Source organism: Pedobacter frigidisoli (genome assembly GCF_004331675.1).
Taxonomy (GTDB): domain Bacteria; phylum Bacteroidota; class Bacteroidia; order Sphingobacteriales; family Sphingobacteriaceae; genus Pedobacter; species Pedobacter frigidisoli.
This window is the reverse complement of the sequence record NZ_SJSN01000018.1, coordinates 1-55,628: the sequence shown is the minus strand read 5'-3', so window position 1 is coordinate 55,628 and position 55,628 is coordinate 1. Positions and strand designations below refer to the sequence as shown.

Genomic DNA, 55,628 nt, shown 5'->3' with positions numbered 1-55,628 from the left:
GTGGCGCTACCGGAATGGTTGGCGATCCATCGGGAAAATCTGATGAGCGTAACCTGCAAACCCCAGAAATGATTGAGTACAACCTTAAGGGAATGAAAGCCCAATTGCAAAAATTCTTAAAGTTTGAGGATTCCGGAAATGGTGCGGTAATGGTTAACAATGCCGATTGGTTTAAGGATATGAACCTTTTCACATTCATTAGGGATGTAGGAAAGCATATCACCGTAAATTATATGATGGCCAAGGACAGCGTGAAAAGCCGTTTATCGGGTGATGCCGGATTGTCTTTTACAGAGTTTTGCTACCAACTGATTCAGGGTTACGATTTCTACCATTTATGGAAGAATAATAACTGTTTAGTGCAAATGGGTGGTTCTGATCAATGGGGAAATATCGTTACCGGAACGGAACTGATTAGAAGAAAAGATGCTGGGACCGCTTATGCGATTACTACACAGTTAATTAAAAAGGCCGATGGAACCAAGTTTGGTAAGACAGAAAGTGGTGCAGTTTGGCTAGATCCTGAAAAAACCTCCCCCTATAAATTTTACCAATTTTGGTTAAACGCATCTGACGATGACGTTAAAAAATGGATCAGGATTTTTACCCTAAAGAATAAGGAGGAGATAGAGGCTCTAGAAAAGGAACATGATGCTGCTCCCCACTTACGCATTTTGCAGAAAGCTTTAGCCGAAGATATAACGGTTAAAACACATTCTGTTGAAGCCTTAGAAACTGCTATCAAAACCTCTGAGTTTTTGTTTGGCAACAGTTCGCTCGACTTTTTGAAAACGCTTTCCGAAAGCCAGGTGCTGGAAATGTTCGAGGGAATTCCCCAGTTTAAGATTTCCAAAGCTGAATTGGCTGGCGGAATTGATATCGCTACATTACTTGCTGAAAATACTACTGTTTTTCCATCAAAGGGTGAAACCAAAAAGCTAGTTCAGGGCGGTGGTGTTTCTGTGAACAAGGAAAAGGTCGCCGATGTAGCGTTCGTTTTCAATACGGAGCATTTAATCAATGATCAGTTTGTTGTGGTGCAAAAAGGTAGAAGAAATTATTTTCTCCTGGTTGCTGAATAGGATAAATCATCAATATAGGTAAGGGTTCTGGATTTGAATATCTGGAACCTTTGTTGTTTCAAAGGGTTTTTCCAATGATCTAATTGAGGATATATTTGTTTATTTTTGTTCGGTAATGGATAATAATACAGCACTTCTCGAAGAACTACTGGTAAAAAAGGGATTGAAAAGAACTGCTCCGAGGTTGCAGGTGCTGGAAATTCTAAGTGGGAGGGACTCTGCAACATCGCAGCCCTATTTGGAACAGTTAATGGGCAAATCTGCCGATCGCGTTACGCTTTACCGTGTTTTGCAAGCTTTTGAAGAAAAAGGGATTATCCATAAGGTATTGGATAGCCATGGAACAGCAAATTACGCGATCTGCTCTGGTAAATGTACCGCCAAGGCACATCATGATGAGCATGTTCATTTTAACTGTAATCGCTGTCAGAAAATCTATTGCCTTGATAATGTAAAGGTTCCATCTTTTAAGGTTCCAGCTGGATTTAGGGTAAACCACCTTAACTTAATTGCTACTGGTACATGTGCGGCTTGCGCCGATCAAATCAATTCATCACTATTGAACCAATAGGTTACAGCCCCTGATATCGGCATTGTCGAATCTCCCCAATACCTCAAAACTTCCATCAGGGTTTATCCTACCCAGATCTTGTGTGGCGATAAAACTGCATGAATTGATGTTAGCCAAATCAATGACGTTTATGCCGCCTGTTTTTCCGTTCGCAATAAGTGTTAATGGATCATTTGTATCCCTGATCAAGACTTTCATCCACCCTGGGCAGTTGAAGATTCCATCGCCCAAAGAATAGGCCTGAGAAAGCAATTCCGTCATTCCATACTCACTGTGGATAGCCGAAATGCCGAAACCTTTTGTCAATCCCTGATGAAGTTCTTCGCGAACCATTTCCTTACGCTTGCCTTTCATACCGCCAGTTTCCATTACAATGAGTTCGGGGAAATCGATGTCGTATTTCTCGATGAGATCCAATAAGGCATAAGTCACGCCAATTAAGACCGTCTTTTGGTTTTTTGATTTTAGTTGAAGCAAGGTCTCTAGCAGTTCATCATGGTTATAGAGGAAGTAGCCACTTTGCGGATGGTTGCTTTTTTTGATCAGATCATCAACCATATAAATTAATGAGGAACCCGATCTTTCCTGATAGGATGGAAGTAGGGCCAGAAAACAATAATCCTCCACATTGCCATAAAACTGATTAAAGGCTTGCAAATAACTTTGTTCATATAGCCTTACCTCGGTAACATGGTGACTGCTCTGAATCATCCCAGTAGTGCCCGAGCTACTAAAGCTTACCTTAATCGGATCGTTATTACTCAAGATACTGTGGCTCTTAAAAAAGCTGATCGGAAGAAAGGGTATTTGTGGGATTTCGGAAACCCCGTCAATCTCCACATGCAAATGATGAATATATTCCCTGTAAATGTTGCAGTTTTCTGCTTGATGCCTAAAAATGTTTAGGGCAATTTTTTCAAAATCCTCCTTGGTATGTACAGAAAATATATCTTCAGCTCTCGTATTCACGATGCAAAAGTACGAAGCATTATGCTATTTTTTCGTCAGTTTTTTTTGCTAGCATCGCCATGCGGAATTGATAGCCACAAAAGCCACTTATTCCCGCAACCAGCCCGCTCAATATTCCGGTGACCAGTAGAAGTGCCCACCAAAGTTTAATGCCTGTCATTATAGCAACTCGGCTGGCCAGAACGTTGTCGTTTGGTAAACTTTTGAACAGGGCATAGCCAATCCAAAGTAGAAAAATTGCAAGAAAGGATTGCCAAAAAGCGATCTTGCCTGTTTTTCCGATAATGCCACAGGTTGTAAATGAGATTACAATCATGATCCACCAGGGTGCAACCATTTGGAGTAAGAAGCAGATAATTAATATAACGATGAAAACCATGTGATGCTATTTTGAAATTTTTAAACGAGAGATAATTGTGCCCGATCTATCATCAGGCGTTTGCATATAGAAAAGATCATAAAGTTTTCCGCTTGCCCAAGTATCGATCATATTATCGTAATACTTGCTGCCCGGGTTCCCCGATTGTCCGCCAGGGTAAACGCCATGACCCTTTGGGGTTTTTCCAAGTTCGATAACCATTCTCCACGATGGGCCATTGGTTTCGCTCAAGGCATTTATAGTGCTTTTTCCACCTCCAATTTGTAATACCTGCGAGCCAAATCCCGGGATTTTAGCCAAATGAGGAACGTTGGTCTGCTTCACGTTAGACCAGTTCCAATCCTTGTTTATTGGACCAAACCTGAGTTCTAGACTATCGCAGCTATATTTAAATGCCTCATTGACCAAGTCGCTTAATGTTTCTTTTTGAGTGGTTTTGATGTTGTCGTACCAAGAAGCATTTGGTTCCTTGAGGATCATTTCGACAGTACGATCCCTGGATGGATAACGCATTGGGATACCCTCCACCTCAAACTCATCATTCCAGATATTGAAAGACAAGCGCTTGGTCCAGATTTCGAAAACACTTGCCGCAATCTGATCAGCATCATAACGCTTGTTCCATTTGTTTATGTAGTTTAATGACTCTTTTTGCGTTGCATTTAGTTTTTCATTATCCAATAGTGGAACAAGGGCTGGAACAAGATTTTGTGCCATAATGCTGTAATTGTCTGTTTGCATCAACCTGATGCTATCCATTGTTGCCTTGCTCATTGCCCCTAAACGTTCGTTAATTCTTTTTCCCCGCTCATACGGTGCAAATTCCCAATTGATATAATAGGGATAGGTTGTATCTGTAGAGGATTGATTTGCCGAGCTCACAAAACCTCGTGGTGGGTTTTTAACGGTTGGATTTTGCGCTGCGGGAATCCAGCCTTGCCAATCGTAGGCCGGATCAGTTCCATCCAGAATAAACTTACCCTGGTCTTTCCATTTTAAGGGGAATTTTCCATTGGGTGTAATGGCAATATCATTATCCACACTGGCGAAAACAAAATTTTGTGCCGGCGCAGTATAATAGGTAAGTGCCTTACGGTAATCAGTATAGTCTTTTCCTCGATTTAAATAGTAGAAAGTCATGAGCTCGTTGGAGCTGTCATGCGCAATCCAGCGTAGTGCATCGCCAACAGGAACGTTGTTCGCCCGACCATATTTTGGCTTCTGAAAATAGACAACCGGACCATGATGGGTATAGAAAACAGTATCGATTTCATCCTTGCCACCTCTAACTTTTATCGTTTCCAATCGCTTGGTGGTTGCATTCCATTTATTGTTATACCAGTATTCGTTATGGGTAGTGTCCTTAAACTTGATTTGATAAAAATCTAGAACATCAGCCGCCACATTGGTAACGCCCCAGGCAATTTTCTGGTTGAAACCGATGATAATTCCTGGCGCACCAGGAAGTGAGACACCATAGGAATTTACACCAGGGGCATGCAATTGAATTTGGTACCAGATGGATGGAAGTGTGAGATCCAAATGAGGATCATTGGCTAAAATTGGGAATCCTGAAGCAGTTTTTGAGCCAGATAGTGCCCAATTATTACTGCCAATCCCCTCAATCTTTTCCCTTGTTCTTACCTCACCAGTAATTGCCTTTGTAAAGCTTTCTGGTGTTTTTGGCGTTGGGAGCGGAGAAAAATCCCATTTTGTTCCAACAGGAATTATAGGATCCTCACGGAATGGGTAATCGGGAAAAAGATCTTTTGTAATGTCTGGACCGAATTTCCTTAAGATATTGGTCATGTAAAATTCATCAGAACCCATGGCCAAAACCGCAGACATCTGCTTAAGTAGCAGCGCACATTTTACGGGTGTCCAGTTTTCGGGCCTAAAATCCAGTATCTTATATTCCAGCGGATAATTTGCGTGTGAAAGTGTTTTGATGTAGGCATTAATGCCATCGGTATAGGCCAAGATCATTTCCTTGGATTTTGGATTGGCCATCATGCCTTTTAATGAATTTTCTGCTCCATAGACCATGCCCATTCTGCGCTGATATCGATCTACCTCAATGGCCTTATCACCCACTACCTCACTAATTCTTCCAGCAGCAAAACGCGTTTGAAAATCCATCTGCCAAAGGCGATGCATGGCTGTAACATAACCTTGTGCCAAATAAAGATCGTGGTCATTCCTTGCGAAAATGTGCGGAATCATCCTGTCATCAAAGACGATTTCGATCTCATCGATAGCGCCCTTGATCTTGGCCTTATGATTGAACATAAAATGGTTGTTTTCGGCATTTTGCCAAAAACCCATAAATGGATTTAAAAATTTTAGGAGTGGGGGAGTACTTCCTAATTTGGTGTTAAATAAGAAGGCTAGTGCTATAGGGATTACGAGGCAGAATAGAGCTTTAATTTTATTCATAATGGTTAGCTAAATATCTCAAGTTACTAAGGTAAAGTAAAATGATGATTTATGTTTATTGCAAAATACAACAAACTGGGTATCAATCAAAATTATAAATTGATTTGAAATTATTATGCAAACATAATTTGTTTAATTGAAAAAAAGCATTTAAGTTTAACTAACTAATATTACAAATAACCAAATTAACAATCATTTATGAGCAGAATTTTTACACAGATCTTCTATGTGTTATTTTTTGTGTGTGCAATAAACATTGCGGCACGGGCACAGAGCATTACGGTTAGCGGAACCGTAAAGGATAAGCAATCAAAAGAAGGGTTGGCAGGCGTTAGTGTTACCATTAAAGGTCAATCCGGTGGTACGGCATCCTCGAGTAATGGAACTTTTTCATTTACAACAGCCGCCAAAGCTCCGTTTACCATAGTTGCTTCTTATGTAGGTTACGGAACGGTAGAGCAGCAGGTTACGGGCAGTACCACGGGCATCAACCTGGAACTGGAAACCGCTGTGCAATTGGGAGGGGACGTTGTGGTTTCTGCATCGAGAACGCCAGAGCGCATATTGGAATCTCCAGTTTCCATTGAGCGCATGAGCGCTGCCTCAATTCGGGAAATTGCCGCACCATCCTTCTACGATGCCTTGAATAATATGAAAGGAGTAGAGAGCAGTATGCAGAGTTTAACTTTCAAGTCGATTAATACCCGTGGTTTCAACTCAAATGGTAATACCCGTTTCAATCAATATATCGACGGAATGGATAACCAGGCACCAGGCTTGAATTTCTCCGTTGGAAATATTGTAGGTATAACCGAGTTGGATATCGATAACGTCGAACTTTTACCGGGAGCATCTTCGGCATTATATGGCGCTGGTGGTATCAATGGAACGTTGTTGATGACCTCTAAGGATCCATTCAAATATCAAGGTGCAAGTTTTCAATATAAGACTGGCGTAAATCATGTAAATGACGATAACAGCAGCGTACAACCTTTTAACCAATTGGATGTACGTTTGGCCAAATCATGGAACAACAAGTTCGGGGTCAAGGCCGCATTTTCATTCCTGCAGGCAAAAGATTGGATGGCGAATAACTATTCTAATTTTGATAGAGTGGCGAATGGTGTAAAACCTGGTGACAGAATATCTGATCCGGGGTATGATGGGGTCAACTCTTATGGTGATGAGGTGAATTCAAATTTATTAGGCGCAGCAAGATCGGTACAGGCCGCTTTCCAGGCTTCCTCTCCAGCAGGGTTTGGTGCATTCAACAGCTTTATTGGCAGTGGATTAACCTACCCTCAAATTGTTACCCTGGTTAGTACCAACCCAGCGTATGCGGCATTAAGGCCTGCCTTGCCGTTTTTAGGCGTAGTATATAGCCTAAACAAAGGAACAACTGCAAGCCAAACGGTTTCTAGGACAGGTTATAACGAGGAGGATTTGGTTGATTATAATACCAAATCGATGAAAATGTCGGGTGCGGCCTATTATAATTTTACCCCAACAATTCAATTGGTAGCACAAGCTAACTGGGGAACGGGAACTTCGGTCTATACAGGTTCCGATCGTTACTCCTTACGTAATTTTAATATTGGTCAGTATAAATTAGAGTTGAAAGGTCAGGATTTCTTCTTAAGAGGCTACACTACTCAAGAACGTTCAGGCGATTCATATATCTCTTCAATCTTAGGAAGTTATATCAATGAAAAGTCAAGTCCTACTGCAGCAGCTTGGTTTCCAACATATACCATTGCCTATTCAGCGGCAAGGTCACAAGGAGCAAGTGATGCTGCGGCTCAGGCAGCGGCAAGAGCGACTGCCGATGCTGGAAGGTTTGCGCCTGGTTCAACTAATTTTGCCGTGGCGAAAGAGCAGATCAAGAATACAACCATTAGTGCAACTGATGCAAGTAAGGGGATCTATGGAGCAAAGTTTGATGATAAAACAAATCTTTACCATTATGAGGGAATGTACAATTTTACAAACCTGCTGAATAATGCCCTGGAATTTCAGGTTGGTGCTTCCTCAAGAACTTATCAATTAAGATCTGGTGGTACAATCTTCGACGATTTAAATCGTAAGATCGATATTGATGAATATGGTGCTTTTGCCCAGGTAGGTAAAAAATTTGGTGAGGTATTTAAATTGACAGTTGCTGGCCGTTATGATAAGAGCACGAATTTTGAGGGACGTTTCACCCCTAGAATAACAGGTGTATTTACTGTTGCTAAAAACAATAATATCCGTTTGTCATTTCAAACGGGATATCGTAATCCAACTACTCAAAATCAGTACATAGATCTTTCAGTTGGAGGAGGATCTCAGCGTTTAATCGGCGGTCTACCAGAATTCTTGAGCAAATATGGATTGAATGTTGAAGCGACCAAAGGATATACAGAAGCAAGCTACAGGGCTTACTTAGCCTCAGTTATTGGCGGGGCTGCCAATCCTGCATTACTTCAAAAATACACTTTTGATGCTAGGGGCGTGAGACCAGAAAGTGTTAAAGCCTATGAGATTGGTTATAAAGGATTGTTAGGCCCAAGATTATTAATCGATGCTTATGCTTACTACAATCAATATAAGAACTTTATTACAGCGGTCAATGTTTACCAAAATGTTGGTGGAAGCTTTGTTAAATATGGTGTGCCAATCAATGCCGAAGGCGAAGTAACCTCATATGGTGGTGCTTTAGGCCTAGATTATCTAATGGGTAAATGGAATGTGAGCGGAAACGTATCCTATAATCAAATTGGTGATCTTCCTGAAAATTATATCAATGATTTTAACACGCCAAAGATCCGTTATAATCTAGGATTGGGAAATAGGGAAATCATCAAGAACTTTGGTTTCAATATTTCCTACCGCTGGCAAGATCAATTCTACTGGAACTCTTCTTTCTCAGCAGGTCAAGTTCCTGCCTACAGTACCTTGGATGCCCAGGTTAGTTTAAAAATTCCATCGGTAATGTCTTCAATTAAATTGGGTGGGTCTAATATCATGAATAAGTATTATATCACTTCTTATGGTAATCCAGCAGCAGGAGCGATTTATTATCTAGCATTTACTTTTAATCCATAGCTATATTTATAATCTTTCAGCCCTTGGTAGCTCAACAAGTTACTGAGGGTTTTTTATTGCTCTTTTTATTTAATCTCTCAAAATAATAATCTTTTAAAACAATCATCCTTAAACTTTATGTACGGATTTGAAAATTTACTTCCTCCCTTTTATAAAATATTTGTATTATAGTACTTTCTTAGGGCATTTGCAGTTTTAAGGTAAAGGATTTAAATTTTTGAATAAATAAGAATGGAAGCTCAAGACGACAAACCTATCGAGGTAAGTGACCTGATCGAAAAAGAACAGGAAATACAGCACTTAAATAACCCCGTAGATATATCTGTAAAGCCAATTGTTAAACAATACCTTGGCGAGGTTAAAAAAGTTAAGAAAGAAGGCAATCGTTTCTATTTTTCTGATGGCGATGCCAGGGTAGAGATCCGGGTAGTTAGCGATGAGATTATTCGCGTTAGATTGGCCCCACATGGTGTTTTCTTAGATGATTTCTCTTACGCAGTGCCAGAGGTTGATCAAAAGGTTTCTGTCTTTAAGATGCAGGAACATGAAGACCATTATACCGTTTCTACGCACTCTGTTACCTGTAAGATCGAAAAGGCAAACTTTCACATATCGTTCTCTGATAATATTACCAATATTGTGATGGTTGATGAGGCCAATTCAATGCATTGGGAAGAGAATACCGATTTCGGGGGTTACTATATCTATGCAACCAAGAAATGCCATCCAGAGGAAAACTTTTTTGGTTTGGGCGATAAATCAGGGAATTTTAACCTGCGCGGTAGAAGATTTGAGAATTGGAACACGGATGCATATTCCTTTGGCTGGAATCAGGATCCATTATACCGAACCATTCCATTTTATATAGGCTTACACAATCAGGCCGCTTACGGTATCTTTTTCGATAATACCTTTAAGTCGTATTTCGATTTTGGCGGGGAAGATGTAAGTAAAACTAGTTTTTGGTCCGATGGTGGTGAACTCCAATATTACTACATCCACGGTCCGCATATTATGGATGTGGTTAAACGCTACGCAAGTTTGACCGGTACCCATCCAATGCCTCCAAAATGGACCTTAGGTTACCAGCAGTGCCGTTGGAGTTACTATCCAGAATCCAAGGTCAAGGAAATCGCAAAGCAGTTCAGGGATCGTAAAATCCCGTGCGATGCCATATATCTCGATATCGATTACATGGATGGTTATCGCTGTTTCACCTGGAACAAAAAATATTTTCCAGATCCAAGGAGGATGATCAAAGAGCTCTCTGATGATGGATTTAAGACGGTTGTAATGATCGATCCTGGAATTAAGGTAGATGATGATTACTGGGTTTTTAAGGAGGGTAAGGAAAAAAGATTTTTCTGTCGCAGAAGCGATGATTACTATATGGAAGGGCATGTTTGGCCTGGACGATGCCAGTTTCCAGATTTTACCAATCCAAAGGTGAGAACATGGTGGGGCAATCTTTACAAGGAACTTGTAGATATGGGCGTTGCTGGTTTTTGGAATGATATGAACGAGCCAGCTGTTTTTGGCTCGGGAACTTTCCCCAACGATGTTCGCCATAATTACGATGGCTTCCGTGGTTCGCACCGTAAGGCACACAACGTTTATGGTATGCAGATGGTGCGATCAACCTACGAGGGACTTAAAAAACTTATGCGCAATAAACGTCCTTTCACCATTACTAGGGCAGGTTATTCCGGTATGCAACGTTATGCAAGTGTTTGGACGGGCGATAATATGGCTACATGGGAGCACTTAAAAATGGGCAATATTCAGTGTCAGCGTCTTTCCGTATCTGGTGTGCCATTCTGTGGAACAGATATTGGTGGCTTTAGTGGAGAGCCAGATGGCGAGCTATTTACCCGCTGGATTCAGCTGGGAACTTTCTCGCCTTTCATGAGGGCACACTCTGCTGGAGATACCGCGGAGCGTGAGCCGTGGAGCTTCGGTGAGTTTTTTGAGGATATTAATCGCAAGTTTATTGAGCTGCGGTACCGATTAATGCCATATCTGTACTCGGTTTTTTGGGAGCATCACCGTTATGGCTTCCCGATCTTAAGGCCATTGGTAATGCTTGAGCAGGAAAATATCAGCAATAGTTTTCGTCAGGATGAGTTTTGCTATGGGGATAAATTATTGATTTGTCCGATTTTAGAGCAGGGTGCAATCTCCAGAAAGGTATATCTTCCAAAGGGTACCTGGTACAACTTTTGGACCAATGAGGTTTTGGAAGGCGGAAATGAATACGAGGTTGAAGCGAAAATTGATAGCATGCCCATGTTTGTAAGGGCTGGGTCTGTTATTCCTGAATATCCAGTGATGCAATATGTTGATGAAAAAGCCATTACCGAAGTTGTACTGAATGTTTACAGCAGCGATTATGAAGTAAATTCATACATGTATGAGGATCACGGCGATACCTTTGCATTTGAGCAGGATATCTATTTGGAAAAGAAATTTACTGTTAAAAGCGATACCCAGGCCATTAAGATAAACCAAAGAATAGAGGGCTTATACACACCAAACTATGAATTTTATGCCTGCAATATCATGGGTGTAAAGTTTCAGGTGAAAAAAATCATTGTTGATAATAAAGAGGTGACTGAATATAGCACTGATGACAAAAACATTCTTCACTTTAAGTGCAACAAAAACTTTTCTGAGATACAGATCTTAAGTCTGTAACTTTTAAGCCTCAAAACTGTTAAGTTTTTGGGGCTTCATTTATCTAGCCAAAATACCTATGTCAGCAGTAAAAAAAGTGCCTGCAAAAAAAGCAGTCTTACCTAAAATAGATAAAAGTAAAACCGTTTGGGCTTATAGCTTATTCTCTGACTATGATATAGACCTCTTCCTTGTAGGAAAGCATTTTAGGCTGTACGAAAAAATGGGCTCGCATCTTATCGATGTGGAGAAAACAAACGGAACATATTTTGCGGTTTGGGCGCCAAATGCGATAAAAGTAAGTGTTACGGGGGTTTTTAACGATTGGAACCAAACCTCGCACGAGCTTAACAAGCGCTGGGATGCTTCAGGAATTTGGGAGGGATTTTTACCTGGGATTGCAAAGGGTGAGGTTTATAAATATTTTATTAAGGGTTTTGACGAGTCAGAGCACTTAAAAGGCGATCCCTATGCCAGAAGATGGGAACATCCTCCGCAAACGGCATCAATTGTTTGGGATACAGATTACACTTGGAAAGATAAATCTTGGTTGAATAAGAGAGCTAAAATAAATGCTCTAGATCAACCTATATCAGTTTACGAAATCCATTTGGGTTCTTGGGAAAGAGATCCAGATAATCCTGAACGTGTACTGAATGCCAGAGAAGTTGCCACCAGACTTGTTCCTTATGTAAAGGAAATGGGATTTACCCATGTGGAGCTGATGCCATTAATGGAATTTCCATATTTTCCGAGCTGGGGCTATCAGGTTACTGGTTATTTCGGGGCCAGTTCTCGGTACGGTTCGCCGCAAGATTTAATGTTCCTGATAGATGAACTTCATAAGGCGGATATTGCCGTAATCCTCGATTGGGTACCATCGCATTTTCCTGGAGATCGGCACGGGCTTTATGAATTCGATGGAACGCATCTGTATGAGCATGCCGACATGAAAAAGGGGTTCCATCCTGATTGGAAATCGTACATATTCAATTACGATCGAAATGAGGTTCGTTCGTTTTTGATCAGTAATGCAATTTTTTGGCTAGATCAATACCATGCCGATGGGCTGCGGGTTGATGCAGTGGCCTCGATGCTATATTTTAATTTTTCCAGGGCCGATGGAGATGCAGCAACAAATGAATATGGCGGCAGCGAAAATCTTGGTGCAATAGAATTTCTTAAGGATTTAAATGTAGCCGTTTATGGGAATTTCGAGGGTGTGCAAACCATTGCCGAGGAAAGCAGTACCTATCCTGGCGTAACCCACCCTGTTCATGCAGGCGGATTGGGCTTTGGTATGAAGTGGATGATGGGTTGGATGAACGATACACTAAAGTATTTCAAGGTAGAAACCTTGGGTAGAAAGCACCATCATCATCAGCTAAGTTTCAGCATGACTTACGCCTTTACAGAAAATTTCATGTTGCCTTTTTCTCATGATGAGGTTGTACATGGGAAATCGCCAATGCTTTATAAAATGCCTGGTGATGATTGGCAGAAATTTGCCAATCTAAGAGCGTTATATGGCTACATGTTTACGCATCCCGGTGCAAAACTCCTTTTTATGGGGAATGAGTTTGCCGATACTAATGAGTGGAATTTTACGCAATCGCTAGATTGGCATTTGCTGCAATATGCACCGCATAAGGGTATGCAAGAAACGGTAAAGGCATTGAACTTTCTTTATCGCAAAGAACCAGCTTTATATCATTTTAACTTTAGTTATGAGGGCTTCGAATGGTTAGATGCAGATAATGCGAATGAATCGATATTTGTTTACATGCGTAAAGGGCCTAAAGCCAAGGATACTTTAGTTATTGCATTAAACTTCACACCAGTTGTAAGAGAAAATTATAAAATCGGCGTTCCGTTTAAAGGCAAATGGAAAGAGATTTTTAATTCAGACGATATCGTTTATTATGGCGGTGGAATTAATAATAGGGGAGATATTACGCCAGATAAATTCGCATATAATAATCAAGAATATTCGATAACTGTTGATTTACCGCCATTGGGCATAGTTATCTTCAAAACTAAGTAAATAAGAAAAGCCTCTCATTGCTGAAAGGCTTTCTTAAACCTTGGAGTGGAAGCTTCCAAGGAGGGTGCAAAGATACAATAAGACTTGTTACTTGCAACAATTATTTTAAATATTCATATTCTAGTATAGATCAATTGCTATTAAACCGTAATCGCCCTTAACAATCTCAAAGAAAACTGAATCAGATTTCCCCTTATCATCATGGATAGATAGATCAAAGAATTTTATCTTTTGATTGTTGTGATCCCTTAAAATACCCATACCGGTTTTTCTATTATATTTCGTTATAATTCCTATTCTCAACATGAAAGGCGATTTTAGAAAGGCTTGAATCAAATGTAACATAAACTTTACCTTTTTATTGTGGTTTTTGTTTTTACCGTATTAATGCGTTGATAGGACTTTCATACTATGGCTTTTGTTGATAATTTAGCGCAAGCATCAGAATTATATTCTTCTTATTAAAGCTTCAATTTTATTCCAGCATTAAAGGTTCTACCTTCCGTATGTGTCCAAATATCATCAAAAGATGGGTTAAGGTGCGACCCGTTTACGACGTTTTTATATTTGCTTTGCCTGGTATCGGTGAAGTTTTCCGCATTGATAAATATAGAGATTTTTCCAAATACCTTTTCTGCCATAAAACCAAACTCCCAAAACGGACTGGTTTGCAGGTTATTGTACAGGTATTGCTTATCTGTGAAGTAACCCTCAAGTCCGAGTTTAAAGTTTCTTTCCTTTTCATAAAGCAGGGCAAGATTTAATTTGTTTTTTGGTAATAACCTAATGTCTTGCGTAAAGGGCAAATATTCTGCTTTTGCATTGGTAAAGGTATAGCCTGCAAAAAGTTTAAAATACTCGTGGAAAATGAGCTTTGCGTTTGTTTCAAAACCCAAACTGCGAACGGGTTGTTTCGTGTTTTCAAAATAAAAGAAATTGGAAGCATCCTGAAGCAGAATTGTAGAGTTATTGATCTTTGTGTAGAAGAACATTTGGTTTAGGCTGATCATCCAATCCTCCCCAATATTGGTCTTAAAGTTAATATCTGCTGTTCCTCCATAACTTCTTTCTGCATTAACGTTTTCCAAGGGAAGCAAATTTTGATATTGGAAAGTTTCTGTCTGCTCGATGAATAGGGTTGGAGTCTTGTATCCCAATCCGCCGCCAATTCTTGAACTCCATTTCTCATCAAACTTATACAATGCCGATATTCTTGGTAGAAGGAAAGCCTCATTTTTACTGTAATAAGAATTGAAATATTGAACAAAATCTATCCTCATACCACTTTCCAGCTTAAACTTTTCACTTACATCCCAAGTATGCTGAACGTATGCGCCGCCTGTTTTCGTTGTAAAATCTTTTGAAAGTTCTGGTGATTGGTTTTCCTCTACAAACTCATCATAAACTAGGTTTGCGCCAAAAATCAGACTGTGGTTCTTTAAGTTTTTCAGGTAGCTGATGTCGGTATATGAATTATAGTTTATGCCATCAAAACTGTAATCAGGAATTGCTATACCACGTTTAAAAAAATTGAAGCTCGTTTTAACTTTCAGCAAGTCTTGCCCATTGGTTTTGTAGCTGAAATCAAGTGTTGAGGTATTTCGAATACTCGTATTCTTTTCAAAATACCTATGATTGGCATCTGTACCATCATTGATAACAAAGATATCGCCACCAGTTCTATCGCTTTTGGTAAACGAGTTGCCGAGAATTATTGTCGTTCTCTCATTTGGATAAAAGAATAATTTAGGATGAATGGTGAAATCCTTGGTTTTTGGGAGCTCGGTAAAATCATCTTTGTCTACATCGTAAGCCCGTTGAAAGTTGGCCAGTGCTAAAATACTATAGCCAAATTTCTTGTTTCTTTGCATGCCAAATCCTCCAATATTGGTTTGCCCAACATTAGATTGATTTAATATAAAATTAAAATCGGCCTTTTCTCTAGGGGTTCTGGAGATGAAATTTACAACACCAGCAATGGCTCCGGCACCATATAATGTGGAAGATGGTCCTTTGATAATTTCTACCTGTGCCAAATCCAATGGAGGAATTTCGAGAACGCTTAGTCCATTTGCGAAATTTCCAAAACTGGCGTAGCCATCCTTTAAAAGCTGTGTATATCTCCCATCAAGGCCCTGAATCCTGATGCTTGCATTGCCACTGGTTGCCGAGGTTTGTTGCACAGAAATACCAGTACTCTCGTGAAGAATCATGGAAACGTTGGCTGGACGCATGTTGCTTTTTTCATCAATTTCCTCCAGCTCGATGGTTTCTACCCGTGTCGGTGTATTTTGGATGGAACGGCTTGTTCTGGTTGAGGAAATGATTACCTCTTCTAACTCATCTTCTGATGAACTTAGAAAAACAATGGAAGGGCTTAATTGCTGAATGGGAAAAGTTATGTTTAAGGATTGTTCCTCATACCCAACATTTCTAATGATGAAAGTTTGTGCTCCATTTGGGATATTATTAAAGGAGGCAATGCCACTTTCTAATGTTTTTGCAATTTGGTTAGTTCCCTTAATTAGGATAGTAACCCCATTAATTGCCGATTTATTTTCCTTTTCCTTAACAAGGATTTGGAAATTATTTTGTGCATAAGCACCTACAGCACACAAAAGTATGCATAACGATAATATTATTTTTCGCATTTAAATCTGAATAATTTTTGAATAAATAGATCAAGCACAAGAAGTGCTTTTTTGCCGATTAACCGATCAATAATTTATTCGTTTTTGGCGGTTGCCAGATATTCTGAAAATAATTTGTGATGAATTGCTGGTTGTGGAATATCTTCAGCTTTGTAGGGCCTGTTCTCTTTAGAAAATCGAAACCATTGAATTGTAAGTTGCTAACCAAAGGTTGTCCGCAGCAGTTACAGGTACACAAAGGTGAACAGTCGTCCTGGTTTGGTGTATGTGCCGATTTGTTGATATCCAAAGATGAAGTTTTAACCGTTACACTGCTTTCAAAATCCAGTGCATCCTCGCAGGTAATGCAGGATAAAATCAGGATGCTGAAGCTTAACAGATAAACTAAAATTTTCATTCTTAAATACAAATGTACGAATCAGTTTTGAACTGAATAGGCTTTGTTAATAATTGTCAATAAAACTGGGCCTTAGCATTACAATCAATTATAAATAAACCACCCCACTTCTTAAAGGCCTACTCTTTAGGGTTGTGTGCTTATTTTTTAAGGCAGGATAATTCGCATTATTTCGTATTGTCCAATCAAATAACAGACACGAAATCTTGCTTCATTATGCAATTGGCCTAAATCCCGATGCAAAATTGAAAGTTGGGTTACCAGAACAAGAGATCTTTATCGATAAACTTAGGGCCAAGGATCATGATGGATTTTGTTCCTTATATGAGTGATATTCATCTGCTATTTATGGAAATGTATTACGTGTTGTAGATGATCATTCGAACGGAAATCTATATTGACGTGTTCTTTTTCTGAAGTGTGGATTACTCTTGCACATTTCGATTAAAATAAGGTAAACCTATTCACTTGGATGAGTCAAATTGCTAATTGGCTATCAAAAAACTAATATAATTGTCAGTTTCCTCAGCACAATAGTCTCAATCATCTACTTTATTTTGAAAATTTTATAAGTTTTGCTATTATTATCAATCTGTTCGTCTATTCCCTTTTTTATATGTCCGAATCCCGTAAGATCCATCTAGTCAATTTAGTCATTGATTATCTTAATAGTCTCCATCCCATCTCCAACGGTTTCACTATCGAATTGCAAAAAGGGCTGCAGCCACTTTTGGTTAGGAAGAGCAAATTCATATTATCTCCAATTGATAATAATGAATGTGTTTATTTTGTCGCTAATGGCCTGGTTCGAGGTTTTGTAAAGGATGATGGAAAGGATATTACAACCTGGATTAGTCTAGGCAACGAGTTCATTGGCGCTATACAACATCCGAATGAAACCATTGAGCCCTCGTTCGAATATTTACAAGCCCTAGAGGATACAGAACTTGTTGCGCTACCAAACAAGTTGGTTCATAAGCTATATGATGCTTACCCGGAAAGTAATATCATTGGGCGGAAGATCTTGGCCTTGCAGTACCATGCTGCATCAGAAAGATCAATTCTTGCGAGAATACCATCCGCAGAGCGTAGATATGAGAAGTTTTTAGAAATAAATTCTGATTATGTTTCCAGTGTTCCGTTGAGGTGTATTGCCAGTTACTTGGGAATGAGGTTGGAAACGCTTAGCCGGATAAGAAGCAAAATGATGAAAGAAATGCCGGTATAGCTTAAGGCATGGACAAATCTTAAACTAACTTAGGCGGAGGCGAAAGTATTACCTCGGCGTTTATGTCCTTTCTGTAAGTGTTTAACCGTAAGGAAACGGAAATGGAATAATTTATTTTACCAAGAAAGTTGTTTTGTATCAATCTAATCAATTTATCCTCGCTAATAAATATGGTGTGTTCAAATTCGTTAGCATAATCATAGTGGTCCTCTGTAAAATCATCAAGTTGTCTAATTACATCTAAGCTCTCGAAAAATAAACTGCCATCTCCAGTTCCATACTTGCATTCAGTAATATGTCCATCACTTAATGTGATACAAAATAAATTATTGCCAGTGTCAACAGCTCTTCCATAAATCATAAAGTTCTCGTCGCTTGTTGAATATTGATAGTTTAGGTTAATGAGGTATGAATCGATATCTTTTACTTTAAGATAGATGAAAATATGAAGCAAATGTTCAATGATTGATAAATTAGGCATCTTGTTTTTCTTATACTTAAACTAATATAAGATTTGCTTTCTAGTTTGAGTTGTAGGTAAGTCTATTTGTTTGTTTTACAAATGTTTACACTTTATACATTTTGATATGCAACCTGTTACAAACGCAATAAAAGAATTTATTTTAATTATTTTTGAGTAAGTAAGAATTAAATCAACGGGACGATTTAGATTAAACTTTTAAGCCTCTCCATAAACGAGAGGCTTATTTTTTTTTAAAATCGCTCCGAAAACGATGAGTTGCCTCGCTCAACTGATCTATAATATCTAGATCAACTCAAACCAAAGGTTTTCTAAAACTAGAACTTTTCCTTATTGGTGCATATAAATACGCAATACATTGTTTTTTCTTATTAATGCTTCTTTAAAGCTTACCTTGCCCTTCCCCTAGGTTACAAAAAAATGAGTAAAATTCTTGTCCTCGAAGATGATTCTGCTACGCTTGATGTAATAAAGCTTTTATTTGAGCTGGAGGGGTACCAGGTGCTTGGCATCAGCGATCATAGTATATTGTTTGATGCAATTGAAAAGTATCTTCCTAGTGTGATCTTAATGGATGTTATCATTGGCCAAGCAGATGGAAGAGATATTTGTCAATTATTAAAGTCATCTGTTTATAAGGATATTCCTGTACTGCTCATGTCGGTGGTCAATAATTTTCATAGTGATCTCGAACATCCAATGATTGCGGATGATTATATAGATAAGCCCTTTGATCTTGATGTAATGGTAAGCAAAGTGAAAACGCTTATCGATAATTCAAATTAGGTTAATTAACCCATACACTTAATTCTTAAGTATCAAATTTCCCAGAATGCAGATCTAAATGTGCATAGCGTTTTGAGTGTTTTCTTTAGGGGATGAATCTGGGTATACCTAGCATCGGCTTAAATAATTTCGCATGATTCCAGATAGGACACATTGATTAAAATTTTCTCTTAAATAAGAAAAGGGACAACTTATCCAAGCTTGTCCCTTTTTTCTAACCAAATATAAACCTGTTATGAGCCAGGCTTTGTCTTTAATCTTCTATCTAAACCTAGGTTTTTCAAGAAAATGATTTATCTTTTTTAATGGTGATAAACATCGTTCCGTTTATTACTCTACAAATATAGTAAAAAAAATGATAGTGTAAAAAATACACTATGAAATATTTATATATTTTTTTTGTCATTTTTTGTTTGCAATTCTTTTTTGAGGGATTGTTGAACTTAAAATGACCCCTTGGCAAATATAAGCTGAAAATATGTTAATTAATTGTTAAATTTTATCAAAAATTGGAATCATATCGCAAAATGTTGTCAATTTTTAGGCTGAAATTTATTTTGTACACCTGTATGTCTCTTTTATAACGTTTATCTAATCATAAAAGTTTAAAAATTGAATAATAATTTAACATAAACTTAATTTTTTGCTCTAAAATATATTTCAATTTACAGGTAAAAAATACTTTTAAATACAAAAAGGCTACATTGGTTAACAATGCAGCCTTTCCAAAAGTTTAAAATCAGCCTAAAGGCTAAAATTTATTATAAACTAGCATAATATTCTACGAATTTTGCTAAGGCTGAAGAATATCCCCATTCGTTGTCATACCAAGATACCACTTTAACGAAGTTGTCATTCAAAGAAATACCAGCTTTGGCATCAAAGATAGATGCGTGATCATCTCCAATAAAATCAGATGATACAACCTCATCTTCAGTGTAAGCTAGCACGCCTTTCAACTCGCCTTCAGATGCTGCTTTCATAGCTGCCTTGATTTGCTCATAAGTTGCTGGTTTTTCTAGGCGTACAGTTAAATCTACTACCGAAACATCAGCAACAGGAACGCGGAAGGACATACCCGTTAATTTTCCCTTTAATTCAGGAAGAACCATGCCTACGGCCTTAGCAGCACCAGTTGATGAAGGGATAATGTTAGAGAATCCACCACGACCACCTCTCCAATCTTTAGCGGATGGACCGTCTACAGTTTTTTGAGTAGCAGTTACGGCGTGGATTGTGCTCATTAAGCCTTCAACAATACCGAAGTTATCATTTAACACCTTAGCGATCGGCGCTAAACAGTTGGTAGTACAAGATGCATTTGAAACGATAGTTTGATCTGCCGTTAACTTATCATGATTAACACCCATTACATAGGTAGGGATATCACCATCTTTAGCCGGAGCAGAGAAAACTACTTTTTTAGCACCTGCAGCGATGTGTTTTTCAGCATCAGCACGTGTTAAAAATAAACCAGTAGATTCGATAACAACCTCAACACCTACGGCATCCCATTTTAAATCTGCAGGATTACGTTCTGCAGTTACGCGAATAGTTTTACCATTTACTACCAAGTTACCATCTACAACTTCAATTGTTCCATCGAATTTGCCATGGGTAGTATCATATTTCAACATGTAAGCCATATAATCCGGCTCGATCAAGTCGTTAATTGCTACAATATCTAATCCTCTTTTTAATGCGGCTCTGAAAACCAGTCTGCCGATACGGCCAAAGCCGTTTATTCCAATTTTGCTCATTGTTTTGTTAATTAGTGTAATGTTTTAATAAATTTACTATAGGTTCTTTAATAATACTTTTAATTTTCAAATTGTATTTGCCTGCGGTATGGTGCAGGCGGTCTTCGAGTTCTGCCGCTACCTTGCCCACAAAATGCAGATCGGTTTCTCCATATTTTTCTACGATAGGCAGAATGTAGGTTTCAAAATGCTTTTCAAAAGCCTTGTCTACCATTTTAGCGATATGATCACTGTTGATATTTTGGGTAAAAAAATCAAAGAAAGAAGTCAAGAAAATATTGACCTGCGGCTTTTTGTAAATTCTTTCTAGTATTTGAGGGCGATCTAAGTTATAATTCTTAATAAATTTTGTCTCGATATCCTTTGGAAGCTTATTACCCAAAAAATCTTTTAATAACATTTTGCCCAAATAATTAGAAGAACCTTCATCGCCTAGGATATAACCCAGTCCGTAGTTATTGTTTAGCGGTTTCTTCCCGTCAAAATAAGCACAATTTGCACCACTTCCCAACATGGCAACTATTCCAGGTTTATCGAAACAGGCCGCTTTTGCAGCACCAAACAAATCATTTTCTACAACAATCTTACTGTATTTGAAAAATGATGACAACGTTTTGGCCAATTCTTCCTGTCGATCTGGAGAAGATGCTCCGGCGGCAAAGAAATAAATTTTTTTAATATTTTCTGCATTGTTTACCAGCGCAACTTTTTTATTCAAGATCTGTAAGATGGTTTTTGAATCTACAAAACAGGGGTTTATACCCGCAGTGTTGCAATGCGCTACCACTTTTCCATTTTGGGTAAGTTTCCAAAATGCCGTTCTCGATCCGCTGTAAACAACTGCTATCATTATATAGAAAGTACCTCCGTCATTTCCATCAAATCTGGCTCTAGCTTAAAGCTGTGAGCAGTTAACGCTTCAGCAATGGTAGTCATCTTGATTTCGTTGCCTTTTAGTCCAACCATTTGTCCAGATTCTCCTGCTATTAATGCATTTACGGCAGCAAAACCTAGGCGGCTTCCTAAAATCCTATCGAAACTGCTTGGACTTCCGCCACGCTGTAGGTGACCTAATATGGTAACCTTGGTATCGTAATGATCAAAGGTTTCCTTAACTTTTTTGGCGATATCGTAAGCGCCACCTTGTTTGTGCCCTTCGGCTACAATAACAATACTTGATGATTTCTTCGTTGCTGCTCCCAAAGCTAATTTTTCAATCAGTTCGGAAACACTGGTTTCTCTCTCGGGTAAAAGAACCGCTTCAGCACCGCTAGCAATTGAGCTTCTTAAGGCAATACAGCCAGAATCACGACCCATTACCTCAATAAAGAATAAGCGGTCATGTGCATCTGCAGTATCTCTAATTTTATCAATTGCCTCGATAACGGTATTGATCGCCGTATCGTATCCTAAGGTAAAATCAGAACCTACAAGATCATTATCGATGGTTCCTGGTATGCCGATAACCTTAACGCCGAAAGTTTCAGAAAAGCGTTTTGCACCAGTGAATGTTCCATCACCACCGATCACCACCAGTCCGTCGATATTATTTTTCTTTAGATTATTATAAGCAATCTGTTGACCTTCGTCTGTTTTAAATTCTAAACAGCGGGCAGTTTTTAATATTGTACCGCCCAAGTGTAAAATATTGCTTACAGAACGGGCGTCCATTGGTTTTATGTTGTCGGTAATAAGTCCTTGATAACCTTGCATCACACCAAACATGTTGATGCCATGGTAAATTCCGGTACGAACTACGGCTCTAATCGCTGCATTCATCCCTGGGGCATCTCCACCAGAGGTAAGTACGGCTATATTTTTGATATTTGGCTCCATCTTTATTATACGAATATAGTGTGTAATTTTTACACTAAGTAATTTTTTTTATTTTTTTTACTTAATATTGAAAGTCATACCTTTATCTGCTTAAAATAACTAAATTTTACCTTGGAACAAATTTTACCTCATTTAGATTCCGTATTCTCTATAGATTGTGTCCTGTTTGGATTTGATGGCAAGGAATTAAAAATCCTGCTTATTGAAAGGAATGAAGAACCGTTTAAAGATTGGTGGGCATTGCCCGGTAACATCGTTGGTCCTGATGAAAGTTTAGATCAATCAGCCTCTCGAATTTTGTACGAACTTACCGGCCTCCGTGGTATTTACATGGAGCAGTATTATGCATTTGGCGATCCCAATAGGCACCCGCAGGGTAGGGTAATTACCTTAGCCTATTATGCGCTAATTCGTTTAGGTGGCGATAAGGAACTTCGCCCGATTAGTACTTATGCCAAACGTGCCAGTTGGTTACCAATAACAGATCTTCCTAAACTGGCTTTCGATCATCAGAAGATTTATGATAAGGGGCTCGAGAAAATTAAGCGGAGGATTAAACATCAGCCAATTGCCTTTGAGCTTTTACCAGAAAAATTTACACTAACCCAACTACAACACGTGTACGAATTGGTTCTGGGCAAAAAGCTCGATAAGCGAAACTTTAGAAAAAAGATTGTGAGCTTTGGTGTGTTGAAAGAATTAGATGAAAAACAAAAGGGCGTTTCTTACCGGGCGGCTACCTTATATCGATTTGATAAAAGAAAATATGCCAAGCTTTTTGGTAAGGAAATCTCTTTTTAAATTGTATTACTAAAATTGAACTGAAACCCTCAATAAAGGCACAAACCTGCCTAACTAAACCTTATTGGAGCGGCATCCCCCGATTTTTCTTCGGGGATACAGCGGAAAAAAGGACTAACGTTAAAATAAACTACAGTTTCTGCTTTTCGAAAAGAAAGATTATTTATATTTTTCCTGGGATGGGTTAAACAAAAAAAGCTTCCGATCTGAGTTTCAAATCGGAAGCTTTCTTTATAAACCTAGATAACAAGCTTACCCTTTCGGTGCCAATTCTAAGTGATAATGAACCAAATCATCTATAGGTGAGCGGATGATTTTACCAACGCCCATTTCGTAACGATCTGCAACTATGCTCAAGATATCGCGGAAGCTATAACCAACTGAACCCACACAGTTTAGCTTGTGGTCTTTATAGTTTGGATAATGGATTACTAATGCTTCGAAAAATGCGGTAAAGGCATAGTCGATTGTGCTAAAAGCATAATCCTCATAGTTGTCCTTAAAATCGTATAAGAACTTACTAAAGCTTGCGCAGAAACGGTTTGGCAAGGGCTTATTATAGATGTTATCAAAAATATCCTCGTTGGTTAAAGCGTAGTTATCATAAAAAGCCTCACGTAAACCTTTCGGCATGTAACCTTTCATGTAATCGCTTAAAATACGTTTACCAATGTAGGAACCACTACCCTCATCACCTAGAAAGTAACCTAATGAGTCGATGTTCATGGTAATTTCAGTCCCATCGTAAAGGCATGAATTGGTTCCTGTACCTAAAATAGCAGCGAATCCTGGCTCGTTTCCAAGAAGCGCCCTACTAGAGGCAAGTAAATCATGACCAACAAAAATGGTTGCATTTGTAAAGACCTGTTTCATGGCATCTGCCACGATCTTAACGTTTCCTGGTGTTGAACATCCGGCACCATAGTAATAAACCCCAGTTAATTTCTCTCTCTCCAAGTGGTCTGGAAGAGATTCATTTAAGGACTTTACAATATATTCCCCTTTCGAGAAATAAGGATTGTAACCCTCGGTGTTAAAGTAAATTTTTCTGCCGGCCTCGTTAATCAAACACCAATTTGTTTTGGTAGATCCGCCGTCTGCAATTACTATCATTTTATTTATTTTTGGTTTTAGCACGATAAAAGTATAAAAACTCTTATATTTTGTATCCTTTTTTTTAATAATTTTTTAACAATTTGTTGTTATGTAAATTTAAGTGTGTAAAAAATACACTATATAAAGGGCTTAAGTGGCTAAAAACCTTTAAATTATACCCGAAAAAGCATTGGTCTTTTTTTTAATCAGTAAGAAATATTTTACAATCTACAGCAATGAATAAAGCGTTTTTGGATTTTAGAAGTGATACGGTTACCAAGCCAACGGCTGGTATGCTCGATGCGATGATGAGTGCCAAGGTGGGTGACGATGTTTTTGGGGAAGATGAAACTGTCCATGCACTCGAAACAAAATTGGCCGCAACCTTTAATATGGAAGCTGGATTATTTTGTCCATCGGGTACAATGACCAACCAAATTGGTATCAAATGTTTTACCCAGCCAATGGATGAGGTGATCTGTGACCAAACGGCGCATGTTTATCGATATGAAATTGGGGGAATCGCTTTTCATTCTGCTGCCTCAGTAAGGCTTTTACATGGCGAACGCGGAATCTTGACGCCAGAATTGATTGAGCCAGAGATTAACGAAGATAATATCCATTATCCAAATTCGAGTTTGGTTGTTTTGGAAAACACGGTTAATAAGGGTGGTGGAAGCTGTTATACCTTGTCACAGATCGCACCTATTCATCATCTTTGTAATATTAAGGGCTTAAAACTTCATTTGGATGGAGCAAGAATTTTTAATGCATTAACTACTACTGGAGATCATCCACACGATTATGGAAAATATTTTGATGGAATTTCTGTTTGTCTTTCGAAAGGTTTGGGTGCTCCCGTGGGTTCGGTACTTTTAGCAAGCAAGGAAACGATCCATAAGGCAAGGAAGATTAGAAAAGCTTTCGGTGGTGGAATGAGGCAGGCGGGGTTTTTAGCTGCTGCTGGCATTTATGCCTTGGATCATCACATAGAAAGATTAAAGGAAGATCATAACCATGCCAAGGATTTGGCGATAGCTTTATCGAGAACGAGTTATGTTAAATCGATTATGCCTGTTGAGACCAATATTCTAATTTTTGAGGTTGAGCAAGGCACTGCCCAAAAAATTGTGAATCAATTAAGGGAAAAAGGCCTACATTGTAGTACCACAAGTGCCAGTACCATTCGTTTGGTAACCCACTTGGATCTAACGCCGGCAATGATTGACCAAGCGATTGAGATCATCCTACATTTATAAGAGAATAATTACATTATATTATCCAATGTCAGAAAATTCGAAAACTCAAATCTCCAAATTACTGGTTGCCAATCGAGGCGAAATCGCTTTACGCATTATGCGTTCTGCAAAGGAAATGGGTATCAAAACTGTTGCTGTTTTTTCTGAGGCCGATCGCAATGCACTACATGTTCGCTACGCAGATGAGGCGATTTGTATTGGTCCGGCGCCATCTAATCAAAGTTACTTGGTGGGTGAAAAAATTATTGCTGCCTGTAAACAAACAGGAGCAGAAGCCATTCACCCAGGTTATGGATTTTTATCGGAGAATGCCGGCTTTGCACAAATGGTTGCCGATGCAGGCTTGATCCTAGTAGGTCCTTCGCCCAGAGCGATGGAAATAATGGGCAACAAACTTTCTGCAAAGGCCGCGGCATTGAAATATAACATTCCAATGGTTCCTGGTACCGAAGAAGCGATAAAGGATGTTAATGAAGCGAAAGGGCGAGCCATAGAAGTTGGTTTTCCAATCTTGATTAAAGCTGCGGCAGGTGGCGGTGGAAAGGGAATGCGAATAGTAGAAAGGGTTGATGATTTTGAGGAACAAATGCAGCTTGCGGTGAGTGAGGCCACGTCTGCCTTTGGCGATGGTTCCGTTTTTATCGAAAGGTATGTTACCTCACCAAGACATATCGAAATTCAGGTTTTGGGTGATAACTTCGGAAACATTGTTCATCTTTTTGAGCGTGAATGTTCCGTTCAACGGCGCCACCAGAAAGTGGTAGAGGAAGCGCCATCAGCAATTCTTACTGCTGAGATTAGGGCCGAAATGGGAAAATGCGCTGTAGATGTGGCCCGTTCGGTAAATTATACTGGCGCTGGAACGGTAGAGTTTATCCTCGATGAAAACCTCGATTTTTTCTTCCTCGAAATGAATACCCGTTTGCAGGTAGAGCATCCGGTAACTGAACTGATCACGGGAATTGATCTGGTGAAAGAGCAGATCAAGATTGCTTCTGGCGAAAAATTAAGCTTTACCCAAGAGGATCTGAAGATTAGTGGCCACGCCATAGAACTTCGTGTTTATGCAGAAGATCCGAATAATAATTTTCTCCCAGATATTGGTACACTACAGACTTATAAAACACCAAAGGGAAATGGCGTAAGGGTTGATGATGGATTTGAGCAGGGCATGGAAATTCCTATTTATTACGATCCGATGATTGCCAAATTGATTACTTATGGCAAGGATAGGGAAGAGGCAATTAACAGAATGATCAGGGCAATTGAGGAATATGAGATTACGGGGATAGAAACTACGTTGGATTTTGGTAAATTTGTAATGCAGCATGAGGCCTTCAAAACAGGGGATTTTGACACCCATTTTGTCGGAAAATATTTCAAGCCAGAAAGTTTAAAAGCACAGGATGAAACCGAAGCCTTAATTGCAGCAGTAATCGCGGCAAGGATTTTCGGAAATTATAGTGTTGTTAATCAGCCTGTTGAAACGATTGCGCAAACCTCCAATTGGAGGAAAAATAGATTAAAATATTAGCAAAATAAAAATGTTTACCGGAATTATAGAAACGCTTGGCGAGGTAACTGCCATCAAAAACGATCATACTAACATTCATTTTACCATTTCATCGGCCATTAGCCACGAGTTGAAAATCGACCAAAGTGTGGCCCATAACGGCGTTTGCCTAACAGTGGTAGCATTAAATGATGGAAACCATACGGTTACCGCTATTGATGAAACCTTGAGCAAAACCAATCTTGATGATTTAAAGGTTGGCAGTAGGGTAAACCTAGAGCGGTGCATGCAAATGAACGCTCGCTTGGATGGACATATTGTTCAAGGCCATGTAGATCAGACTGCAATTTGCGTTAAACGAGAAGAATTGGATGGAAGCTGGGAATATCGTTTTAAGTACGATTCCGCTGCTGGTAATGTAACTGTAGAAAAAGGCTCTGCCTGCATAAATGGCATCAGCTTAACGGTTGTAAATTCTGCGGATAATGAGTTTTCTGTTTTTATTATTCCCTACACTTTCGAGCACACCAATCTTCAGGAGGTAAATGTTGATGATACCGTAAACCTAGAGTTTGATATTATTGGTAAATATGTTGCCCGTTTAATGAATAAGTAGGATAAGCGGCTATAGCTTATCCAGCCTTTGTTTTTATTTCAGTTTTATTAAACAGAATATTCAGCCCAACTCTATATAAAATGATAAAGGAATACCACATTACCAGTGTAAACGGGTTTTACCTTTCCCTTTGTGCAAAGTGTTGCCTGAATAACAACTTTTGTTATCCCCCGAAGATCGGATATTGAAATTAGTTTTGCCTTTAACTGTACTTCCTCACCAGATAAGGCAGGCTGGCCAAATTTAAAATTTTCGATGCCGTAATTTACCTCCATTTTAACGTTTCTGATATCGGCAATCTGTTTCCAGAGATATGGAATAAGCGACAACGTTAAATATCCGTGGGCGATGGTACAACCAAAAGGGCTTTCTGTCTTTGCTTTTTCCTGATCAGTGTGTATCCACTGAAAATCCAAGGTAGCATCAGCGAATTTATTTATTTGTTGTTGATCGATAGTATGCCAGTCAGATACCCCAATTTCCTTACCCAAAAATGCCTTGTATTCTTCGAAACTGTTAATGATGAGCATAGTTTTTTATTTTAGCCACTATGAATTTCCTCAAGTGGTTTTTATTATCAAATTATATTTAGTTAAATGCAAAAATACCTGATTAGAAAAATTAATTAAATCAGTAGAGTATCATCGCAGATCAAATAAACGAAATTTTGTTGAATTTCAAATAGAAATTAATTAATGCGTTTGGAGATGTTAACGATGGTTTATTAGGTAAACAAAGAACAATGCGTTAATCATTGAACGTTTTTTATTAAGCTTTTTTTAATGTTACAGGCGTTATTGTAACGCTTAATTTTGCAGGACAGTGCATGATGGATGGCTGAAGAATATTTGCAATAATCGCATTGTTAAGACATAAAATTAACGCTAACCACATATGAGCAACCTTTCTACTATTTCAAGAGCAGCTTTCACCATTGCCTTGCTATTTTCCTTTGTAACAAATGCATTGGCGCAAAAAATCTCCGTTAAGGATTTAACCGTTGAACATTTAGTAAATCCTTTTAGTATCGATAATGCACATCCTCGGTTTAGTTGGAAGTTGGTTTCCAATATTAAGAATACTACACAAAAGAGTTATGAGATTAAATTAGGAAGTACTGAAAAGGCAACCTCTTGGAGCTCGAAAGAAAGCAGTGATCAATCAGTTCTCATTGAATATAGTGGAGATGAGCTCAAATCAAAAACCACCTATTATTGGCAGGTTCGAGTAACCGATAATCATGGCAACACCTCAGCTTGGTCGCCAATTCAGCATTTTAAAACAGGCTTAAAACCCGAAGATTGGAGCGCTAAGTGGATTACAGTTGAGGGAAATGATACCTCATTCGCCTCTCCGCTTATTAGAAAAGAAATAGACTTAAAAAAGAAAGTCCTTTCTGCAACAGCCTACATTACAGCAAAGGGGCTTTACGAGGCTAGCATCAACGGTCAGAAAATAAGCAATCATTACTTTGCCCCAGGATGGACAAGCTATAAAAACCACATTCAATATCAGGTTTACGATTTAAGCAAATCCATCAAAACTGGCGCAAATGTAATTGGTGTCGCCCTTGGCGATGGTTGGTTTAAGGGCAGGATAGGTTTTGATCATAAAAAACACCTTTATGGAGATACGAGGGCATTGTTATTTCAACTTGAAATACAATATACTGATGGTTCAAAAGAGATAATCAATTCTGATGATAGCTGGAGAAGTGCCTTTGGACCAATCCGTTCTTCAAATATCTATGATGGGGAAACTTACGATGCAAGAGCGGAAATGCCTGGATGGAACATTGTTGGATATAAGGAGACTACTTCTTGGAAGCCTGTAAGAATTATTGCAAGAGGATCAGAACGCTTAGTGGGAATGAGCGGCCCGCCTGTTACCAAACATGAAGAATTTAAGGCTGTCAAAATATTCAAGACGCCGAAAGGTGAAACAGTGGTCGATTTTGGGCAAAACCTGGTGGGTTGGGTGATGGTGAGAGCAAAAGGACCAGCGGGCACAAAAATTACCTTAAAACATGCGGAGGTTTTAGATAAGGCCGGTAATTTTTACACCACCAATCTTCGTAGTGCAAAGCAAGAAAATAATTACATTTTAAAGGATAATGTGGAGCAAGTATTTGAGCCCCATTTTAGCTTCCAAGGATTTAGGTACATCAAAATTGATGGCTATCCAGGAGAGCTTAAGTTAGAGAATCTTACCGCTGTAGCCTTATATTCTGATATGAAACCTACAGGGAAATTTACGACATCAAACACGCTAATTAATCAGTTACAGCACAATATAGAATGGGGACAAAAGGGAAATTTTGTTGATGTTCCAACTGATTGTCCGCAGAGAGACGAGCGTTTAGGCTGGACAGGTGATGCGCAGGCATTCTATAATACGGCTGCTTACAATATGGACGTATCTGGCTTTTTTACCAAATGGATGAAAGATGTAAGTGCAGATCAGTTGCCAAATGGCAGCGTGCCATTCGTGGTTCCAAATGTAATTTCAGAACGTGATGCAGGTTCTGCCGGTTGGGCAGATGTTGCTACCATAATCCCATGGGATATGTATGTTTCCTATGGCGATAAAGGGATTTTGGATGCGCAATATAATAGCATGAAAAAATGGGTAGACTACGTTTCTTCTGTTGCTAAGGATAACCTTTGGAATACTGGCTTTCACTTTGGCGATTGGCTATTTTATCGCCCAAATGATGATAATGATGGCCGTGCTGCGGTAACCGATAAATATATGATTGCGCAAACGTTCTATGCACACTCCACACAATTGCTTTTAAATGCGGCAAGGGTTTTAGGTAAAAATGATGACGTAAAAAAGTATGAGGAGCTGCTGGAAAAAATCAAGTCCGCTTACATTAGGGAGTACATGACCGTAACCGGAAAATTGGTTTCCAATACCCAAACAGCTTATGTATTAGCACTTCAATTTGATATGATGCCAGAAAATCTTCGCCAGCAGGCAGCAGAAAGATTGGTTGCGAATGTGAGGGATTATGGAAATCATCTAACTACAGGATTTTTGGGAACTCCTTATTTATGCCATGTATTGAGCAGGTTTGGCCATGATGATGTGGCTTACGATCTTTTAATGCAAGAAAGTTATCCATCTTGGTTATATCCCGTTAAAATGGGAGCAACCACCATTTGGGAACGTTGGGATGGAATCAAACCAGATGGATCGTTTCAAACTGCAGATATGAACTCCTTTAATCACTATGCTTATGGCGCAATTGGCGATTGGATGTACAAGAATGTGGTTGGCATCATTCCGGTAGCTGCTGAGCCAGGCTATAAAGAAATTTTAATCACGCCTAAACCAGGTGGCAAGTTAACCAGCGCATCAGGCGAATTGGAAACCGTTTATGGATTGGTAAAATCATCATGGATAATCCAAGATGGTACTTTTAAATTAGATGTCATCGTGCCAGCAAATTCTAAGGCAACTGTTGTAATGCCCAAAACGGGCAAAAAAGAACAAATTGGTTCTGGTAGTTATCATTTTGAGTCTAAATACTAGTAAAAACAAAAATTCCAAGATGATGCATCCACAAGGCATTCTGTATATCCGAATCAATTTCTTAAGCAGAAGGTTTGCAGTAGTTTTTGGAATCTTCTTATTGGGTTTTATTGATGCTAAAGTAATTGCCCAAGAGGCAAAAGCCATCCCAAAAAAGAAATATGATGTGGCAGCTTTTGTTTACCCTGCCTACGCGAATGACGATCCAAGACTTAGGCCATTTTGGCCAAATGGGAACGGCGAATGGGAAACCGTTACCAATATGCAGGAACGATTTCCAGGTCATTATTGGAATAGAAAGCCACTGTGGGGAACAATTAACGAAGCCGATCCTGCGGTGATGAGCATGGAAATTGATCAGGCAACGAAACACGGCATTAATGTTTTTATCTTCGATTGGTATTGGTACGATGGTAGGCCTTTTATGGAAACTACCTTGGATAATGGTTTTTTAAAGGCGGATAATTCCAATAAAATGAAGTTCTACCTGATGTGGGCCAATCATGATGTGGTGAATACCTGGGATACCAGACTGAATAAATACAATGAAAACAATGTTATCTGGACTGGTAAAGTAAGTCGTGATGAATTTGAAAAAATCTGCAAGCGCAATATTGAAAAATATTTCAAGCTGCCGCAATACTTTAAGATAGCGGGCAAGCCGGTTTTTATGATATACGATATTCCGCAACTCATTGCTGGTTTGGGCGGAATAGAACAGACGGTTTCGGCCCTAAAATGGTTTAAGGATGAAACTAAGAAAGCTGTTTTTCCTGGCCTAGATCTTCAAATTACCATGTGGTCACAAAACTTAAACCATAGTGGTTTTGATGGCAATAAGGGTGCATCGCCAGGCAATGAGTTTGTTAAGAAACTGGGCTTTACCAGCGCAACCCATTATCAGTTCGTACATTTTACAGAGGTGAATGATGATTATTTAAACATTTTAGAACGAGTGAAAAAAGAGTGGTCGAGAATAGACAAAGATTTCGATATCACTTATTATCCGCATATTAGCGTAGGTTGGGACAATAGTCCCAGGACAGGAAAAAGTGCAGTAGTAATGAACAATACACCAGAAAATTTTGCAAAGGCGCTTCGCAATGCAAAGGATTTTATTGACAAACACCCAAAGCAAGCACCATTAATTACCATAAATAGTTGGAATGAATGGACGGAAACCAGCTATCTGCAACCGGATAATGTTTACGGCTACGGATATTTAAATGCTGTGAAACTTGTTTTTTTAGAAGAGAAATAGGGATTACAATAGCATTTTTTTAATCAATGTTTGCCAATTAATTTTAACCAAATAACACGAATGATATGAGATCTAGCTTCACAACATTATTGGCTTTTACAGTTGCCATGTTCATTTCAAGTTTTGTTTCCGATAAACCGGGAGTACCTCAATTGGGTATTGTAACCGATTTATCCAATGATAGCCTTGCTCACTCCGCTGGTTTTAAGTTGATTGGAGAATCTGTAAGTAGAATACTTTCGCCAACGCTAACAGATGCTGAGTTTGGTAACAAACTCAAGCAGATTAAGGAAGCAAAGTGTAAGGTATTATCCTGTAATCTCTTTTTTCCAGCCAGTTTAAAAATAGCTGGACCAAATGTTGTAGAAGCGAAAGTTCTGGAATATGCTGACGTTGTGCTTTCAAGAGCAAGGCAAGCAGGCGTAAAGTTTATTGTTCTGGGTAGTTCGGGCTCGAGGAATATCCCCGATGGTTACGATTTAACAAAAGCAAAATCGGATTTTGTTGCGTTGGGAAAAAAACTCGGTCAGGTTGCAGGAAAGCATCAGGTAACCATCGTCTTAGAAAACCTGGAGACAACGGAAACAAACTTCATTACTTCGCTTAAACAAGCTGCAGAAATTGTTCGGGAAGTGAATCATCCCAATTTTAGACTTAATGTAGATATATTTCACATGACCAGGCAGGACGAATCTCCAGCGGATATCGTTGCCAATAAAGATTTGATAGCATTTTGCGAAATTTCGGAAAAAGAGAAAAGAACATTCCCTGGAGTTGCAGGCGATGATTTCAAACCTTATCTCAGTGCATTAAGGGATATAAATTACAAGGGTTTTATATTTATTGAAGGAAGCACCAAGAATTTGTCTGCAGAAATGCCGCTCGCTTTCAAATACCTTTCTAAGCAAATTGCTGAGGTTTATGGAGAAAAAAAGTAAAATTTGATAATTGATTTTTTATAAAATAATTTATAGGTAATCATATTTAAAGTCATGGATTACGCAGAATATTCCCTAATCTAATTTCTGGTTTTACATAAAACATACAGCATTTCAAACTTAATGCGGTATCTTTAGCCTCTTACGCCTCTTTTTACTTAAAAATTTACAATATGCAACATAAAGAAATTGTCTTACAGGCAAAGGTATTTTTATACCACTTGAACAATTCAAATGACGAAAACGGAATGCGTGCTACGGAGAGCTGGAAACTCAGCCAAGTCAATGAAGAGGCCAAGGCAGAAATTGAGCATAATTATTACCCAACTGTTTCAACAATGGTAGATCCAGCGATTATGCAAGATTTTTCTGATAGCGTTCTCTTGCACTTAAAAAGTGATCAACCAAAAATTAACATTCTTGATCTAAAGGTTGATGTTCAACCAGGAGCAGCATATTTTGTTGCATTTTGTCCAACAAGGGCAAGAAGATAATTATCTTTAATCTGCTGAAAATATTTTTGGATTGGCGAATTTAAGCTTGCCAATCCACTACTATAAATAATAATGTACAGTAAAGAAGAAGCTGCTCGGTTAAAACAGCAATTTTGGATCAGTTTAGGGCAATATATGAAGCCCGTTCCCGCTGCAAGTGGTTCTACAGTTCACTGGGTAAGCTACAAAACGGGTGTAAAGAACATCATCTTTAAAATGGATGTCACCAATAAATCTGCATTCATCGCCATTCAACTTACTCATTCTGATGCTGATATCAGGCATTTAATATTCGAACAATTCGAGGAATTTAAACTGATGTTTAGCAATACCTTAAATGAGGATTGGGACTGGATAAAAGATTCTACTGATGAATTTGGCAAAACAATCAGTCAGATTTCCATGACCTTAAACCAGGTGAGCGTTTTCAACCAACAGCATTGGCCCGATCTGATATCATTTTTCAAACCAAGAATTATCGCTCTGGATGATTTCTGGGACAATGTAAAACCCGTTTTCGAAGATTTGGTTTAATCTGTTGGCTTCAGCTGTGCTATTCTATCTTTCGTATATTGTATCTCTTCTTTTTCATCTTTCAAGCTTGGCTTGCTCTTTAAATATTTGTTGTAATAGCTCAAGGCAGTTTTGGTCTGTTTAAATTTGGTATCGTAAAGTTTCGCCAAGCGATAATAAATGGTCGGGTTTGGCCTAAAGGTTAGGCCTTTTTTAAAGGCAGCTGCAGCTAAACTGAATTGGTTGTTCTCTTGATAAACCAAGCCCAATAAAGCGTAATAGCTCGAAGTATTGGGCGAAATTGCCTCGTCAATTGTTTTCTTGGTGTATATTGATGATTTGGGAAAATTTTTCAATGCCCTATAACTTAAAGCAGTGTAATATAAAGTTGCCTCATTCTGCATAGATAGCACCTCCAAGGTTTTAAATAGGTTGATGGCATTTTGATATTGCTTGGTGAAATAATAGGCCTTTGCAACATCCTTAATCACTGCGGCATCAATCAAGTCCCTTAAGAGTCTTTCTCCAGAGCTTATCACTTCGTTGTATTTTTTAAGTTGGTTTGCTATGGGAAGTTTCGCCCTCTGAAGCACCAAATTCTCAGAATCAGCCTTGATGGCAATATCCAATACCTGGTAAGCTTTCTCATATTCTTGATAAACGGAATGTACGTCCGCAAGATCTTCGGCAACATCGCCCTCCAATGGATTAATCTTATTTGCCTTCAACAGATAGACCAATTTCATCGAATCTTTTTCATTATAAAGATTTGCCAACAGCTTATAAACGTTAAAATTATTACTATCAATCTTTACAATTTCACTGTAATAGTTTTTGGCCTTTTCATTGTTGCCTCTTTTGGCGTTGATGCTTGCTAGGCTAAAAAGTATAGGCAAGTTCTGTGGTTGAGTGGCATAAGCTATGGAATAGTATTTTTCGGCCTCAACATTATTTCCTGCCATCAAAAAGCAATAACCAATCTGGGTTAAAATCTTAGTATCCTTTACATCCTCTCCATAAATACTTTTTAGGTATGTTGCGGCATCGGCATACCGCTGTGTTTGATAGAAATCGAAGAGTTTCTCTTTATCTATCGAAGTCGAAATCTGACTAAACAAAAGCGTAGAAAAAGATAACAGGAGGCAGGTAATAAATAGCTTTTTCATAGTAAGTTATTTTTAACTAATTTATTAGTTGTTTCTCGAAATTCCAAATTTGATTTGAAAATTGCCATAATAAAAACAAAAGTGCAGGGTGTGGGTTTATTATAGAAACAGTAATAACTTAAAAATAGAAACCTATGAATACCTTACAGAAATTTGAATTAATGGAGAAGATTGTGCGTGAGTTAGAAGATTTGCAAAATTCTCAAACGGCACTTATTCAAAAAATTGGTAAAATTGAAGTTGATAATATCGAATTGAGTGACAAACGTTTAGAAAAAGATTTACCTGATATGCACCAACGTTTGGCCGATAACCTTGATACTATTGTCGGAATTTTAGCTTACTTTGCAGATAAAACACAAAATTTTGGTGACAAGAACAATGTTGATGCCTTAAAAGAACAAGAGGCTATTGATAATGCCACCAGCTAAATTAACCTTAATCATCCCTTTTTATGAAATTTTTATCTTTAACAGTTGCCTGTCTTTTGGTTGGCCTTTTCGCTAGTGCGCAGGTATTGCCATCTTTCCAATTAGGTATTAAAGCTGGCGCAAACTTTTCTAAGTTTGATAGTGAGAACACCTTTAGTAGCGATAACCGAACTGGCTTTTATGGTGGTTTGTGGGCTAGGGTAGGTGCAGCAGGTGTCTATTTTCAACCAGAACTATACATATCTGGAAAAAAAGCCGATTTGGTAAGCGATGCAACTGGCCAAATAAATAAGGTACGTTTCACCAGCTTAGATGTTCCTTTATTAGTAGGAACCAAATTTGGTGCAGCAGGTATTGGATTGAGATTAAATACTGGACCCATGTTTTCCTTAATTCTTGATGAAAATCAAAGCTTTGGGCAAGCAGCAGGTAGTGTATTTAGAGCAGACTTTAAAAACCAGGCTTTGGCTTGGCAATTTGGAGCCGGTTTAGATTTAAAGAAGCTTAGTTTTGATGCCCGTTATGAACTTGGCCTATCAAAAATTAATAAATCTGGCTACCCTGGAACCAAGTTAAATCTGTTTACAGTTGGATTAGGGTATAGAATTTTCTAATCAGAGAAATTATATTTTAATATGATAAGGGCTGGTAATTATAATTATCAGCCCTTATTTTATTTATAACAATTAAGTTTCAACCTCTGTAAGTTCGTAGGCGAAGGATCCATTTTTTGGTATGATTGGGGTAGCCCTTTCCATACTTAACGCCTTTACAAACGATGCTCCAAAGTAGAAGATTAATGAGGAGTAGAAAACAAATAGCATAATTACAATTAAAGATCCTGCCGAACCGTAAATATTGCTAATGTTGCTAAGCGGTAATAAAATACGTAGGATGTACTTTCCCGCAGTAAATAAACAACCAGTTAATAATCCTCCAGAAATTGCAGCCCGCCATGTTGGTCTTCCGTTGGTAAGGTACCTGAATAGGATAGTAAACCAGGTGGTTACAATAATTACGAATACAATCTGATTGATAATGGAGGTAAGGACTAAGCCGAAAGATGGGGAGTTTGTTTTCAGGTATGCGCCTATATAAGCCTGTACACTATCGGCCAATAAACCAACAAAAAATAAAATTCCTACTAGCAAGATAATTGTAACTGAAATTGCTCTCGATTTTAGGGTATTGATTATTTTCTTATGCTCGTTATGCCCAATATTCCAAATTTGTTCGAGAGAGTTCTTGATCACATTAAACAGTGTTGTGGCTACAAAGAAAAAGAACACAAAACTTAACGTTGTAATGTACCAAGGTTGATCAACCCCGCGAATATTTCTAAGGGTCATTCTAATTTGTGTAATGCTTTGATCATCAAGAATGCTTGACAAACGCTCAAATAAATTGGTCGCCAACAAGCGTCTATCTGTGAACATTCCAAATAGTCTAATCAAGATAATTAATATTGGGGGAAGGGCAAAGTTTGTAAAAAATGCCGTTGCTCCAGCCAAGCGCAGTGGATCGTTTTTTTGAAAGAGTACAAATGCTATTCTTACCGTACCGAAGAAAAAACTAACATTTTCTTTAATTGATGGCATGCGTTCAGCGTTAAGTTTAAGCTTGCAAAAATACTAATTTTAGCTGGAGCTTAAACTCGGTTAAATGTTAAAGTGGTTAATTTGCCTTGGTAAAAGTCAAAATTGTTTTATCTCCGTTTAGCAAATAAAGCTTATCTATGGTAACCTTAGCGCCATTAACTTGGTTCAAGGCCTGCAAATAGGAGCGTTCTGCAGCATCAGTTTCCTGACAAAACATCTTTGTGCCAAAAACATTCTTAACCATAATTTTATTGTCTGCAATTTCAGCTTGGCCACCATAATTATTACAAAATGATTTTCCGCTAACCCTTAAACTATCGGCAAAATTTAACGTTGCTTTTGCTGTTGATGGCAGGGTCATTCCAGGCAATTCAGATAATTCCCATTTGGTGTTCTCCAATTTCTTTGGATCGATCTTTTCTAGACAAGCGCTTAATAAACAGATCAGCAGGCCGCAGATGATAAAATTCTTCATAAGTTTAGATTTTTAATGATAGCAATTTACATCAAAAACTAAACCAAGAAGAAAGTTGAATGAATAAAACATTGGATTGATAAAATTACCTTATTACAATTTCAGTATGATTACTTGACTTCTTTGGCAAAACTCAGGCTTTACTTGGCTAAAATTGATTTTCAATCTTCATCCAATGATGCATCCGTTGCTCGTAGTCAAATTGTTCTATCTTTTTTAACCCGATTTTTTCGAGTACATGTATAGAACTAAAATTTTCTACATCAGCAATGCCAATAATTTCTGGAAGATTCAATACCTTAAATCCATATTCAATTACAGCTTTTGCAGATTCAGTTGCATAGCCTTTTTTCCAGGAATTGCGTATAAAGCGATAGCCAATATCATAATAGTTGGTGTAACCATTAGTCTTTTCAGTGATAAGTTTCAAGCCAGACCAACCAACAAAATCGCCTGTAGATCTTTCAGTTTACTGCCCATCTACCTATGCCGTTTTGAGTATATTGATTTTGGATAAACTTTATATTTGAAATGCTTTGCTCAATTGTTGAAATTGGATTATTCCCTAGAAACTTATGTACTTCTGGATCATTATCCAACGTAAACATTCCATCAGCATCTGTCAGGTTAAGCTCTCTGAGTATGAGTCTCCGGGTTTTTATCATCATACATTATGCTTTTTCATTAGGGTTTTAAAAAATCACCATCAATAATTAGCAATTTTACGCCATCTGCAGCTATCGAACGGTGGCTACTTAAATCATCAGAAACTACATACGTCATCCCCGCTGATAAACTAAAAGAAGTTCCGTCTTGTAATTCGCTAGTAAAGCTCCCAGCTAAACATTGTACAATGTGGCCTTTTTTGCACCAATGATCTGCAAGGTAACCTGCTGAATACTCTACGATTCTAATTCTCAATCCATCGAGGTTTAAGGTTTGCCAAGTTGCTGTGCCTGTTTCTCCAAGATGGACTGTCTTTTGTATTTTAGTCCAATCGATATTGGTAAAGGGTATCTTGTACATCTCTAAATTTTTTAGAAATGTAATTAGAAAAATTTAAAACCAACATGAAAAACTAATATTTGCGCATCACGTCTTAATATCTTCATCAAAAAAGGGATAGGATCATCAACTGGTTACATTGGACTTAAGCTGACGTTTTGCTTTCTTTTCAAAATAAGTGCGCTAATGGTAGAAATAATTATTCCTACCGGTAAGATTTCCATATACGTGAATAGTACAACCAAAAGTGGATTATTGTACATTTCCTTATATTCTGCTAACTCTTGTGTTTGTTTTGCCATTTCTGTTGCATTTGCTCCACTTTTCTTAGTTTCCAAAAGCATGTGCTCAACATACTTATCCATAAAATCTGGAATGAAGAAGTAATATTCAACTAGCCAAACAATTACATAAATACTCGAGGCAATAATTGTGATCAACAGGCCGATCTTAAACCCCTTAACAAAAGTTATGGTACCATCATTGTATTTATCTCGGTGGTTTTTAATGCCAACGAATATAAATGAGAATGCCAACACCATTGCTGCATATCCAAGAATCATGCTGCCCTCAAAATCCTGATTATTGTAGCATTTTGCTATCGAAAATGCCATTAAGGAGGTTACAATCAAGCCTGCAATTAATCCGAATACAATTACTGTTTTTTTCATTTGTTAAGGTTTTAAGTTGATGCGACAAAATTGGTCCTAATTTTTTTTTAAACACTCATACTTTAGGATGATTTTAGGTTTTACCCGACTTTTCATACCTAAGGATGATTATGTTAAGGAATGAGCTGAAGACGTTTTGATACTTCAATTGCCTGTGTCCGTCGGCTAACCTCAAGCTTTTCGAAAAGTTTTGATGAATGCGTTTTAATGGTATTTAGCGATACAAATAAGCGGTTAGCAATTTCCTGATTACTTAAACCACTTGCCATTAACTGCAGAACCTCTAATTCTCGCTTGCTGATATTAAGCCTGTATAGTTCTGTTTTATTTAGCACAAAGTGATCCGGCTTATCTCTATAAACCTCTTTCTCGATTAATATAGTTTTTGGTTTGCTAAATTTAAGGGCCAACCAGATTCCGAGTGAAGTAAAAAGTATTGCTATAGAACCTGCATATATTTCGAAAGCATGATTTATAATGATGAAGCGAAGTTCAAGCCACTTCAATAGCAAAAGAAGCGCTGCCAAGGAAATGCCATAAAGCGTGATGCTTGTATTCTTGCTGATAAATCTAAAAATGATCGACATCGAAATTTCTTTAACCAAAAATAAAAAAATCTGTTAAAATGAGTAGTAAAATGAATTAGTTGCTTGCAACATTTTTATGTGAATTGAATAATTTTCCCTTAATTTTTTAGGTAAAGGAATAAAGATTATAAATTAGCAAAAAACTATCTAATCAAATATTATGAAAAAAGTAATTTTTGCGCTTCTACTCTCCACAACTTTATTCGCCTGCAGCGGTGGATTAGAAAAAACTTACACGCCACGTGTATTAGCTGCGAATGAAAGCTTCGATGAGTTTCCAAAATCTAAAAAAAATGTGCTAACCCTTGTTCGCGTAGATTCGAATAGGGCCGATAATCAAGATCATTTCGTTATTAAATATAAGGATACAACCATTAATATTCAAGACGGAAAAAAGCCATTGGCCACCTTATTTAAAAATGCAAGGTTCATCAATAGCCAAAATACAGCAGCTGTTGTTCAAGTTGTAGATTCTTCAGCTATGGTTTCTCCGTTTTATCTTGTAGTAGTAAAAGATGGAAAATCAGACGTAATCAGCTTAGATAGACCATCAACAGGAAAAGAGGATGCTAAATTTACGGATGGATTGGTTGAACTTAGTAGAACCAATTTTGTAATCAACAATGATTTTATAGTTAACTCTGTTAATGGAAAAGTTTATCCAATAAAAAGGCAAAACGACAGTGAAAGGATTCAAGGGAGATTCTTTATGTATTCTAGAGATAAGACCACTTTGGTATTCTTAACGCCAAGCGCACTTTATCAGGTTAATTATCGTAACGGAGAGACCCAAACACTTCAGGTACCGGCAAGTTTGTTAGCTGAGCCCGATAGAGCCGCCGGAGAAATTCAGCAAAATTACGGGTGGATTACCAATGCAAACGGAACTCCATTTCTAAAATATAATGGTAATCCTGATCGTATTGTAGATATTAAGGAATTTAAGAACTAATAACTTCCATTTCCAAAATTAAGCGATCATAGTTCTAAAGGTTAAATTAACCCGAGGACTGATCGCTTTTTTTGTTGGTGGTAAGCGGTGTAACCAATTGGTTTGGGTTTCGCCTTTCATTACCAGCAAACTTCCATGTTCTAAAAAGATAGAAATGGTTTCTTTCGTCTGTTTATGCTTTAGCAGAAATTTTCTTTCCGCACCAAAACTTAATGAGGCAATAGCAGAATCCTTAGCCAATGCTTTCTCATCGTCGCTGTGGTAAGCCATGCCTTCATCCCCACTATGATACAAATTTAGCAGGCAAGAGTTAAAGTTCGTGCCTGTTTCCTTTTCTGCAATATGTTTGAGGGCTAACAATTCTTCAGTCCATGGCAGCGCAGTTTTCGATGCACGAGAATAGGTATAAGAATATTCCTCATCGCCATACCAAGCAACTTTTCTTTTGGTAATAATGTGCTTTCCCATAATAAAGGCCTCGTCATTTTTCCACTCAATCGTATCCATTAAAATATGGAAATATTGATTGGCTTGTTCCCGCGTAAAAAGCTTGCCGTAATAATTTACCGTTCCGCCGTAAGGAAGCAAATTTTGATCGACATCTATTTCTTGGTTGAATAAATCCATTGTTTATATTTTTGATGTTGGCAGTGGCCGCAGGGCCGATAACCATTTTCTACAGCCTCGCTTTCTGATCGGAAAAGTACTCGATTTTCCATTTTCATTCGCTTGCCCGATTTACATGTTAATGCTCCGTAAATTTTCAGTCTCAAATTGCCCGCAAAACAAATTTCCTTATTTTTAAGTAGAATTTTTAATATTTTGGTTGATAAGTCAATATGTTTTAGCATTCATCAAGGTGATTGATTTTGGCAGCTTCCCAGCCAATCATTGCAGATTTTCGGCTCATTCCCCAATGATAACCACCAAGCGCTCCACTAGATTGAATTACACGATGACAAGGAATTAAAAAGGCAACTGGATTATCGCCAATGGCAGTTCCAACGGCTCTGGAAGCTTTTGGGTTTTGTAGCTGTTTTGCGATTGTTCCGTAAGTTGAAAGATTTCCCATTGGGATTTTAAGTAAGGTTTCCCAAACTTTTAACTGAAAATCGGTTCCTTTTAAATGCAGCTTAATCTGCGTTAATTTATCCCACTCGTTACTGAAAAGGATTAAGGCATTTTGTTGCTGTAAATCTGTTAAATGTTGATATGTTGCTGCGGGAAATTGATTTTGCAGTTTGTTTAGTGCAGTAGTTTCATCCTCATAAAAGCCAATATGGCAAATTCCCCTGATGGTAGATGCAATAATAATATTTCCGAAAGTGCTCTCGCTAAAACTGTAATTTATTTTTAGGTTTTCACCTCCGTTTTTATACTCTCCTGGGGTCATACCCTCTATGTTGATGAATAAATCATGAAGACGGCTAGATCCAGATAAACCTGTTGCTATAGCTGTATCAAAAAGACTTTGATTCTCTCTTAACATTTTCTTTGCATGGCCAATGCTAATGTATTGCAAAAATCTTTTAGGACTTGTACCTGCCCAATCGCTAAAAAGCCTTTGGAAGTGAAAAGGACTGAGGCTTACCGCCTCAGCCACCTGCTCTAAGCTGGGTTGGCTTTTAAAATTGGTTTGGATGTAGGTAATGGCCTCGGCTATTCTATTAAAGTTAATCTCATCTTGTAATTTCATAATGTGCTATTTGATATACAAAAATAGTATTAGGCTCAGTGCCAAACCACCCGAAACTTGCGGAGTTTTAGATAATGAAATTTATATTTCATTCGCTAAGGCGTTGATGTCCTTAACCTCGAGTATTTGTTTTGAATAGCCATTGGTAGCGGCATTAATCATGGCTTTGCCAATTTGTTGCATGGTGCTAACACTTTTTGGAGAAAAGAATTGAATTGTTTTAACGAGAATTTTATAAATTGTTTTTACATTTTTTTGTCCTTCAGTAGGGATCATTCCGGCTGGGCGAAAATTGTATTACTTTTTGAAAGGCATTTGCATAAGTGCATTTTCTGTTTTACCCTTAACTCTTGCCCACATCATTTTTCCGTTTTCACTACTATCGGTGTGGCTGCCAGATACAAAGCAAAATGAAATATCCTTATTTGCCTTAAGCAAGGTGTTCGCAAATGCCAATGTTGTATCGTAGGTGATGAAAGTGTAGTCTTTCTCATTCATCCTAAAAGAACTAATTCCGGCACAATAAAAACAAGCATCGTAATTTTTTAGTTGATGAATGAAATTGTCTAGCTGAAAAAATCGACAACAATTATTTCCTTTAGCTTTGGATGCTGCAAGTCGTAATGTCGGCGATTAATTAGCAATACCTCGGTTATGGATTTATTCTGCAAGCATTCTAGTAAAACGCCTTCGCCCACAAAACCTGTTGCCCCTGTAATAATAACTTTCATATCCTAAGTTTTAGGATACAAATATCGCATTAGATTTTGGTTTATAATTCTGCTAATTATTTTGTTTTTGATCCTAACTTTTTCTCATTTTCTGTTTGAGGTTTGCCTATTCCATTTGGGTTGCCCTTACCTGTTTCGATCAAGTTTCGCAAGCTATTGTTGATGTAATTTCCCCAGGCATCCTTACAGATATTATAACATTCATATTCGGGAACTAAACCTTGATGTGTAAATTTTATCTGTGTTTGATTGCCCACTTTCGATATGTCGAATATTATTTTAGTTCCAGTCCATTCTGTTTTGTCTTTGGTAAACTTAAAATAGTTTTCTTCCACTAGCCAAACTACTTTTTGGTCGGGAATCATTTCAATGATCTTAATTTTACATTGGTGAACATCCTCGAAGTGATAATTAAATACAGCATTAAGTTTGTTCGTATTGCCATCAATTTCTTCAGACCACCAACCACGAACATTATTAATGGCATCGAATGCAGTTTTTGGGGTTTGATCAACAAAAAAGCTAGTGGTAAAATCTTGATCTTGCATCGTTTTATTTTTTCTAATGGTTTCATTTGAATCCGCTTTAATGGCCACTTTCTTAGTATCCATATTACACGAATCTAAGATAATGAGAAGCATAGCCATTTAGAATATCCTCTTTTTCATTTGATAAATATATTGTTTAATTGATATTTATCTAGGGGGTGAAACAGACATTATGCGGGGGCAATTGAACAGGTTAGTTAATAACTTTGATACACATTTGACCCACCTCTGCTAACTAAAACTGTTTAGGTTTAAGCTTTTGGCCAGCGAGTTCTGCAATTTCGTTTATTCTGCTTTGTCTAGTTTCTGGCCTTTTAGCTAAAATAATCCATTGCAAAATGGCTTTCCTGACCGATTTGCTCAAACTTGTAAAAAACTTTTTTGAACCACTATGTAATTTAAAAGCTGCTGACAAATCTTTAGGAATGTTTAATTCTTGAATAGCATCTAAAATTATCCAAGATCCATTTTCTTTGGCTGTAGTAATTGCTTCGAAACCTGCTGTCGTCATTAGTCCTGCATCAATCAGGAGCTTGATTTTGTCCTTATTTACCTTAGACCAGGTTCCTTTGGGTTTTCTTTTGCTAAAAAATTGTATAAATCTATCATCGTCGAGGGTTTTTCTGATGCTATCGATCCAGCCAAAACATAGTGCTTCATCAACGGCATCGCTCCAGGAGATTGTTGGAATACCCGAACTCTTTTTATAATGAACAAGCCAAACAGCAGTTTTTGAGCAATGGTTATCTTGTAACCATGCTCGCCACTGCGCTTTACTCGTTGGATAAAAGGTTGCTATTTCCGCTTTCATCGTGTTTAAATTTATGCACCAAATTGCCTTAAATGGTGGTCGAAATGTTTCCATTGCATTAATGCCCATTCTTCAGGTGTAAGTGCTCCGAAAAATGCTTGTGGATGTGTGGTGCAATTGGCTGGCCCACCATCAGAAAATTGCTTAATCTGTTTGATTACCCTCGTTTTCTCCGTTTCAAAGTCTGGATTTCCCGTGATAATATAACTTTTATCAGTTGTACTATTTTTAGGAAAGGGCTGATCGCTAAAAAATTTCGGTTTCATTAACTTGCCGAAAAAGCGGCCAACAAAACCTAATCTTTCTGGGCGATGCAATCCCATTGCCGTTTCCAACGACGCTGTACAATGTGCAAGCATTTGGTTAACAGTCATTTTGCCCCACTGTTTTTGAGCATTTGGCGATAATTTTTCGATTCGTGATAAAATACCTGACACATCAGCTGGATTGAATAAATTGTTCATTTTTTATGGATTTGATTTATTCTTCAAAAGTAAATGTGGCTAGTGACAGCCCTATGTCAGGGGTTAAAAAGATTTAATGATGACGATCGAAATATTCTTGCAAGGTCATTTTATGTGGGGCGAACTTTTCGCTAAGCAGCTCTAGTTTTTTAATCCGATCTAAGCGAAAAAATCTAAAATCCTTACGCGATCGACACCAAGCCACCAGTAGCCAATTCTCCTGCGTACTTAATAATGCAAAGGGCTCAACCAACCTGCTTGTAGATTCTTTAGCCTCGTTTATATATTCAATTTTTGTTAAACAAAAACTGGTGAGGGCATACTGCAAATCGGATAGATTATTGCTATTTTTTTCGCTATTTATATTTTGACTGAAACGGGTCCTTTCGGCCAGCAGGTTTACCTTATCTTTAATCGAATGGGCCAATACCGCCTTTATTTTATCAATGGCTTCAATATAATCCTTAACAAATGATGCATCCTTGTTTTTTAGTACCAGCTGTTCTGCCAAAATAAGTGCATTTGCTTGGGTTTCGGTAAACATTACCGGTGGGATTTTATAACCTTCCACCAAGCTGTAGCCTTTTCCTTCTTCGGTAAAAATTGGAACGCCCGATTGTTCTAATGCCCTAATATCCCTGTAGATTGTTCTTACACTAACGGAAAACTTTTTAGCTAATTCAGATGCAGTTAAAAGTCGTTTCGTTTGTAACTGTGTTAAAATTGCAGTGAGGCGAGAAAGTCGTTTTGTATCGTTATCAATCATTAATCAAACCTATAAGAACATTTTGATTTATTGCATTCCATCATCGATTTTAATAGTAACTATGGAAACATTCCTACCAAGGACTAACCTCAGTTCCATCTTCGATGTCGTTGCTGAAAAATTTCCCAGTTGGTGCATTTTCATCCGTTAAAGTATGCTTAATGATGAAGCTTGCTGCACTCTCTACAGTTCCTGGTCCATTGTGGTGGTTGAAATCGGTTGCTGTGTAGCCCGGGTCAATCGCATTTACCTTGAAATTTAAGTCTTTTAATTCAAAGGCGAGTACAATTGTAAATGCGTTAAGTGCTGCTTTCGAAGTTAAGTAACTGGTCGCTTTAAAGTTATAGTATTTCCAATTCGGATCGCTATGTAAAGTTAACGAGCCAAGGCCAGAAGTGATGTTACTTATTCTTGGGCTGTCCGACTTTTTCAGCAATTCTAAAAATGTTTGTGTTACACTAATCACACCGAAAAAGTTAGTATCGAAAACTTCTTGAATGGCGGAAATTGGTGCATCGGGGATTGCTTGTGGGAAAGCGCCACTAATGCCTGCATTATTGATAAGAATATCCAACCTACCTTGCTCACTTTCGATAATGTTCTTCGCCTCCAAAATGGTTTCAGGCTTAGTAGAATCAATTTCGATAGCCTTGATGTTTTGAAAACCATTTTCATTTAATTCTTTTGCAACTGCATTTCCTTTTTCCAGATCGCGACTACCTAAATAAACGAATAGCCCTTTTTTTGATAGTTGTTTCGTGATTTCTAAACCAATGCTTCTGTTGGCTCCTGTTATTAATACTGATTTCATTTTTTAATTTCTTTAAGTTATGATGTAAAGTTGAGCAATCTGAAAATGAAATCGTTTGCCATTTGACAAAAAATGATTAGCTGATATTTTTTCTTATCCTACTTAGTGAGGATTGCGTAATGCCCAAATATGAAGCTATATATGAAAGTGGAATGCGGTTAACCACATTGGGATATATTTCCAGAAATTTTAAATAACGTGTAGTTGCATCTTCAGATACTAATGGACTTCTTCGATCTACTTTTTGCCTTAATGCCTTTGATATAATTTTGTGCACAATCGTATCCCAGCCAATAATGGTATCTAAGAGCTCGTTCCAATCTTTTCTAGAAAAAAGGAGAATTTTACAGTCGGTGATGGCCTGAACATAGGCAGATGATGGAATTTGATTATCAAAACTTTCCAAATCGACTACCAAATTGTTTTCTTCGATAAAATATTTGGTAATTTCTTCTCCCTTATTGTTGTAATAACAAACACGCACAATACCATCTAAAGTAAAACCAACTTGCTGCGCAATTTTTCCTGCCTCTGAAAAATACTCATCTTTTCTAAGCGCTAATAAAGTTGCTTTTTTCGAGATTAAATCGATTTGATGTTGATTGAGATTTCCAAACTGTAGGATGTATGCTATTAATTCTTTCATAATGCAAGGTAGTCAAAGTTATTTTCTAGGAATTTGTCATTTGGCAAAAATGAAGTTTCTATAGAAATGAGTTCCTATTGACGTAATTATTTAACATTTTTGGTGGCTCTGAATTTATCCATATCTAAATAAATTATTGCCCAAGTGTGCCCATCCAAATCCTCAATACTTCTCAATTGCATAAATCCCTCATCTTGCATTGGTGATGGCTCTACACCGCCAGCTTTTAAACCGTTTTCTACTACCTCATTTACCCTTTCAAGGCTTTCGACTGGAAGTGTAAAGGTTGCTGATACATTCTTTGTTGTATCTAACAAAGGTTTTTTAATAAATGAAATGAAAAATTCCCTTGACTGAAGCATTACATAGATTTGTTCGCTCCAAACCATACACTTTTGTTCACCATCAGAGAATAGTGGGTTGTTCGAAAATCCTAGCTGTGTGTAGAATTTCATTGATTTTTCTACATCAACGACAGGTAAATTGATAAATACTTGTTTCATTACTTCTTTTCCTTAAAATTTGCAAATCGTAGATTTACTAGTACTGTTAAACCAATTCGATATCCATAGTTTTTATTAAACCATCCTTAAAGGTATAGATGTGTTTTACCTTGCCATCGAAGATAGAATTACCTTGTAAATCCTTTACTTTCTGATTAACCTCTACCTCTAAACTTCCGTTTTCCCTTTCGGTAAATCCGACTGGTTCAACTGTTGGGTTTATTTCACTCCATTGTCTGGTCCAGTATTGATCAATTTCATCATGCCCGCTAATGTAACCACCTTCCCAAGCCTTACACCATTGTACATTTGGCTGCATGGTAGAAAGTGCCTTGTTAATGTTTCTTTCGTTAAAAGCAGAATAGGCCTTTTTTATTAAATCTGTAAATTGAGTTGTCATTTTAGTGATTTGAATAATTTTTATGTATTGTTAGCTTCCATCTCTAAAGTTTTCAATAGCCTTATTGCTTATCAATATACCATCCAAAACCCCTTGGCAATTGTCGCCAACCGGAGCTTGTATCCCAAACCCAACCTTAACAGAAGGAGGGAGGTCTAAGCCAAAACAACGAACAAATATCCATTTCTTGCCAGTTAGGGAATAATGCAGACCCCAAAAATTACCTTTACGGGTTATTCGGAGCCAGCATTTATTGGCTGGCAGCAATTCGCCATTTGCATCGTCAGACCAATCGTTTGTGATGACAGATACCACGTTATAGGTGATGTGAACGCCTAATTCGACTGCCAATTTTATCCACCGGGTTTTACTTTCTCTCACCATCAAAAAAGCTGCATCGTAAGCGAAATTCCCTTTGGTCTCAACTTCTGCCTGTATCGTAAAATCACCTGTTCTTTCGGTGTAAAACAGCGCAGCCTCATCTTTAATGTATGCTTTATACTTACAAATGAAATCGGTCTTAGCATTTGCTAGCAGACGAAAACCACTATCAGTATTCTCTATTTTGCAGGGATTCAGACTTTTGTCGAAATGGTCTGTCATAATTAATTTTTTATATGATAAGTCTGATGCTATTGTTTTGATTATGCTTTCGAACTAAAATCTATCATCCATTCGATACCAAATTTATCTCTAAACATGCCGAAATACGAACCCCATGGACTATCGCCAATTGGCATTTCAATTTCGCCACCTGCAGAAAGTGCATAAAATAGTTTATCTGCTTCCTCACGACTTTCGGCGCTGATAGAGATCTTAGACCTGTTTTCGTTTTCATTTACTTTGCCCATACTTTCTGGAATATCATTCCCCATTAAAGTGTTTGGACCAATCGGTAAAGCAATGTGCATAATTTTATCAGCATTTTCCTCTGCTACCGGAAATTCATCGCTTGATAAATCCTTTAAGCGTACAATGGAAGCGATCTCGCCGCCAAAAGCTGCTTTGTAAAAATTGAATGCTTCTTCGGCGTTGCCGTTAAAGTTGATGTGTGGATTAATAAGTGCCATATTTGTTTTTTTAAGTAATTTTTAATTCAATTTATAGTGCTTTGCTCGGTTTTATTTTTTCGATAGTGTTGCCAACAAATCTTCCAGACTTTTCAATGTCATCGTAAATCCTTCCTTGAAACCCATTTCAATCATTTTTTCTAAACGCTCTAGTGATTCATTATAAATGCTTGCGCTTAGTTTTGTGATTCCGTTTTGTTCACTAAAAGTAAGGTCCCATTCAGAGCCTGGTAGCTCGGGAATTTCATTTTCATCTGCAAAAGCATTCAACAACTTGAAGTTAGTTTTTGGGCTAATAGAAGTGTATTTTTGGATTGACCAACGTTCCACTCCTTCAGGGCTTTCCATCGCATAAAACCTACGTCCGCCAACCTCAAAGTTCATTACTTTTGTTTTTGATGACCATGGTTTAGGCGCCCACCATTGATCAAGGATTTCCTGTTTGGTAAACGCATCCCATACCAATGAAAGCTCAGCATCAAATTCCCTGTTGATGTATACAGTTTTTGTTGTTTTGTCTACGGTGAAATCAAATAGTAAATTGTTCATTTTGTTTGTTTTTTCAGGGTTAATAATACTTCATCAAGTTGATTAAATCTGGTTTCCCAAATTTTCCTAAACTGTTCAATCCATTTGTCGATCTCCTTCATTTTTTCAATTTCAAGTGTATAATAAATTTCCCTGCCTTGATGCTCTTGTTTTACCAATTCGCACTCTGTTAAAATACGCAGGTGCTTGGAAACCGCTTGTCTTGTGCTATTAAAGTTTTCGGCAATGGCATTTGGTGTCATGGCCTGTAAAGCGATTAAGGCAATAATTGCTCGTCGGGTAGGATCGGCTATGGCTTGAAAAATGTCTCTCCTCATTCTGGGTTGATTTAATTTATGAAACTGATCGGTTGCAAATGTATACGCAACTATTCGGTTTCGCAAATTTTTTTACAAATAATTTTTTAAAGATTAAATATAGCCATTTTGAGGTAGCAGGAAACCACAATCGGACTCATTCTCATATCTAATATATTATTGGAGAATAGAAGATAGAGAGAATTTGAAATATTGGGCCAAAGGTTTTAATAATTTGACAGAGTTGCCCAGTTAAAAATGAACATTCAATATATTTTAATGGCTATTCTTATTGATAAGCTGTAGCATATTTTTATTAAATAATGAAAGCTCAGTGTTTAACGGTGCAAAGAAATCTATATCAGCATTTTCTACTGATACGAGTGCTTTTTGCAAAACAATTTCTCCGGTAGCGGTAAGTCGGATTATTTTTGCTCTAGTATCCGTTTGATGTTCTTGGCGACTAATAAAACCTTTCTCCTGTAGGGTTCGCAACACTTTAGATACCATCATTCTGTCGGCGTTGCTTTGGTTGGCAATATCAACTTGCGTAACAGCATCAGAATTTTTCGAAAGCCATCCTAAAGCAGCCAGCAGTACGAATTGCGTTTGGGTCAAATCTAGCGGATCCAAAACTTTCTTTAATTTACGCTGCCACAGCATAGTTAGTTGTCCAAGCAAATAGCCAGGGCTATCGCTTGGACTTTTAAATTGGAATTCAATTTCCTTGGGCATAGTGATGTTGCAACATTTGAGATGAAATTAAATCGAAATCGTGTTGATTAATTTCAAAGAAACCAAATCGAAATGGATATCCCCAACTTTTTTTATTTTGAATAAAATTCAGATCATTAATCAAGGGCAGAATAGAGATGTCTTCGGCTGGTGAAAACTCAATATTGCGCCTGGAGGGACAAAAATCTTCAGAAACCTGAAACGGATATATTTCATCGTCTATTACCTTTCCCAATGCCGTAAAGCCTTGGCATTTATCGGGTTGGCCCAAAGTTTGTTTTCCAGAATAATAAATCACAAAATCACCTTTTTTCATCCTCTTTAGTGGCGAAGATTTTCCATGGCAAGCTTGAGCAATTCCAGCTTCAATACCACTTTTTACATGATCTTTTGATGCCACTATTATCCAATATTTTGTTCCTACTTTAATCATTGTTGCTGGTTTTAGTTTGTTCCAAAAATGTAATGATGTAACCATCTGGATCTCTAACCATTAATGTTTTACCAAATGGCGTGTTGTTTATTGTTCCTAAAAGTGTTACTCCTTTTTCTGTTAATTGGCTTTCTAGCTCTTCAATTTGTTCGTTAATAGCAAACCAAAGTGAAGCACCAACGCCAAGTTCCTTGCCATCTATATTTCCGATAGGTGTTCTTATGGCAAAACTTGCTTCGCCTTTGTTAAACTTAAAAACACAAGCCTGAGGATTACTCATTCCGGAAAATTCAAATCCTAATTGGTTGGTATAGAAAGTTTTTGATGCTTCCAGATCTCTAACTTGAAGAGACGCAAAATCTAATTTTCTCATATATTGCTTTTTATGTTGTCACAAATATAATATTCACGACAACAATATTCAAATTTTTTTTTCCGGAAGAAAGATTAAGAAAAATTAGCTATCCTTAATACTGGAAAATTTGGATGAAAATTCTAAGGGACATTCTCATTCCTACATTTTGGCAAAATGGATGGTTGGCTGTAGAATTTAAGTATCGGTTGTTACTTTATCCCAATCTTGGTTTAGAAATTTGATGAGCCAGTTTAAAGAATAATGTCTTTCATAAACAATGCTTTTGTCGAGCCCGCTTGGTGCTACTTCGTTTTTTACGCTTGCATTTACACAAGCCCAATCAAGTCTTAGAATTAAGTCCGCCTGATCAAGAATTTCTACTTTGCTTCTTAATTTTGCATCATCTCTAAATTCCTTTTCGGTTTTAGAGAATAGGTGTTTTACATCATCGCTAACGTTGCAAACTTCATTAGGATATTTTAAACCATCGATATAACCCAATGCCCAAAGCATTGCGTGGTAACTTTCAGCTCTCCAATTTGCATTAGTCATTTGTTGTTCTGTTGGATGATCGGATAATGCAAACTCCTTTTCTGCTGCAGTGAGTTTTGAAATTACATTATATTTTTTGTCAAATTCTGCCAACATTTTCTTATCAGCTTTTTCGCTTATAAGTTCTAAATAACAAAGTGCCATCGCTCTATCAACAATTTCATCTTTTGTCCTAATCGTTACTTTATCCTCTGGATCAACAAATAATGAATTTGGATTTCCGTAAACTGGGATGCCTTTCGATTTGCAAAACGCCTCGGATCTAGCTCGTCTTTCCTTTTGATCTTTTGTTGCGACAATATTTTCGACAGGTTTTGTTATCGGTTGGTTGGCTGTGTTATTGGATTCATCGTTAGACTTATCCTGTCCACAACCAAAAAGTGTTGCTAAAAATCCCACTGTTAATATTGTAGTTAATCGATTCATTTTATGCTGATAAATAAGTAGGGTTTTTCATTCAAAAATCAAGGGTATCACCTAATTCAAGTTTGTTGTTGGCAGAAACCTTTTTATTAATTTATCAATTCTTCTTTTATTTTCCTGTTGTAATAAAGATGGATATAAATTCATCAATATGTTCACGATCATCATCACCAATGCAAATAAATAGTTGGCATGAAAAACTTTCACTAAAGCAAAAATACCCATGAAGCCAAATCCGATTAAATGACTAATCTCGGAAATTGTCATCTCGTTCCGTAAGTTTTTTAAGTCGATTATTTCAATTTTCTTTTTTAGCGTAAGTTTTTGATTGAAAAATTTAAAGAAAGTATTTTTAACTATCCACTTGAAAATCTCCAGTCCGATTGCTTTATTTAGCGTTTCATTTTTAATGAAACTTAGGTTTGATAAGTTTTTATTATAGAATGCCTTTTTAGTTAGAACAGCATTAATAATCATCCCAACTATCCAAGAAATAAATGCTATCGAAATACTATATGTGAAATATTTAATCATGCTGTGTTTAAAAATAGCATTTGCGTTTTGCACCAGAAAAATTATTGTAGTAAAACATCGTATTTCGTTTCGGTTTCGGGCTTACCGAAGTTGAGGGATTCGAAGCACAAATGTTCAATTTAGTATTAGAATTTCTCAGCTCAAATTGAGTATAAAAAGCCCCACTATTGCAAAACCTTGTTATGCAGTTATTTATTTAAATACTTGTCTGCTTCGATTAAATTAAATTCTTCATCGTCACGAATTATGTTTTTAAGCGAGCCAATATGCGCTACCCCAATAATCAATAACACCCTTTTCGCACTTTCCGATTTCTGAGATGTTACTATGTTTGAATAAATTTTGTAATCTCTATTTTTAAAAGCAGAAATAAGTTCGGCACCAATGTATTTGGAATCTATAAATGCGGTATCAATCAAGGCATCTGGATTTTTAAAAGTTCCATTAATTACTCTGGCTGGCGTAATATAACGCAAGTGATAAACTTTGCTATAGGTTTGCTGTTGATTTAGAAAAATTAAATAATCTTTAAGCGATAAACTATCTTTTTGCAGGGCTTTATATTTTTCATTTACAATAGTTCTAAGAGCTAAGCCTTCACTTTTATAAAGCTCAATATTTTCTCCATTGTCCAATATACTTTGAGAAGTACCTCCTAGCGCATTAACGCAGTAAACTTTCGGTAAGTTGAGTTGTTTGCTAATGCGAAAAGCCAATTGATAGACTTCGCTTCTACCATCAGATAAATTTCCAAAATTTAATTTATTTTGTAAGAAAAGTGAATATAAACTATCGATTTCTTTTTGATGTTCTGGTAAAACTTCAACCATAACCAAATCAGGATTATAAGGCGCCACTAAATTGATGAATTCTTTAATTTCTTTTTGCCGTTTGGGAAGTAAAACATCGGTACGTGGATTATCGGTCTTATAAATTTGCGAGAGATGATCTGAACCCAATATTAACAAATCTGTCTTTTGAGATTGAGCGTAAGCAATGGTAGACAGTGTTAACAAAACAATGGTCAAGGTAAGTTTAAATTTCATCTTAGGTTTTGGTGTTTTGTGAATTACATACAACGTTGTATCGTAGGTGTTGTGGCGGAAACAGAATTCCGTTAGCCAAATATAGTACAAAAGCTAAAATAGCAGTAAAAATGTTGAGCCTATATTCGTGTGCCGCCATTATGCCAATGCAATGTTAGCGGCTGTTTTTCTTGTCAACATTTGTATGTGTCCCAAACTAATTTGCCGTCAAAGTCAATTTTATATTTTGTCTTTGCAAAATCTGTAAGTAAAATTCCATCTGTTTCAAGTTTAAATTCTTCTTCATTGTCTATACTTACAAAAATGTCTGTACCACCAAATTCCCATTTTTTGTTTCCGTCTTTGTCGAGTTTTGTTACTTGAAGTTCTCCGTGAATAATGTAGTCGTATTGATGTTGAAATATTTGAAAACAGGTTGCTTGGTCAGCTTGTGTTTTCCATTTTAAAGCAAGGTCTGGGAGTGTCAAACAAAAAACTGTGTCGCAACAGCAAAGCAATAATTGGTCGTTGTCAATAAGCGATGAATTTTGATGAACTCCTGTAGCTCCACCTGAACCAATAACAATGCAACTGTCAATAATTTGGTCATCTTGATAAAGTTTTATTCCTTGTTTGGAAGCTGAATATTCTGTTCCACTGTCTCCAAAGTAATGTTTTGAATAGTTGAAATTATGTAAGCAGCCTACCAAGTACATCTTTTAAATAACTTTCACGATGTTTTTCTTTGCATAAAAGAAATATATGAGAACATCAGAAGAAAAAATGTTAGCAGTTGAGGCTTGGCGCACCAGTGGGCTTAGCCAGAATGAATACTGCAAGACCCTTGGAGTCAAACGTACCACTTTTGCCAACTGGGTATCGCGCAATAGACGAAAACAAGCTGTTCCCAATTTTGTTAGAGTTACCATCCCTCCAGTTGCTATTTCGACAGCTGTAGAGGTTATTTACCCAAACGGAGTAATTATCAAGG

65 protein-coding genes (1 of these 65 running past the window's edge) are annotated in these 55,628 nt (G+C 37.6%); 20 read left to right on the top strand and 45 right to left on the bottom strand.

Going from position 1 to position 55,628, the window contains the following annotated elements:
* Both tyrS and EZ449_RS19080 read left to right on the top strand, forming a co-directional pair.
* On the top strand, positions 1-1,082 hold the 3' portion of the coding sequence (gene tyrS / locus EZ449_RS19085) for a tyrosine--tRNA ligase (protein WP_131561911.1). The gene continues 205 nt to the left of window position 1, outside the view; the window shows 1,082 of its 1,287 coding nt (coding positions 206-1,287); its start codon lies beyond the left edge, outside the window; it ends in the stop codon at positions 1,080-1,082.
* Positions 1,083-1,197: 115 nt separating this feature from the next.
* Positions 1,198-1,653 (top strand): Fur family transcriptional regulator, encoded by a 456-nt coding sequence (locus EZ449_RS19080; RefSeq protein ID WP_131561909.1) that lies wholly within the window; start codon positions 1,198-1,200, stop codon positions 1,651-1,653.
* Here EZ449_RS19080 and EZ449_RS19075 read toward each other — a convergent pair.
* The 3 genes from EZ449_RS19075 to EZ449_RS19065 are packed head-to-tail and all read right to left on the bottom strand — an operon-like array spanning position 1,639 to position 5,290.
* Positions 1,639-2,622: a LuxE/PaaK family acyltransferase gene (locus EZ449_RS19075; protein WP_131561907.1), complete on the bottom strand. Its 984-nt coding sequence runs from the start codon at positions 2,620-2,622 to the stop codon at positions 1,639-1,641. The two genes, EZ449_RS19080 and EZ449_RS19075, sit on opposite strands and share 15 nt — an antisense overlap.
* Before the next feature lie 19 nt (positions 2,623-2,641).
* A complete protein-coding gene (locus EZ449_RS19070; protein WP_131561905.1) occupies positions 2,642-3,001 on the bottom strand; it encodes a hypothetical protein in 360 nt (119 codons plus the stop codon).
* 6 nt (positions 3,002-3,007) lie between these two features.
* A complete protein-coding gene (locus tag EZ449_RS19065) occupies positions 3,008-5,290 on the bottom strand; it encodes a penicillin acylase family protein (protein WP_225872373.1) in 2,283 nt (760 codons plus the stop codon).
* Between the two features lie 345 nt (positions 5,291-5,635).
* Between EZ449_RS19065 and EZ449_RS19060 the strand changes: the two genes are divergently transcribed.
* From EZ449_RS19060 to glgB, 3 genes are all read left to right on the top strand, one after another.
* Positions 5,636-8,521, top strand: coding sequence for a TonB-dependent receptor (locus tag EZ449_RS19060; RefSeq protein ID WP_131561901.1), 2,886 nt, complete (start codon positions 5,636-5,638; stop codon positions 8,519-8,521).
* A 231-nt stretch (positions 8,522-8,752) separates the two neighbouring features.
* Positions 8,753-11,215, top strand: a complete 2,463-nt coding sequence (locus EZ449_RS19055) for a glycoside hydrolase family 31 protein (protein ID WP_131561899.1) — start codon at positions 8,753-8,755, stop codon at positions 11,213-11,215.
* Positions 11,216-11,273: 58 nt separating this feature from the next.
* Positions 11,274-13,238 carry a 1,4-alpha-glucan branching protein GlgB gene (gene glgB, locus EZ449_RS19050; RefSeq protein ID WP_131561897.1) on the top strand — a complete coding sequence of 655 codons (1,965 nt, stop codon included), beginning with the start codon at positions 11,274-11,276 and terminating at the stop codon, positions 13,236-13,238.
* 120 nt (positions 13,239-13,358) lie between these two features.
* On the opposite strand, the gene EZ449_RS19045 is transcribed toward glgB, so the two are convergent.
* The 3 genes from EZ449_RS19045 to EZ449_RS19035 form a co-directional block, all read right to left on the bottom strand.
* On the bottom strand, positions 13,359-13,544 hold the full coding sequence (locus EZ449_RS19045; protein WP_131561895.1) for a hypothetical protein: 186 nt from the start codon (positions 13,542-13,544) through the stop codon (positions 13,359-13,361).
* 155 nt (positions 13,545-13,699) lie between these two features.
* The gene (locus EZ449_RS19040) at positions 13,700-15,889 is read right to left on the bottom strand and encodes a TonB-dependent receptor (protein ID WP_131561893.1); all 2,190 of its coding nucleotides are present in this window, start codon (positions 15,887-15,889) and stop codon (positions 13,700-13,702) included.
* Positions 15,890-15,947: 58 nt separating this feature from the next.
* Complete coding sequence (locus tag EZ449_RS19035; protein WP_131561890.1) at positions 15,948-16,286, bottom strand: DUF6660 family protein; 339 nt, start codon at positions 16,284-16,286, stop codon at positions 15,948-15,950.
* Between the two features lie 616 nt (positions 16,287-16,902).
* Between EZ449_RS19035 and EZ449_RS19030 the strand changes: the two genes are divergently transcribed.
* Positions 16,903-17,514 carry a Crp/Fnr family transcriptional regulator gene (locus EZ449_RS19030; protein WP_131561888.1) on the top strand — a complete coding sequence of 204 codons (612 nt, stop codon included), beginning with the start codon at positions 16,903-16,905 and terminating at the stop codon, positions 17,512-17,514.
* A gap of 19 nt (positions 17,515-17,533) precedes the next feature.
* On the opposite strand, the gene EZ449_RS19025 is transcribed toward EZ449_RS19030, so the two are convergent.
* Entirely contained in the window at positions 17,534-17,995 is a 462-nt protein-coding gene (locus EZ449_RS19025; protein ID WP_131561886.1) for a hypothetical protein, read from the bottom strand.
* Between the two features lie 420 nt (positions 17,996-18,415).
* Here EZ449_RS19025 and EZ449_RS19020 point away from each other — a divergent pair, with 420 nt between their 5' ends.
* Positions 18,416-18,781 carry a response regulator transcription factor gene (locus EZ449_RS19020; RefSeq protein ID WP_131561883.1) on the top strand — a complete coding sequence of 122 codons (366 nt, stop codon included), beginning with the start codon at positions 18,416-18,418 and terminating at the stop codon, positions 18,779-18,781.
* A gap of 761 nt (positions 18,782-19,542) precedes the next feature.
* Here EZ449_RS19020 and gap read toward each other — a convergent pair.
* From gap to pfkA, 3 genes are read right to left on the bottom strand one after another with little or no spacing between them, the layout of a single operon-like run.
* Entirely contained in the window at positions 19,543-20,541 is a 999-nt protein-coding gene (gap, locus tag EZ449_RS19015) for a type I glyceraldehyde-3-phosphate dehydrogenase (RefSeq protein WP_108200907.1), read from the bottom strand.
* A 7-nt stretch (positions 20,542-20,548) separates the two neighbouring features.
* Positions 20,549-21,391 carry a hypothetical protein gene (locus EZ449_RS19010; RefSeq protein ID WP_131561881.1) on the bottom strand — a complete coding sequence of 281 codons (843 nt, stop codon included), beginning with the start codon at positions 21,389-21,391 and terminating at the stop codon, positions 20,549-20,551.
* Entirely contained in the window at positions 21,391-22,377 is a 987-nt protein-coding gene (pfkA, locus tag EZ449_RS19005) for a 6-phosphofructokinase (RefSeq protein WP_131561879.1), read from the bottom strand. Before pfkA ends, EZ449_RS19010 begins: the two co-directional genes overlap by 1 nt.
* A gap of 111 nt (positions 22,378-22,488) precedes the next feature.
* Between pfkA and EZ449_RS19000 the strand changes: the two genes are divergently transcribed.
* Entirely contained in the window at positions 22,489-23,178 is a 690-nt protein-coding gene (locus EZ449_RS19000; RefSeq protein WP_131561877.1) for an NUDIX hydrolase, read from the top strand.
* A 252-nt stretch (positions 23,179-23,430) separates the two neighbouring features.
* Here the strand turns inward: EZ449_RS19000 and EZ449_RS18995 are convergent, their stop codons facing one another.
* Positions 23,431-24,291 (bottom strand): N-acetylglucosamine kinase, encoded by an 861-nt coding sequence (locus tag EZ449_RS18995; protein WP_131561875.1) that lies wholly within the window; start codon positions 24,289-24,291, stop codon positions 23,431-23,433.
* A gap of 218 nt (positions 24,292-24,509) precedes the next feature.
* Between EZ449_RS18995 and EZ449_RS18990 the strand changes: the two genes are divergently transcribed.
* From EZ449_RS18990 to EZ449_RS18980, 3 genes are read left to right on the top strand one after another with little or no spacing between them, the layout of a single operon-like run.
* Entirely contained in the window at positions 24,510-25,532 is a 1,023-nt protein-coding gene (locus tag EZ449_RS18990) for a threonine aldolase family protein (protein WP_131561872.1), read from the top strand.
* A gap of 25 nt (positions 25,533-25,557) precedes the next feature.
* Positions 25,558-27,066 carry an acetyl-CoA carboxylase biotin carboxylase subunit gene (gene accC / locus EZ449_RS18985; protein ID WP_131561870.1) on the top strand — a complete coding sequence of 503 codons (1,509 nt, stop codon included), beginning with the start codon at positions 25,558-25,560 and terminating at the stop codon, positions 27,064-27,066.
* Between the two features lie 10 nt (positions 27,067-27,076).
* Positions 27,077-27,661, top strand: a complete 585-nt coding sequence (locus EZ449_RS18980) for a riboflavin synthase (protein ID WP_131561862.1) — start codon at positions 27,077-27,079, stop codon at positions 27,659-27,661.
* Between the two features lie 71 nt (positions 27,662-27,732).
* Here the strand turns inward: EZ449_RS18980 and EZ449_RS18975 are convergent, their stop codons facing one another.
* A complete protein-coding gene (locus EZ449_RS18975) occupies positions 27,733-28,191 on the bottom strand; it encodes a MaoC family dehydratase (RefSeq protein ID WP_131561858.1) in 459 nt (152 codons plus the stop codon).
* Positions 28,192-28,555: 364 nt separating this feature from the next.
* On the opposite strand from EZ449_RS18975, the gene EZ449_RS18970 reads away from it, so the two are divergent.
* From EZ449_RS18970 to EZ449_RS18950, 5 genes are all read left to right on the top strand, one after another.
* Positions 28,556-31,198 carry a glycoside hydrolase family 78 protein gene (locus tag EZ449_RS18970; RefSeq protein WP_131561856.1) on the top strand — a complete coding sequence of 881 codons (2,643 nt, stop codon included), beginning with the start codon at positions 28,556-28,558 and terminating at the stop codon, positions 31,196-31,198.
* Between the two features lie 19 nt (positions 31,199-31,217).
* Positions 31,218-32,459 carry a glycosyltransferase WbsX family protein gene (locus EZ449_RS18965; RefSeq protein ID WP_225872372.1) on the top strand — a complete coding sequence of 414 codons (1,242 nt, stop codon included), beginning with the start codon at positions 31,218-31,220 and terminating at the stop codon, positions 32,457-32,459.
* 65 nt (positions 32,460-32,524) lie between these two features.
* A complete protein-coding gene (locus EZ449_RS18960) occupies positions 32,525-33,397 on the top strand; it encodes a sugar phosphate isomerase/epimerase family protein (protein WP_131561854.1) in 873 nt (290 codons plus the stop codon).
* 173 nt (positions 33,398-33,570) lie between these two features.
* On the top strand, positions 33,571-33,891 hold the full coding sequence (locus EZ449_RS18955) for a hypothetical protein (RefSeq protein WP_131561852.1): 321 nt from the start codon (positions 33,571-33,573) through the stop codon (positions 33,889-33,891).
* Between the two features lie 72 nt (positions 33,892-33,963).
* Positions 33,964-34,425 carry a DUF4268 domain-containing protein gene (locus EZ449_RS18950; RefSeq protein WP_131561850.1) on the top strand — a complete coding sequence of 154 codons (462 nt, stop codon included), beginning with the start codon at positions 33,964-33,966 and terminating at the stop codon, positions 34,423-34,425.
* On the opposite strand, the gene EZ449_RS18945 is transcribed toward EZ449_RS18950, so the two are convergent.
* On the bottom strand, positions 34,422-35,570 hold the full coding sequence (locus EZ449_RS18945) for a tetratricopeptide repeat protein (RefSeq protein WP_131561848.1): 1,149 nt from the start codon (positions 35,568-35,570) through the stop codon (positions 34,422-34,424). The genes EZ449_RS18950 and EZ449_RS18945 overlap by 4 nt on opposite strands.
* A gap of 134 nt (positions 35,571-35,704) precedes the next feature.
* On the opposite strand from EZ449_RS18945, the gene EZ449_RS18940 reads away from it, so the two are divergent.
* Positions 35,705-36,001 (top strand): hypothetical protein, encoded by a 297-nt coding sequence (locus EZ449_RS18940; RefSeq protein WP_131561843.1) that lies wholly within the window; start codon positions 35,705-35,707, stop codon positions 35,999-36,001.
* 23 nt (positions 36,002-36,024) lie between these two features.
* A complete protein-coding gene (locus EZ449_RS18935; protein WP_131561841.1) occupies positions 36,025-36,615 on the top strand; it encodes a porin family protein in 591 nt (196 codons plus the stop codon).
* 72 nt (positions 36,616-36,687) lie between these two features.
* Here EZ449_RS18935 and EZ449_RS18930 read toward each other — a convergent pair whose 3' ends face one another.
* The 7 genes from EZ449_RS18930 to EZ449_RS23335 all read right to left on the bottom strand — a co-directional run bounded on the left by EZ449_RS18930 (position 36,688) and on the right by EZ449_RS23335 (position 40,337).
* Complete coding sequence (locus EZ449_RS18930; protein WP_131561839.1) at positions 36,688-37,599, bottom strand: YihY/virulence factor BrkB family protein; 912 nt, start codon at positions 37,597-37,599, stop codon at positions 36,688-36,690.
* Positions 37,600-37,675: 76 nt separating this feature from the next.
* Positions 37,676-38,074, bottom strand: coding sequence for an META domain-containing protein (locus EZ449_RS18925; protein WP_131561836.1), 399 nt, complete (start codon positions 38,072-38,074; stop codon positions 37,676-37,678).
* A 148-nt stretch (positions 38,075-38,222) separates the two neighbouring features.
* Complete coding sequence (locus EZ449_RS23345; RefSeq protein ID WP_262711144.1) at positions 38,223-38,504, bottom strand: GNAT family N-acetyltransferase; 282 nt, start codon at positions 38,502-38,504, stop codon at positions 38,223-38,225.
* A 34-nt stretch (positions 38,505-38,538) separates the two neighbouring features.
* Positions 38,539-38,682, bottom strand: coding sequence for a hypothetical protein (locus tag EZ449_RS23340; protein WP_262711145.1), 144 nt, complete (start codon positions 38,680-38,682; stop codon positions 38,539-38,541).
* Positions 38,683-38,758: 76 nt separating this feature from the next.
* Positions 38,759-39,100, bottom strand: coding sequence for a DHCW motif cupin fold protein (locus tag EZ449_RS18915; protein ID WP_131561834.1), 342 nt, complete (start codon positions 39,098-39,100; stop codon positions 38,759-38,761).
* A 113-nt stretch (positions 39,101-39,213) separates the two neighbouring features.
* Positions 39,214-39,750: a DUF4199 domain-containing protein gene (locus tag EZ449_RS18910; RefSeq protein ID WP_131561832.1), complete on the bottom strand. Its 537-nt coding sequence runs from the start codon at positions 39,748-39,750 to the stop codon at positions 39,214-39,216.
* Between the two features lie 113 nt (positions 39,751-39,863).
* On the bottom strand, positions 39,864-40,337 hold the full coding sequence (locus EZ449_RS23335; RefSeq protein WP_131561830.1) for a response regulator transcription factor: 474 nt from the start codon (positions 40,335-40,337) through the stop codon (positions 39,864-39,866).
* A gap of 160 nt (positions 40,338-40,497) precedes the next feature.
* On the opposite strand from EZ449_RS23335, the gene EZ449_RS18900 reads away from it, so the two are divergent.
* Positions 40,498-41,289 (top strand): hypothetical protein, encoded by a 792-nt coding sequence (locus EZ449_RS18900; RefSeq protein WP_131561828.1) that lies wholly within the window; start codon positions 40,498-40,500, stop codon positions 41,287-41,289.
* An 18-nt stretch (positions 41,290-41,307) separates the two neighbouring features.
* On the opposite strand, the gene EZ449_RS18895 is transcribed toward EZ449_RS18900, so the two are convergent.
* The 25 genes from EZ449_RS18895 to EZ449_RS18785 form a co-directional block, all read right to left on the bottom strand.
* Entirely contained in the window at positions 41,308-41,916 is a 609-nt protein-coding gene (locus tag EZ449_RS18895; protein ID WP_131561825.1) for an alpha-ketoglutarate-dependent dioxygenase AlkB family protein, read from the bottom strand.
* The gene (locus EZ449_RS18890) at positions 41,892-42,140 is read right to left on the bottom strand and encodes an Ada metal-binding domain-containing protein (RefSeq protein ID WP_131561823.1); all 249 of its coding nucleotides are present in this window, start codon (positions 42,138-42,140) and stop codon (positions 41,892-41,894) included. Before EZ449_RS18890 ends, EZ449_RS18895 begins: the two co-directional genes overlap by 25 nt.
* Positions 42,134-42,985, bottom strand: coding sequence for a methylated-DNA--[protein]-cysteine S-methyltransferase (locus tag EZ449_RS18885; RefSeq protein ID WP_131561821.1), 852 nt, complete (start codon positions 42,983-42,985; stop codon positions 42,134-42,136). Before EZ449_RS18885 ends, EZ449_RS18890 begins: the two co-directional genes overlap by 7 nt.
* Positions 42,986-43,066: 81 nt before the next feature.
* Positions 43,067-43,261 carry a hypothetical protein gene (locus EZ449_RS23205; protein ID WP_225872371.1) on the bottom strand — a complete coding sequence of 65 codons (195 nt, stop codon included), beginning with the start codon at positions 43,259-43,261 and terminating at the stop codon, positions 43,067-43,069.
* A gap of 21 nt (positions 43,262-43,282) precedes the next feature.
* Entirely contained in the window at positions 43,283-43,483 is a 201-nt protein-coding gene (locus tag EZ449_RS23200) for a hypothetical protein (protein ID WP_225872370.1), read from the bottom strand.
* 68 nt (positions 43,484-43,551) lie between these two features.
* A complete protein-coding gene (locus tag EZ449_RS23195) occupies positions 43,552-43,716 on the bottom strand; it encodes an NAD-dependent epimerase/dehydratase family protein (RefSeq protein WP_225872369.1) in 165 nt (54 codons plus the stop codon).
* A gap of 56 nt (positions 43,717-43,772) precedes the next feature.
* Entirely contained in the window at positions 43,773-44,327 is a 555-nt protein-coding gene (locus EZ449_RS18875; RefSeq protein WP_225872368.1) for an SRPBCC domain-containing protein, read from the bottom strand.
* Between the two features lie 172 nt (positions 44,328-44,499).
* On the bottom strand, positions 44,500-45,075 hold the full coding sequence (locus tag EZ449_RS18870) for a YdeI/OmpD-associated family protein (RefSeq protein WP_131561819.1): 576 nt from the start codon (positions 45,073-45,075) through the stop codon (positions 44,500-44,502).
* An 11-nt stretch (positions 45,076-45,086) separates the two neighbouring features.
* Entirely contained in the window at positions 45,087-45,539 is a 453-nt protein-coding gene (locus tag EZ449_RS18865) for a DUF1569 domain-containing protein (RefSeq protein ID WP_131561816.1), read from the bottom strand.
* A 73-nt stretch (positions 45,540-45,612) separates the two neighbouring features.
* Positions 45,613-46,305, bottom strand: coding sequence for a helix-turn-helix transcriptional regulator (locus EZ449_RS18860; protein WP_131561814.1), 693 nt, complete (start codon positions 46,303-46,305; stop codon positions 45,613-45,615).
* 73 nt (positions 46,306-46,378) lie between these two features.
* Complete coding sequence (locus EZ449_RS18855) at positions 46,379-47,116, bottom strand: SDR family NAD(P)-dependent oxidoreductase (protein ID WP_131561812.1); 738 nt, start codon at positions 47,114-47,116, stop codon at positions 46,379-46,381.
* Positions 47,117-47,192: 76 nt separating this feature from the next.
* Positions 47,193-47,762: a Crp/Fnr family transcriptional regulator gene (locus tag EZ449_RS18850; RefSeq protein WP_131561810.1), complete on the bottom strand. Its 570-nt coding sequence runs from the start codon at positions 47,760-47,762 to the stop codon at positions 47,193-47,195.
* Positions 47,763-47,848: 86 nt separating this feature from the next.
* Positions 47,849-48,265: a VOC family protein gene (locus EZ449_RS18845; RefSeq protein ID WP_131561808.1), complete on the bottom strand. Its 417-nt coding sequence runs from the start codon at positions 48,263-48,265 to the stop codon at positions 47,849-47,851.
* Between the two features lie 46 nt (positions 48,266-48,311).
* On the bottom strand, positions 48,312-48,665 hold the full coding sequence (locus EZ449_RS18840; protein ID WP_131561806.1) for a nuclear transport factor 2 family protein: 354 nt from the start codon (positions 48,663-48,665) through the stop codon (positions 48,312-48,314).
* Positions 48,666-48,695: 30 nt separating this feature from the next.
* The gene (locus tag EZ449_RS18835; RefSeq protein WP_131561804.1) at positions 48,696-49,268 is read right to left on the bottom strand and encodes a DUF1349 domain-containing protein; all 573 of its coding nucleotides are present in this window, start codon (positions 49,266-49,268) and stop codon (positions 48,696-48,698) included.
* Positions 49,269-49,309: 41 nt separating this feature from the next.
* Positions 49,310-49,735 (bottom strand): VOC family protein, encoded by a 426-nt coding sequence (locus EZ449_RS18830; RefSeq protein WP_131561803.1) that lies wholly within the window; start codon positions 49,733-49,735, stop codon positions 49,310-49,312.
* A 51-nt stretch (positions 49,736-49,786) separates the two neighbouring features.
* On the bottom strand, positions 49,787-50,284 hold the full coding sequence (locus EZ449_RS18825) for an SRPBCC family protein (RefSeq protein ID WP_131561802.1): 498 nt from the start codon (positions 50,282-50,284) through the stop codon (positions 49,787-49,789).
* Positions 50,281-50,601, bottom strand: a complete 321-nt coding sequence (locus tag EZ449_RS18820; RefSeq protein WP_131561801.1) for an ArsR/SmtB family transcription factor — start codon at positions 50,599-50,601, stop codon at positions 50,281-50,283. Before EZ449_RS18820 ends, EZ449_RS18825 begins: the two co-directional genes overlap by 4 nt.
* Positions 50,602-50,856: 255 nt before the next feature.
* Positions 50,857-51,315, bottom strand: coding sequence for a MarR family winged helix-turn-helix transcriptional regulator (locus EZ449_RS18815; protein WP_131561800.1), 459 nt, complete (start codon positions 51,313-51,315; stop codon positions 50,857-50,859).
* Entirely contained in the window at positions 51,299-51,748 is a 450-nt protein-coding gene (locus EZ449_RS18810) for an EVE domain-containing protein (protein WP_131561799.1), read from the bottom strand. The genes EZ449_RS18815 and EZ449_RS18810 overlap by 17 nt, the downstream gene beginning before the upstream one ends.
* Positions 51,741-52,121 carry a VOC family protein gene (locus EZ449_RS18805; protein ID WP_131561798.1) on the bottom strand — a complete coding sequence of 127 codons (381 nt, stop codon included), beginning with the start codon at positions 52,119-52,121 and terminating at the stop codon, positions 51,741-51,743. Before EZ449_RS18805 ends, EZ449_RS18810 begins: the two co-directional genes overlap by 8 nt.
* 177 nt (positions 52,122-52,298) lie before the next feature.
* Entirely contained in the window at positions 52,299-53,081 is a 783-nt protein-coding gene (locus tag EZ449_RS18800) for a DUF4272 domain-containing protein (RefSeq protein ID WP_131561797.1), read from the bottom strand.
* A 51-nt stretch (positions 53,082-53,132) separates the two neighbouring features.
* The gene (locus EZ449_RS18795; RefSeq protein WP_131561796.1) at positions 53,133-53,612 is read right to left on the bottom strand and encodes a glycosyl-4,4'-diaponeurosporenoate acyltransferase CrtO family protein; all 480 of its coding nucleotides are present in this window, start codon (positions 53,610-53,612) and stop codon (positions 53,133-53,135) included.
* 188 nt (positions 53,613-53,800) lie between these two features.
* Positions 53,801-54,658 carry a DUF5694 domain-containing protein gene (locus EZ449_RS18790; protein WP_131561794.1) on the bottom strand — a complete coding sequence of 286 codons (858 nt, stop codon included), beginning with the start codon at positions 54,656-54,658 and terminating at the stop codon, positions 53,801-53,803.
* Positions 54,659-54,831: 173 nt separating this feature from the next.
* Positions 54,832-55,347, bottom strand: a complete 516-nt coding sequence (locus tag EZ449_RS18785; RefSeq protein WP_131561792.1) for a hypothetical protein — start codon at positions 55,345-55,347, stop codon at positions 54,832-54,834.
* A 52-nt stretch (positions 55,348-55,399) separates the two neighbouring features.
* Between EZ449_RS18785 and tnpA the strand changes: the two genes are divergently transcribed.
* Positions 55,400-55,628: IS66 family insertion sequence element accessory protein TnpA (gene tnpA / locus EZ449_RS18780; RefSeq protein WP_131561790.1), on the top strand; the 229-nt coding region annotated here is incomplete at its 3' end.

What these genes read in the sequence shown, in the direction of transcription:
- EZ449_RS19080 (WP_131561909.1), top strand. Translation starts at nt 1,198, where the DNA reads ATGGATAATAATACAGCACTTCTCGAAGAACTACTGGTAAAAAAGGGA.
- EZ449_RS19070 (WP_131561905.1), bottom strand. Translation starts at nt 3,001, where the DNA reads ATGGTTTTCATCGTTATATTAATTATCTGCTTCTTACTCCAAATGGTT.
- EZ449_RS19065 (WP_225872373.1), bottom strand. Translation starts at nt 5,290, where the DNA reads ATGTTCAATCATAAGGCCAAGATCAAGGGCGCTATCGATGAGATCGAA.
- EZ449_RS19060 (WP_131561901.1), top strand. Translation starts at nt 5,636, where the DNA reads ATGAGCAGAATTTTTACACAGATCTTCTATGTGTTATTTTTTGTGTGT.
- EZ449_RS19055 (WP_131561899.1), top strand. Translation starts at nt 8,753, where the DNA reads ATGGAAGCTCAAGACGACAAACCTATCGAGGTAAGTGACCTGATCGAA.
- glgB (WP_131561897.1), top strand. Translation starts at nt 11,274, where the DNA reads ATGTCAGCAGTAAAAAAAGTGCCTGCAAAAAAAGCAGTCTTACCTAAA.
- EZ449_RS19045 (WP_131561895.1), bottom strand. Translation starts at nt 13,544, where the DNA reads ATGTTGAGAATAGGAATTATAACGAAATATAATAGAAAAACCGGTATG.
- EZ449_RS19040 (WP_131561893.1), bottom strand. Translation starts at nt 15,889, where the DNA reads ATGCGAAAAATAATATTATCGTTATGCATACTTTTGTGTGCTGTAGGT.
- EZ449_RS19035 (WP_131561890.1), bottom strand. Translation starts at nt 16,286, where the DNA reads ATGAAAATTTTAGTTTATCTGTTAAGCTTCAGCATCCTGATTTTATCC.
- EZ449_RS19030 (WP_131561888.1), top strand. Translation starts at nt 16,903, where the DNA reads ATGTCCGAATCCCGTAAGATCCATCTAGTCAATTTAGTCATTGATTAT.
- EZ449_RS19025 (WP_131561886.1), bottom strand. Translation starts at nt 17,995, where the DNA reads ATGCCTAATTTATCAATCATTGAACATTTGCTTCATATTTTCATCTAT.
- EZ449_RS19020 (WP_131561883.1), top strand. Translation starts at nt 18,416, where the DNA reads ATGAGTAAAATTCTTGTCCTCGAAGATGATTCTGCTACGCTTGATGTA.
- gap (WP_108200907.1), bottom strand. Translation starts at nt 20,541, where the DNA reads ATGAGCAAAATTGGAATAAACGGCTTTGGCCGTATCGGCAGACTGGTT.
- EZ449_RS19010 (WP_131561881.1), bottom strand. Translation starts at nt 21,391, where the DNA reads ATGATAGCAGTTGTTTACAGCGGATCGAGAACGGCATTTTGGAAACTT.
- pfkA (WP_131561879.1), bottom strand. Translation starts at nt 22,377, where the DNA reads ATGGAGCCAAATATCAAAAATATAGCCGTACTTACCTCTGGTGGAGAT.
- EZ449_RS18995 (WP_131561875.1), bottom strand. Translation starts at nt 24,291, where the DNA reads ATGATAGTAATTGCAGACGGCGGATCTACCAAAACAAATTGGTGTTTG.
- EZ449_RS18990 (WP_131561872.1), top strand. Translation starts at nt 24,510, where the DNA reads ATGAATAAAGCGTTTTTGGATTTTAGAAGTGATACGGTTACCAAGCCA.
- accC (WP_131561870.1), top strand. Translation starts at nt 25,558, where the DNA reads ATGTCAGAAAATTCGAAAACTCAAATCTCCAAATTACTGGTTGCCAAT.
- EZ449_RS18980 (WP_131561862.1), top strand. Translation starts at nt 27,077, where the DNA reads ATGTTTACCGGAATTATAGAAACGCTTGGCGAGGTAACTGCCATCAAA.
- EZ449_RS18975 (WP_131561858.1), bottom strand. Translation starts at nt 28,191, where the DNA reads ATGCTCATCATTAACAGTTTCGAAGAATACAAGGCATTTTTGGGTAAG.
- EZ449_RS18970 (WP_131561856.1), top strand. Translation starts at nt 28,556, where the DNA reads ATGAGCAACCTTTCTACTATTTCAAGAGCAGCTTTCACCATTGCCTTG.
- EZ449_RS18965 (WP_225872372.1), top strand. Translation starts at nt 31,218, where the DNA reads ATGATGCATCCACAAGGCATTCTGTATATCCGAATCAATTTCTTAAGC.
- EZ449_RS18960 (WP_131561854.1), top strand. Translation starts at nt 32,525, where the DNA reads ATGAGATCTAGCTTCACAACATTATTGGCTTTTACAGTTGCCATGTTC.
- EZ449_RS18955 (WP_131561852.1), top strand. Translation starts at nt 33,571, where the DNA reads ATGCAACATAAAGAAATTGTCTTACAGGCAAAGGTATTTTTATACCAC.
- EZ449_RS18950 (WP_131561850.1), top strand. Translation starts at nt 33,964, where the DNA reads ATGTACAGTAAAGAAGAAGCTGCTCGGTTAAAACAGCAATTTTGGATC.
- EZ449_RS18945 (WP_131561848.1), bottom strand. Translation starts at nt 35,570, where the DNA reads ATGAAAAAGCTATTTATTACCTGCCTCCTGTTATCTTTTTCTACGCTT.
- EZ449_RS18940 (WP_131561843.1), top strand. Translation starts at nt 35,705, where the DNA reads ATGAATACCTTACAGAAATTTGAATTAATGGAGAAGATTGTGCGTGAG.
- EZ449_RS18935 (WP_131561841.1), top strand. Translation starts at nt 36,025, where the DNA reads ATGAAATTTTTATCTTTAACAGTTGCCTGTCTTTTGGTTGGCCTTTTC.
- EZ449_RS18930 (WP_131561839.1), bottom strand. Translation starts at nt 37,599, where the DNA reads ATGCCATCAATTAAAGAAAATGTTAGTTTTTTCTTCGGTACGGTAAGA.
- EZ449_RS18925 (WP_131561836.1), bottom strand. Translation starts at nt 38,074, where the DNA reads ATGAAGAATTTTATCATCTGCGGCCTGCTGATCTGTTTATTAAGCGCT.
- EZ449_RS23340 (WP_262711145.1), bottom strand. Translation starts at nt 38,682, where the DNA reads ATGTTTACGTTGGATAATGATCCAGAAGTACATAAGTTTCTAGGGAAT.
- EZ449_RS18915 (WP_131561834.1), bottom strand. Translation starts at nt 39,100, where the DNA reads ATGTACAAGATACCCTTTACCAATATCGATTGGACTAAAATACAAAAG.
- EZ449_RS18910 (WP_131561832.1), bottom strand. Translation starts at nt 39,750, where the DNA reads ATGAAAAAAACAGTAATTGTATTCGGATTAATTGCAGGCTTGATTGTA.
- EZ449_RS23335 (WP_131561830.1), bottom strand. Translation starts at nt 40,337, where the DNA reads ATGTCGATCATTTTTAGATTTATCAGCAAGAATACAAGCATCACGCTT.
- EZ449_RS18900 (WP_131561828.1), top strand. Translation starts at nt 40,498, where the DNA reads ATGAAAAAAGTAATTTTTGCGCTTCTACTCTCCACAACTTTATTCGCC.
- EZ449_RS18895 (WP_131561825.1), bottom strand. Translation starts at nt 41,916, where the DNA reads ATGGATTTATTCAACCAAGAAATAGATGTCGATCAAAATTTGCTTCCT.
- EZ449_RS18890 (WP_131561823.1), bottom strand. Translation starts at nt 42,140, where the DNA reads ATGCTAAAACATATTGACTTATCAACCAAAATATTAAAAATTCTACTT.
- EZ449_RS18885 (WP_131561821.1), bottom strand. Translation starts at nt 42,985, where the DNA reads ATGAAATTACAAGATGAGATTAACTTTAATAGAATAGCCGAGGCCATT.
- EZ449_RS23205 (WP_225872371.1), bottom strand. Translation starts at nt 43,261, where the DNA reads ATGATCCCTACTGAAGGACAAAAAAATGTAAAAACAATTTATAAAATT.
- EZ449_RS23200 (WP_225872370.1), bottom strand. Translation starts at nt 43,483, where the DNA reads ATGAATGAGAAAGACTACACTTTCATCACCTACGATACAACATTGGCA.
- EZ449_RS23195 (WP_225872369.1), bottom strand. Translation starts at nt 43,716, where the DNA reads ATGAAAGTTATTATTACAGGGGCAACAGGTTTTGTGGGCGAAGGCGTT.
- EZ449_RS18875 (WP_225872368.1), bottom strand. Translation starts at nt 44,327, where the DNA reads ATGGATACTAAGAAAGTGGCCATTAAAGCGGATTCAAATGAAACCATT.
- EZ449_RS18870 (WP_131561819.1), bottom strand. Translation starts at nt 45,075, where the DNA reads ATGAAAGCGGAAATAGCAACCTTTTATCCAACGAGTAAAGCGCAGTGG.
- EZ449_RS18865 (WP_131561816.1), bottom strand. Translation starts at nt 45,539, where the DNA reads ATGAACAATTTATTCAATCCAGCTGATGTGTCAGGTATTTTATCACGA.
- EZ449_RS18860 (WP_131561814.1), bottom strand. Translation starts at nt 46,305, where the DNA reads ATGATTGATAACGATACAAAACGACTTTCTCGCCTCACTGCAATTTTA.
- EZ449_RS18855 (WP_131561812.1), bottom strand. Translation starts at nt 47,116, where the DNA reads ATGAAATCAGTATTAATAACAGGAGCCAACAGAAGCATTGGTTTAGAA.
- EZ449_RS18850 (WP_131561810.1), bottom strand. Translation starts at nt 47,762, where the DNA reads ATGAAAGAATTAATAGCATACATCCTACAGTTTGGAAATCTCAATCAA.
- EZ449_RS18845 (WP_131561808.1), bottom strand. Translation starts at nt 48,265, where the DNA reads ATGAAACAAGTATTTATCAATTTACCTGTCGTTGATGTAGAAAAATCA.
- EZ449_RS18840 (WP_131561806.1), bottom strand. Translation starts at nt 48,665, where the DNA reads ATGACAACTCAATTTACAGATTTAATAAAAAAGGCCTATTCTGCTTTT.
- EZ449_RS18835 (WP_131561804.1), bottom strand. Translation starts at nt 49,268, where the DNA reads ATGACAGACCATTTCGACAAAAGTCTGAATCCCTGCAAAATAGAGAAT.
- EZ449_RS18830 (WP_131561803.1), bottom strand. Translation starts at nt 49,735, where the DNA reads ATGGCACTTATTAATCCACACATCAACTTTAACGGCAACGCCGAAGAA.
- EZ449_RS18825 (WP_131561802.1), bottom strand. Translation starts at nt 50,284, where the DNA reads ATGAACAATTTACTATTTGATTTCACCGTAGACAAAACAACAAAAACT.
- EZ449_RS18820 (WP_131561801.1), bottom strand. Translation starts at nt 50,601, where the DNA reads ATGAGGAGAGACATTTTTCAAGCCATAGCCGATCCTACCCGACGAGCA.
- EZ449_RS18815 (WP_131561800.1), bottom strand. Translation starts at nt 51,315, where the DNA reads ATGCCCAAGGAAATTGAATTCCAATTTAAAAGTCCAAGCGATAGCCCT.
- EZ449_RS18810 (WP_131561799.1), bottom strand. Translation starts at nt 51,748, where the DNA reads ATGATTAAAGTAGGAACAAAATATTGGATAATAGTGGCATCAAAAGAT.
- EZ449_RS18805 (WP_131561798.1), bottom strand. Translation starts at nt 52,121, where the DNA reads ATGAGAAAATTAGATTTTGCGTCTCTTCAAGTTAGAGATCTGGAAGCA.
- EZ449_RS18800 (WP_131561797.1), bottom strand. Translation starts at nt 53,081, where the DNA reads ATGAATCGATTAACTACAATATTAACAGTGGGATTTTTAGCAACACTT.
- EZ449_RS18795 (WP_131561796.1), bottom strand. Translation starts at nt 53,612, where the DNA reads ATGATTAAATATTTCACATATAGTATTTCGATAGCATTTATTTCTTGG.
- EZ449_RS18790 (WP_131561794.1), bottom strand. Translation starts at nt 54,658, where the DNA reads ATGAAATTTAAACTTACCTTGACCATTGTTTTGTTAACACTGTCTACC.